This window comes from Pseudomonas sp. LBUM1661, from assembly GCF_059695925.1.
Genome location: NZ_CP166794.1, coordinates 4,389,979 through 4,447,649, shown reverse-complemented (window position 1 = coordinate 4,447,649; position 57,671 = coordinate 4,389,979). Strand labels below are relative to the sequence as shown.

The 57,671-nt window shown below is 61.5% G+C and carries 50 protein-coding genes (2 of these 50 only partly in view); 23 read left to right on the top strand and 27 right to left on the bottom strand.

What is annotated here, in order from left to right; all coding sequences use genetic code 11:
- Both ycaC and ACA057_RS20415 read left to right on the top strand, forming a co-directional pair.
- A protein-coding gene (ycaC, locus tag ACA057_RS20420; protein WP_059408047.1) for an isochorismate family cysteine hydrolase YcaC crosses the window boundary here: on the top strand, positions 1 to 333 show its 3' portion. It extends 294 nt beyond the left edge of the window; only the last 333 of its 627 coding nucleotides appear in the window; the start codon falls outside the window, past its left edge; its stop codon occupies positions 331 to 333.
- Positions 334 to 521: 188 nt separating this feature from the next.
- Positions 522 to 1,418, top strand: a complete 897-nt coding sequence (locus tag ACA057_RS20415; RefSeq protein ID WP_497341793.1) for a LysR family transcriptional regulator — start codon at positions 522 to 524, stop codon at positions 1,416 to 1,418.
- 154 nt (positions 1,419 to 1,572) lie between these two features.
- On the opposite strand, the gene ACA057_RS20410 is transcribed toward ACA057_RS20415, so the two are convergent.
- The 3 genes from ACA057_RS20410 to gspG all read right to left on the bottom strand — a co-directional run bounded on the left by ACA057_RS20410 (position 1,573) and on the right by gspG (position 4,047).
- Positions 1,573 to 2,250 (bottom strand): hypothetical protein, encoded by a 678-nt coding sequence (locus ACA057_RS20410; RefSeq protein ID WP_497341791.1) that lies wholly within the window; start codon positions 2,248 to 2,250, stop codon positions 1,573 to 1,575.
- 160 nt (positions 2,251 to 2,410) lie between these two features.
- On the bottom strand, positions 2,411 to 3,598 hold the full coding sequence (locus ACA057_RS20405; RefSeq protein WP_497341789.1) for a type II secretion system F family protein: 1,188 nt from the start codon (positions 3,596 to 3,598) through the stop codon (positions 2,411 to 2,413).
- 14 nt (positions 3,599 to 3,612) lie between these two features.
- Positions 3,613 to 4,047 carry a type II secretion system major pseudopilin GspG gene (gene gspG, locus ACA057_RS20400; protein ID WP_497341787.1) on the bottom strand — a complete coding sequence of 145 codons (435 nt, stop codon included), beginning with the start codon at positions 4,045 to 4,047 and terminating at the stop codon, positions 3,613 to 3,615.
- A gap of 195 nt (positions 4,048 to 4,242) precedes the next feature.
- On the opposite strand from gspG, the gene ACA057_RS20395 reads away from it, so the two are divergent.
- From ACA057_RS20395 to ACA057_RS20300, 20 genes are all read left to right on the top strand, one after another.
- Positions 4,243 to 4,851, top strand: coding sequence for a lytic transglycosylase domain-containing protein (locus ACA057_RS20395; protein WP_497341785.1), 609 nt, complete (start codon positions 4,243 to 4,245; stop codon positions 4,849 to 4,851).
- Between the two features lie 382 nt (positions 4,852 to 5,233).
- On the top strand, positions 5,234 to 11,059 hold the full coding sequence (gene mnxG, locus ACA057_RS20390) for a manganese-oxidizing multicopper oxidase MnxG (protein WP_497341783.1): 5,826 nt from the start codon (positions 5,234 to 5,236) through the stop codon (positions 11,057 to 11,059).
- Between the two features lie 154 nt (positions 11,060 to 11,213).
- On the top strand, positions 11,214 to 13,166 hold the full coding sequence (locus ACA057_RS20385) for a YncE family protein (RefSeq protein ID WP_497341781.1): 1,953 nt from the start codon (positions 11,214 to 11,216) through the stop codon (positions 13,164 to 13,166).
- Between the two features lie 13 nt (positions 13,167 to 13,179).
- A complete protein-coding gene (locus ACA057_RS20380) occupies positions 13,180 to 13,836 on the top strand; it encodes an SCO family protein (protein WP_497341779.1) in 657 nt (218 codons plus the stop codon).
- Entirely contained in the window at positions 13,833 to 14,453 is a 621-nt protein-coding gene (locus ACA057_RS20375; protein ID WP_497341777.1) for an SCO family protein, read from the top strand. The genes ACA057_RS20380 and ACA057_RS20375 overlap by 4 nt, the downstream gene beginning before the upstream one ends.
- 8 nt (positions 14,454 to 14,461) lie before the next feature.
- Complete coding sequence (locus tag ACA057_RS20370; protein ID WP_497341775.1) at positions 14,462 to 16,012, top strand: cytochrome c/ABC transporter substrate-binding protein; 1,551 nt, start codon at positions 14,462 to 14,464, stop codon at positions 16,010 to 16,012.
- 13 nt (positions 16,013 to 16,025) lie between these two features.
- Positions 16,026 to 16,979: a peptidylprolyl isomerase gene (locus ACA057_RS20365; RefSeq protein ID WP_497341773.1), complete on the top strand. Its 954-nt coding sequence runs from the start codon at positions 16,026 to 16,028 to the stop codon at positions 16,977 to 16,979.
- Between the two features lie 220 nt (positions 16,980 to 17,199).
- Positions 17,200 to 17,733: a response regulator gene (locus ACA057_RS20360; RefSeq protein ID WP_497341771.1), complete on the top strand. Its 534-nt coding sequence runs from the start codon at positions 17,200 to 17,202 to the stop codon at positions 17,731 to 17,733.
- Between the two features lie 83 nt (positions 17,734 to 17,816).
- Entirely contained in the window at positions 17,817 to 19,523 is a 1,707-nt protein-coding gene (locus ACA057_RS20355) for a GspE/PulE family protein (RefSeq protein WP_497341769.1), read from the top strand.
- On the top strand, positions 19,504 to 20,307 hold the full coding sequence (locus tag ACA057_RS20350; protein WP_497341767.1) for a hypothetical protein: 804 nt from the start codon (positions 19,504 to 19,506) through the stop codon (positions 20,305 to 20,307). The genes ACA057_RS20355 and ACA057_RS20350 overlap by 20 nt, the downstream gene beginning before the upstream one ends.
- Before the next feature lies 1 nt (position 20,308).
- Positions 20,309 to 20,854 carry a PilN domain-containing protein gene (locus tag ACA057_RS20345; RefSeq protein WP_497341765.1) on the top strand — a complete coding sequence of 182 codons (546 nt, stop codon included), beginning with the start codon at positions 20,309 to 20,311 and terminating at the stop codon, positions 20,852 to 20,854.
- A complete protein-coding gene (locus ACA057_RS20340; protein WP_497341763.1) occupies positions 20,841 to 21,389 on the top strand; it encodes a GspMb/PilO family protein in 549 nt (182 codons plus the stop codon). The genes ACA057_RS20345 and ACA057_RS20340 overlap by 14 nt, the downstream gene beginning before the upstream one ends.
- Positions 21,389 to 21,907, top strand: coding sequence for a hypothetical protein (locus ACA057_RS20335; protein ID WP_497341761.1), 519 nt, complete (start codon positions 21,389 to 21,391; stop codon positions 21,905 to 21,907). Before ACA057_RS20340 ends, ACA057_RS20335 begins: the two co-directional genes overlap by 1 nt.
- Positions 21,904 to 23,745: a secretin GspD/PilQ domain-containing protein gene (locus tag ACA057_RS20330; protein ID WP_497341759.1), complete on the top strand. Its 1,842-nt coding sequence runs from the start codon at positions 21,904 to 21,906 to the stop codon at positions 23,743 to 23,745. The genes ACA057_RS20335 and ACA057_RS20330 overlap by 4 nt, the downstream gene beginning before the upstream one ends.
- A 2-nt stretch (positions 23,746 to 23,747) precedes the next feature.
- Entirely contained in the window at positions 23,748 to 24,221 is a 474-nt protein-coding gene (locus ACA057_RS20325) for a type II secretion system protein (RefSeq protein WP_497341757.1), read from the top strand.
- A gap of 4 nt (positions 24,222 to 24,225) precedes the next feature.
- Complete coding sequence (locus ACA057_RS20320; protein ID WP_401363489.1) at positions 24,226 to 24,600, top strand: type II secretion system protein; 375 nt, start codon at positions 24,226 to 24,228, stop codon at positions 24,598 to 24,600.
- A complete protein-coding gene (locus ACA057_RS20315) occupies positions 24,575 to 25,114 on the top strand; it encodes a type II secretion system protein (protein WP_497341755.1) in 540 nt (179 codons plus the stop codon). Before ACA057_RS20320 ends, ACA057_RS20315 begins: the two co-directional genes overlap by 26 nt.
- Positions 25,115 to 25,118: 4 nt before the next feature.
- Positions 25,119 to 25,511 (top strand): curli production assembly/transport protein CsgE, encoded by a 393-nt coding sequence (csgE, locus tag ACA057_RS20310; RefSeq protein WP_497341753.1) that lies wholly within the window; start codon positions 25,119 to 25,121, stop codon positions 25,509 to 25,511.
- Positions 25,508 to 25,927, top strand: a complete 420-nt coding sequence (locus ACA057_RS20305) for a curli assembly protein CsgF (protein ID WP_497341751.1) — start codon at positions 25,508 to 25,510, stop codon at positions 25,925 to 25,927. The genes csgE and ACA057_RS20305 overlap by 4 nt, the downstream gene beginning before the upstream one ends.
- Positions 25,928 to 25,957: 30 nt before the next feature.
- On the top strand, positions 25,958 to 26,824 hold the full coding sequence (locus tag ACA057_RS20300; RefSeq protein ID WP_497341749.1) for a CsgG/HfaB family protein: 867 nt from the start codon (positions 25,958 to 25,960) through the stop codon (positions 26,822 to 26,824).
- Between the two features lie 849 nt (positions 26,825 to 27,673).
- On the opposite strand, the gene ACA057_RS20295 is transcribed toward ACA057_RS20300, so the two are convergent.
- The 5 genes from ACA057_RS20295 to ribBA form a co-directional block, all read right to left on the bottom strand.
- Positions 27,674 to 28,828 carry an ABC transporter ATP-binding protein gene (locus tag ACA057_RS20295; protein WP_497341747.1) on the bottom strand — a complete coding sequence of 385 codons (1,155 nt, stop codon included), beginning with the start codon at positions 28,826 to 28,828 and terminating at the stop codon, positions 27,674 to 27,676.
- 17 nt (positions 28,829 to 28,845) lie between these two features.
- Complete coding sequence (locus tag ACA057_RS20290) at positions 28,846 to 29,655, bottom strand: ABC transporter permease (protein WP_056740508.1); 810 nt, start codon at positions 29,653 to 29,655, stop codon at positions 28,846 to 28,848.
- Positions 29,656 to 29,661: 6 nt separating this feature from the next.
- On the bottom strand, positions 29,662 to 30,603 hold the full coding sequence (locus ACA057_RS20285; protein ID WP_497341745.1) for an ABC transporter permease: 942 nt from the start codon (positions 30,601 to 30,603) through the stop codon (positions 29,662 to 29,664).
- Positions 30,588 to 31,613: an ABC transporter substrate-binding protein gene (locus ACA057_RS20280; protein WP_497341743.1), complete on the bottom strand. Its 1,026-nt coding sequence runs from the start codon at positions 31,611 to 31,613 to the stop codon at positions 30,588 to 30,590. Before ACA057_RS20280 ends, ACA057_RS20285 begins: the two co-directional genes overlap by 16 nt.
- 393 nt (positions 31,614 to 32,006) lie before the next feature.
- Positions 32,007 to 33,116: a bifunctional 3,4-dihydroxy-2-butanone-4-phosphate synthase/GTP cyclohydrolase II gene (ribBA, locus tag ACA057_RS20275; protein WP_497341741.1), complete on the bottom strand. Its 1,110-nt coding sequence runs from the start codon at positions 33,114 to 33,116 to the stop codon at positions 32,007 to 32,009.
- Positions 33,117 to 33,187: 71 nt separating this feature from the next.
- On the opposite strand from ribBA, the gene ACA057_RS20270 reads away from it, so the two are divergent.
- Complete coding sequence (locus ACA057_RS20270) at positions 33,188 to 33,484, top strand: DUF1330 domain-containing protein (protein ID WP_497341739.1); 297 nt, start codon at positions 33,188 to 33,190, stop codon at positions 33,482 to 33,484.
- 186 nt (positions 33,485 to 33,670) lie between these two features.
- Here the strand turns inward: ACA057_RS20270 and ACA057_RS20265 are convergent, their stop codons facing one another.
- The 19 genes from ACA057_RS20265 to tssF all read right to left on the bottom strand — a co-directional run.
- Positions 33,671 to 34,234 carry an NUDIX hydrolase gene (locus ACA057_RS20265; protein WP_497341737.1) on the bottom strand — a complete coding sequence of 188 codons (564 nt, stop codon included), beginning with the start codon at positions 34,232 to 34,234 and terminating at the stop codon, positions 33,671 to 33,673.
- 2 nt (positions 34,235 to 34,236) lie between these two features.
- The gene (locus tag ACA057_RS20260; RefSeq protein WP_059404763.1) at positions 34,237 to 34,989 is read right to left on the bottom strand and encodes a GntR family transcriptional regulator; all 753 of its coding nucleotides are present in this window, start codon (positions 34,987 to 34,989) and stop codon (positions 34,237 to 34,239) included.
- A gap of 88 nt (positions 34,990 to 35,077) precedes the next feature.
- Positions 35,078 to 35,467 (bottom strand): carboxymuconolactone decarboxylase family protein, encoded by a 390-nt coding sequence (locus tag ACA057_RS20255; RefSeq protein WP_497341735.1) that lies wholly within the window; start codon positions 35,465 to 35,467, stop codon positions 35,078 to 35,080.
- Positions 35,464 to 36,939 (bottom strand): NAD-dependent succinate-semialdehyde dehydrogenase, encoded by a 1,476-nt coding sequence (locus ACA057_RS20250; RefSeq protein ID WP_497341733.1) that lies wholly within the window; start codon positions 36,937 to 36,939, stop codon positions 35,464 to 35,466. Before ACA057_RS20250 ends, ACA057_RS20255 begins: the two co-directional genes overlap by 4 nt.
- 152 nt (positions 36,940 to 37,091) lie before the next feature.
- Positions 37,092 to 37,577 (bottom strand): flavin reductase family protein, encoded by a 486-nt coding sequence (locus tag ACA057_RS20245; protein WP_059404760.1) that lies wholly within the window; start codon positions 37,575 to 37,577, stop codon positions 37,092 to 37,094.
- Positions 37,578 to 37,589: 12 nt separating this feature from the next.
- Positions 37,590 to 39,071: an aldehyde dehydrogenase gene (locus tag ACA057_RS20240; protein WP_497341731.1), complete on the bottom strand. Its 1,482-nt coding sequence runs from the start codon at positions 39,069 to 39,071 to the stop codon at positions 37,590 to 37,592.
- Complete coding sequence (locus ACA057_RS20235) at positions 39,068 to 39,901, bottom strand: alpha/beta fold hydrolase (RefSeq protein WP_497341729.1); 834 nt, start codon at positions 39,899 to 39,901, stop codon at positions 39,068 to 39,070. The genes ACA057_RS20240 and ACA057_RS20235 overlap by 4 nt, the downstream gene beginning before the upstream one ends.
- A 45-nt stretch (positions 39,902 to 39,946) precedes the next feature.
- Positions 39,947 to 40,537 carry an amino acid synthesis family protein gene (locus ACA057_RS20230; RefSeq protein ID WP_497341727.1) on the bottom strand — a complete coding sequence of 197 codons (591 nt, stop codon included), beginning with the start codon at positions 40,535 to 40,537 and terminating at the stop codon, positions 39,947 to 39,949.
- A 492-nt stretch (positions 40,538 to 41,029) separates the two neighbouring features.
- Positions 41,030 to 42,127: a type VI secretion system protein TssA gene (tssA, locus tag ACA057_RS20225; RefSeq protein WP_497341725.1), complete on the bottom strand. Its 1,098-nt coding sequence runs from the start codon at positions 42,125 to 42,127 to the stop codon at positions 41,030 to 41,032.
- A 92-nt stretch (positions 42,128 to 42,219) separates the two neighbouring features.
- Positions 42,220 to 42,738 (bottom strand): Hcp family type VI secretion system effector, encoded by a 519-nt coding sequence (locus ACA057_RS20220; RefSeq protein ID WP_059404755.1) that lies wholly within the window; start codon positions 42,736 to 42,738, stop codon positions 42,220 to 42,222.
- A 165-nt stretch (positions 42,739 to 42,903) separates the two neighbouring features.
- Entirely contained in the window at positions 42,904 to 45,399 is a 2,496-nt protein-coding gene (tssM, locus tag ACA057_RS20215) for a type VI secretion system membrane subunit TssM (RefSeq protein WP_497341723.1), read from the bottom strand.
- Positions 45,396 to 46,322: a type VI secretion system-associated protein TagF gene (tagF, locus tag ACA057_RS20210; RefSeq protein ID WP_497341721.1), complete on the bottom strand. Its 927-nt coding sequence runs from the start codon at positions 46,320 to 46,322 to the stop codon at positions 45,396 to 45,398. The genes tssM and tagF overlap by 4 nt, the downstream gene beginning before the upstream one ends.
- 31 nt (positions 46,323 to 46,353) lie before the next feature.
- A complete protein-coding gene (locus tag ACA057_RS20205; protein ID WP_497341719.1) occupies positions 46,354 to 50,238 on the bottom strand; it encodes a type VI secretion protein IcmF/TssM N-terminal domain-containing protein in 3,885 nt (1,294 codons plus the stop codon).
- A gap of 30 nt (positions 50,239 to 50,268) precedes the next feature.
- Positions 50,269 to 50,982: a type IVB secretion system protein IcmH/DotU gene (gene icmH, locus ACA057_RS20200; RefSeq protein WP_169374122.1), complete on the bottom strand. Its 714-nt coding sequence runs from the start codon at positions 50,980 to 50,982 to the stop codon at positions 50,269 to 50,271.
- On the bottom strand, positions 50,979 to 52,322 hold the full coding sequence (gene tssK / locus ACA057_RS20195) for a type VI secretion system baseplate subunit TssK (RefSeq protein WP_497341716.1): 1,344 nt from the start codon (positions 52,320 to 52,322) through the stop codon (positions 50,979 to 50,981). Before tssK ends, icmH begins: the two co-directional genes overlap by 4 nt.
- Positions 52,315 to 53,073, bottom strand: a complete 759-nt coding sequence (gene tssJ / locus ACA057_RS20190) for a type VI secretion system lipoprotein TssJ (RefSeq protein ID WP_497341714.1) — start codon at positions 53,071 to 53,073, stop codon at positions 52,315 to 52,317. The genes tssK and tssJ overlap by 8 nt, the downstream gene beginning before the upstream one ends.
- A gap of 23 nt (positions 53,074 to 53,096) precedes the next feature.
- Complete coding sequence (tssH, locus tag ACA057_RS20185) at positions 53,097 to 55,700, bottom strand: type VI secretion system ATPase TssH (protein ID WP_497341712.1); 2,604 nt, start codon at positions 55,698 to 55,700, stop codon at positions 53,097 to 53,099.
- Entirely contained in the window at positions 55,697 to 56,767 is a 1,071-nt protein-coding gene (tssG, locus tag ACA057_RS20180; protein WP_059404747.1) for a type VI secretion system baseplate subunit TssG, read from the bottom strand. The genes tssH and tssG overlap by 4 nt, the downstream gene beginning before the upstream one ends.
- Positions 56,731 to 57,671 carry the 3' portion of a type VI secretion system baseplate subunit TssF gene (gene tssF / locus ACA057_RS20175; protein ID WP_497341710.1) on the bottom strand. 892 nt of this gene lie beyond the right edge of the window, so the window shows 941 of its 1,833 coding nt (coding positions 893-1,833); the start codon falls outside the window, past its right edge; it ends in the stop codon at positions 56,731 to 56,733. Before tssF ends, tssG begins: the two co-directional genes overlap by 37 nt.

Sequence of the window (57,671 nt, the reverse complement as noted above, 5' to 3'; positions counted from 1 at the left end):
AACGCGGTTAAAGCCACGGGCCGCAAGCAACTGATCATCGCGGGTGTGGTGACCGACGTGTGCGTGACCTTCCCGACACTGTCGGCGTTGGCGGAAGGTTTTGAAGTGTTCGTGGTGACCGACGCCTCGGGCACCTTCAACGAAACCGTGCAGCAGGCAGCCTGGGCGCGCATGGCGGCGGCCGGTGCTCAACTGGTGAACTGGTTCTCGGTGGCGTGCGAGCTGCAAGGCGACTGGCGCAACGACATGGAAGGCCTGGCGAACCTGCTGTCGCCGCGCATTCCCAACTACCGCAACCTGATGAACAGCTATTCGGTGCTCACCTCCAAATAAAGAAAAACACCGATCCCTGTAGGAGCGAGCTTGCTCGCGATGGACCTGAAGGCGACGCGTTTATCCAGCCAACACGCGTTAGCGTTAACGTCCATCGCGAGCAAGCTCGCTCCTACAAGGAGTGCGCTGATACCCATTGAGAGGGGAATACGGTTATAAAGTGCCTGACTGTCAATCAGAGCATGACAATGAATCCGTTCGAAGATATGCGCATTTTTTGCCAGGTCATGGACTCCGGCAGCTTTACCGCAGCGGCCGATCAATTGGGTCTGTCCAAGCAATTCGTCAGCCGACGGTTGATGCAACTCGAAGAGCGCCTCGGTGTAAGGCTGCTCAATCGCTCGACCCGGCGCCTGGACGTGACGCCGCTGGGGCAGAGTTATTACGAGTCGGCCTTGCGCCTGCTCAGTGAAGTCGAGCAAGTGGAGCAGGGCATCGCCGGCCAGACCACCGAGCCACGCGGCACCATTCGCGTGAGTGCGCCGTTGTCGTTTGCGCTGGCGCACCTGGGGCTTCTGCTGCCGGTGTTCTTGCAGCGTTATCGCGATGTCACGGTGGAAATGGATTTGACCGATCGCCCGGTGGACTTGCTCGGCGAGGGCTACGACCTGGCGTTGCGCATTGGCATTCTGGAAGACTCGACACTGATTGCGCGCCGCATCGCCTCCATTCAGCGGGTGTACTGCGCGAGTCCGGCTTACCTGGCTGAACGCGGTACGCCGCTCAAACCCGAAGATTTGCACGCACATGACTGCCTGCCTTATGGCCACGGGCGGCAGGTGCAATGGCGTTTCGAAGGATCGGGCAAACCGTTGGCGGTGCATGTCACCGGGCGGATGCGGGTCAACAACGGAGAGTTGCTCAGGGACGCGGCCATCGCCGGGATGGGGATTACTTACTTGCCGACGTTTATTGTCGATTCTGCGTTGAAGGACGGAAGGCTGGTGCCGGTGCTGGATGAGTTTCGGCCTGAGCCACTGACGTTATCGGCGGTGTATCCGCAGCACCGCCAGCGTTCTCGACCGGTGCAGGCGTTGATCGAGTTTTTGCGCGAGCGGCTGGATCAGGCTGAGGACGTTTTGTAGATCGACGGCCTGTGACATCCACGCGATTTAATGTGTGAGCGGGCTTGCTCACGAAGGCAGTGGGTCAGTCGACATTGATGTCATCTGACACTCCGCTTTCGCGAGCAAGCCCGCTCCCACAGGGTTTTGTGGGTTGATTGAACATCAGTGGTCGTCAGGACCTTTTGTCATCGCCAGGCTCGCCACCGACATGCACGCCGTGGTCGTCGCCGATTTCGCCAGAGCGATGGACACCATGGTCGTCACCCATTTCACCGGAGCGATGCACGCCGTGGTCATCGCCAATTTCACCGGCGTGATGAACGCCGCGATTGTGGCCGACTTCGCCTGCTTGATGAACGCCGTGATCGTCACCCGGTTCGGCGTGAGTGCCGCTGCGCCCGGAGGATGAGGCTGTGTTGCCGGAATGTCCCGAACCATGGTCGCTGCCACTGTGACCGCTGCCGCTGTTGCCGCCACTGCCACTGTTGCCGCCGTTGCCACTGCCACCGTGACCACTGCCACTGTTGCCGCCGTTGCCACTGCCACCGTGACCACCGCCACTGTTGCCGCCGTTGCCACTGCCACCGTGACCACCGCCATTACCGCCGCCACCGCTTCCACCGCCATTGCCGCCGCCACCGCTTCCGCCACCATTGCCGCCACCGCCGGAACCACCACCGCCGCCACCGCCATTGCCGCCACCACCGCCAGAACCGCCGCCCCCTCCGCCACTCCCACCATCCTTGGCCTGAGCGCTCGATACACCGGACAGGCTGTCCGGTATCAATACAGTTGACGCCGACAGGACTGCGCCAATTGCTACTGCCAGTAAAAGCTTGTTGATGTGCATGTCGTTCTCCGTCTTCTAATTCAGATTGGAACGTTGATGAACAATGCAACGTGCTGCATTCATAAAATCAGTTGGAACGTTGGTAAACACCGCAACGAACGGATTTATTCGGTTGCAACGTAAATAAGCATTGCACCGTGCAGGGCGACCCTGTTCCGGGTCAGTGAATGCTGGAGGCCAACTCGAAAATCGGGATGTACATCAGAATGACGATGACTCCGATCAGCAGGCCGATGAAGGTCATGAGCAGGGGTTCGAACAGCCGCACGAACCATTCGATCCAGCGGCTGATTTCTTCGTCGTAAAAGTCGGCGCTGCGTTCCATCATTTGCCCGAGGTTGCCGGACTGTTCACCGGCACGCAGCAAACGCAGGGACACCGGGGTCACCAGGTGATTGAGTTCCAGCGCGGTGGACAGCGATTGACCTTCGCGCACCCGCTCGCAAGCCTGGTCCAGGCGTGCACGGGAAGCGACAGTGAGCAAGCCGCGGACCATGCCCATGGCAGTGACGAGCGGGATGCCGCCTTGCAGCAGAATCCCCAGGGAGCGATAAAAACGCGCGAGTTCGTACATGAAGATGCGCTGATGGACCGCCGGGAGTTTTTCGATCACCCGGTCCACGCCCCGACGAAAGGCCGGTTGGCGCTGGAGGAAGCCGAGGGCGACGACGATGGCCGCAAACGTGCCGAAAAATTCAGCCTGATGGGCGTGCAGGAACATCCCGCTGCTCATCAGGATTTGCGACAACCACGGCAGGTTCGACCCCAGCCCTTCGAACACCAGGCTGAAGCGCGGCACGACGTAGCCCATCAGAAACAACACCACGCCACCGCCCACCACCAGCAACAGCAGGGGGTAGATCGACGCGCTGACGATCTTTTGTCGAACTTCGTCCATGCGCTGGCGATAGCTGACATAGCGGCCCAGGGCATCGCCCACGGCGCCGGTTTTCTCGCTGGACTGAACCAGCGCCACGTAGAGCGGCGGGAACACCGCCGACAATTGGCCCAACGCCTGGGAGAACGATTTGCCCTCGTACAGCAGGCGTACCAGTTCGCTCAAGGTTTTACGCGCCTGTGGCGCATTTTCTTTTTCCGCCAGGCTTTCCAGCGCATCAATCAACGGCAGGCCGGCGTTGAGCAGCGTGGTCAGTTCCTGGCTGAACAACACCAGGTTGAAGGTCTCGCGCTTTTGCAAGCGCAACGCTCGCCAGTGCCGCTCGGCGTGCAGGCTGACCACCCGCAGGCCCTGGTCTTCGACGATGCGCCGGGCTTCGCTGTGGCCGGGCGCCTCGACGGTCATCGACACCACACCGGCCTTGCCCACAGCCTTGAGATGAAAGCGCATGGTCGCCACCCCCGTCATTGCCAACTGGTGACTTCGGCGTTTTCGCCTTCGCCGCCGGGTTGGCCGTCCTTGCCCATGGACAGCAGGTCGTACTCGCCGTTTTCGCCGGGGTGGCGATAGGTGTAGTTACGGCCCCACGGATCCTGCGGCAGTTTTTTCTGCAGGTAGGGGCCGGTCCATTTGGTTTCATCGCTGGGCGCCGTGACCAGCGCCTGCAAGCCCTGTTCGGTCGATGGGTAATGGCCGACCTCCAGACGGTACAAATCCAGCGCCTTGCCCAGGCCTTCGATTTGCGCCTTGGCCACCTTCACTTCGGAGCGGCCCAACTGGGCGAAATACTTCGGCGCGACGATGCCGGCCAACAGCCCCAGCACCACCAGCACCACCAACAGTTCAAGCAGGGTGAACCCGCTTTGGGTACGCGGGGCACGATTCACACGCTGATTCATGATGACCTCACAGAGTCGGCAGAAGGGTCGCAATAAAGGCCTATGCAATTGCCATGCTCACCCCCGGACATCCTTCTGCAACCCCTGAATTACCGGCCTTCGGGCTTTCGGCACAGTGCTTGCGTATGGCTGGTTTACTACCGGCCATTGGGGCAATACCCCCATTTTTCGGGGCCGGTCAGGGGAGGCAAGAACATGAAAACATTCACCACAGGACTGCTCGGCTGGCTGCTGCTGGCCGGCGTCGCTCAGGCCGATGTATTCGTTTCCGTGGACGCCAAGGGCAGCTACGTTTTGTCCAATGTCCACCGTCCCGGCCGCACGTATGAACGGGTGATTCATGAGCCCGAAAAGGCGCTGGTCAGCCTCGATCAGCAGCCGCAGATGATCGCCGCGCAACCCTATGCCGAACTGGTTTCGGCGGCGGCCACGGCCAATCACTTGCCGGCGGCGCTGTTGCATGCGGTGATCCAGGCCGAGTCTCGCTACAACTCTGGCGCGACGTCACCCAAAGGCGCGGGCGGGCTGATGCAATTGATGCCCGACACCGCACGGGAATTGGGGGTGGCCGATGTCTACGACCCCAAGGCCAACATCCAGGGCGGCGCCCGTTATCTCAAGCGCCTGATGACGATGTTCGACAATGACATCAGCCTCGCCGTGGCGGCCTACAACGCCGGGCCGCAAGCGGTGCTCAGCCGTGGCGGGGTGATCCCGCCGTTCGCCGAAACCCAGCGCTATGTGCCCAGCGTCCTGCGCCAATACCGGCGTTTGCAAGGTCTGGCTGTGGATGCGCCGCTGTGAGTGGGGATTTCCCCACATGTGGGGCAGCATGCCAGGACCACCCCCGATCCTGTAGCAGCTGTCGAGCCTGCGAGGCTGCGTTCGGCTGCGCAGCGGTCGTGAAATCAGGCAATGCGGTGTTTCAGAAAGACCGCGCATTCGGGTTGTACGACTGCTTCGCAGCCTCGCAGGCTCGGCAGCTGCTACAGGGAACGGGTTGCTACGGGATAGGCGTTATCGGCGGTCAGGAAAGTGGGGGGGATAAGTGGGGGAATATCCCCCGAGTTGTTAAGTGATATCTGTAACTAATTGAAAATTAACTGATTTTTTTATGGCATGCGGATTGCTCTAACGGATTTGTCGAGAATTATTCCTGTGAGCACCCACAGCGAGGCCCGTGATCATGACCGGCAGACCCTACGCTCCGTCCCTTTTAAAATTCCTGCTCTTGGTAGCATCGATGCTTGGCATCGAGCTGGCCGAGGCAGCCGTCCGCTGCGAGCGCAATCTGGTGGCCAACGTCGTGGCACTGGACCAGCCGCTGATGTTCAACCGCCTCGGCGCGCAGAACGTCAATGGCATGATGTTCGCCCTGCGCCGCGATGTAGTCGACGACCACAACATGTCCCTGGCCCAGGGCGGGGCGGCGGTGCCGGGCAAAGTCTCGCTGCGACCCGACAAGCGTCCGCGTCCACTGGTACTGCGCGTCGCCGCCGGGGATTGCCTGACCATCAACCTGCAGAACCTGCTGGCGTATCAGGCCAACCCTGGCAGCCATGAAGGCGGGGAAGAGGAAGAGATTGAAGGTGAAGTCGCCGTCGGCAACGCAGACGAGTTCAAGGTCGACGAGCAGGTCACCGACCGCCATGTCGGCTTCCAGGTCAACGGCATGCAGGCGGTCAATAGCATCGACGACATCGCCTCCTATACCGGGCGCAACGCCAATACCTTGATCCCTCCGGGCGCCACCCGTTCCTACACGTTGTACGCCGAGCGTGAAGGGGCGTTTGCCGCCAGCAGTCGTGGCGCGACGTTCGGCGGCGAAGGGGATGCGGGCAACGTGGCCAACGGCCTGTTTGGCGAAGTGGTGGTGGTGCCCAAGGGCGGCCGCACCTATCGCAACACCGTGACCGAAGAGGAAATGCGTCTGGCCAGCGCTGGCCGCACGCCGGCCGGGCAGCCGATCGTCGATTACCAGGCGCGCTACCCGCAGCGCGAACCGTGGATCCGCGAGGGCAAGGCCGGCACGCCGATCATCAACATGGTCGACGGTAATGAAATCATTTCCAGCGAGAGCGACGCGATCGTGATGGGCAGCAACGCCGATGGCAGCTTCCCGCCATCGACCTATCCGCTGGAAGCCATCGGCAAACGCAACCCGGCGCTGCCGAATCGGCTGGAACCGTTCCGCGATTTCGCCTCGCAATTCCAGGATGAAACCGCCGCGACCCAGGCATTCCCGGCCTACTTTGCAGACCCGGTGATGGCCCACGTGCTGGAGCCCACCCGCGACTCGTTCATGATCAACTACGGCTCCGGCGGCATGGGCGCCGAAGTAGTCGCCAACCGTTTGGGCGTGGGGCCAATGCACGACTGCCTGTCCTGCGCCTATGAAGAATTCTTCCTCAGCTCGCACACTGTCGGCGACGTCGCGATGCTGGTGGACGTACCGGCCAACGCCGGTCTGGAAGGCATTCTTCCGGGCCAGACACCCAGGGCCGATCAGATCGGCGTCAAGGCGACGATGGCGCTGTACCCGTCCGAGCCGTCCAACGTCAACCACAGCTACATCGGTGACTTCGTCAAATTCCGCAACACCCACAACGGCCATGAGCAGCACATCTTCCACTTGCACGGGCACCAGTGGCTGTTCAACCCCAACGATGACAACTCCGATTATGTCGATGCCCAAGGCATTGGTCCGGGCGCGGGCTACACCTATGAAATCGCCAACGGTGGTTCAGGCAACCGCAACCGCGTAGCCGGTGATGCGATCTATCACTGCCATTTCTACCCGCACTTCGCCCAGGGCATGTGGAGCATGTGGCGGGTGCACGATGTGTTTGAAGAAGGCACCAAACTTGAGGTGTCCCAGCAGGGCGCCGACGGTTATCACAGCGAACCTTACGCGCTGCGCAGCGGTAAACCGGCGGCGGGCGCTCGGGCCTTGCCCGATGGCGAGATCATTGCCGGTACACCGATTCCTGCGGTCGTGCCGCTGCCGGGCAAAGCCATGGCACCGATGCCCGGCAAGGTCGCGATCGTGCCGAAGATCGGTGAAACCCTGGTGGCCGGTGGTGATGACGATGACGAAGAGGACGACGACGGCGAACACCATGGCGGCAACGGCGGTGCTCAAGCCATCGGTTCGCTGGCTCTGGTGGATCGCAGCGAAGCCAACCGCAACGCCGACGGCAGCCTGAAAAACCCTGGCTATCCGTTCTGGATCGGCGGCATGGAAAGTTCGGTCGGCCAACGGCCGCCGACGCCACCGCTGGACATGCTCGACGCCGCCAAGGCCCAGGCCTTGAAGACCAGCGGCAACGCCTTGTGGGCCAACCTCGACCCAGCTCAGTCCGGTGGTTGGGACGGCGGTTTGGGGCGCCACTCCCTGGACGGTTTCTCCGCCGGTGGCCAGGCCAACACCATCACCACGTCCCTGGATTTTTCCAAGGAAGTGACCCGCGCCAAACCCATTTACATGCCGGAAGAGGGCACTGACGTCGAACAGGCGGCCATGGCGTTCCACGCCAAAAAAGACCACCCAAGCTTCGCTGTGCTGCCCGGTAATCAAGTCGTGGCGCGTAACTTCCGCACCAACGGCGCGTTGCCGATTGCTGGCGCGCCGTACTACGAACCGTGCATGGACGACCGGCAAAAACGCCTGACCAGCAGCGCCGGCACCGGCGAGTTTGCCAGTGGTGAACGGGTCGACGGCATGTCCTTCATCGGCTCATCAACCTTCACTGCCGACCGTCCGCGGGTCTATAAAGCGGCGAACATCCAGTTCGATGCGGTCTACAACAAGGTCGGCTATCACTTCCCGCAAGCGCGCATTCTGGCGCTGTGGGAAGACGCCTGGCCGGTGATCACCAAGCAGCGTCCGCCAGAACCGCTGGTGATGCGCATGAACACTTTCGACTGCGTGCAGTACCAGCAAACCAACCTGGTGCCGGCCACCTATGAGATGGACGACTATCAGGTGCGCACGCCGACGGACGTGATCGGCCAGCACATCCACCTGCCGAAATGGGACCTGACCGCGGCCGACGGTTCGGCCAACGGCTGGAACTACGAGGACGGCGTGCTTTCCCCCGGCGCGGTGCAAGAGCGCATCCACGCCATTCGCGAGTTCAACCAGTGCCAAGGCACCGACCCGCGTGACGGCACACCGGCCTGCCCGAAAGCCAAGAATCACCCGTTCTTCGGCCAATATGGCCGGGCCGACTGGGTCGGGGCGCGCACGGCGATGCAGCGCTGGTTTGTCGATCCGGTGGTGAACGCCAAAGGTGTCGACCGTGGCCTGGGGACCATTTTCACCCACGACCACCTGGGCCCATCGACTCACCAGCAGATTGGCCTGTACGCCACCGTGTTGGCTGAACCGGCCGGTTCCACCTGGTTCCACGCCGAAACCGGCGAGCCGTTGTACAGCGGCGCGCGGCAGGACGGCGGGCCGACTTCATGGCAAGCGGTGGTGTCCACCGGCGACCTGGACGGTGACGGCAAGAACGACAGCTTCCGTGAGTTCTTCCTCGAATACAGCGACTTCCAGCACGCCTATGAAGCCGGTGTGTACGTGGGCGCTGGCCCGAACGGCGTGCCTAACCCGCAAGCGTTCCCGGCCACCGCTGACAGCTTCCGCTACGCGATCAACCCGCCGGTGCGCAATAACGCCAGCAACCTGTTGGAAGGGATCGTTGAAGTGCAGGGCGGGCAAGTTCCCGGCTGCCCAAGCCGGCCTTGCCCACAAGCCATCTCGGTCGATGACCCGGGTATGTTCGTGGTCAATTACCGCAACGAACCGTTGGCCCTGCGGGTGTACGACCCGAACAAGGTGGGCCCGGACGGCAAGCGCGGCATGCAGGCCGACGGCCTCGGCGGTGACTTGGCGTACGCCATGCAAAGCCGCACCGACCGCGCCATCCCGGCGATGAACCTGGCGCCGAACCTGGTCACCGCGGCCACCGGCCCAACGGGCGGCACCACGCTGTTCCCGCCGCACATCAACCGTGGCGGTGCGGAACCGGGCGACCCGTTCACCCCAATGCTGCGCACGTACACCGGTGACAACGTGCGGCTGCGGGTGCATGCCGGCGGTCACGAAGAAGAGCACAACGTGACCCTGCACGGCGTGAAATGGCTGCAAAGCGGTTCCGGTTACGGCAACAGCTCCAACTCCGGCTGGCGCGCGTCACAGATGGTCGGGATTTCCGAGCAGATGGGCTTCAATGCGCCGGTGTCGATGGTGTCCAGCTCGGCGGCGACCACGGGTGACTACCTGTACTCGATGGACGCGTCGCTGGAAGGCTACTGGAACGGGATCTGGGGCGTGATGCGCAACTACACGGCCCAGCGCAGCGATCTGTTCGCGCTGCCGAACAACCCGAAACCGGCCGGCATGCGCAACACGGTGGCGTTCGATGGCATCTGTCCACGGTATGGCGCCAACCCGAATGGCATCGGTACCCGGCCGACTGTGCAACGCAACTATGAAGTGGTCGCGGCGCTGGCCAACGACATTCTGCGCAACCCGCTGAACCTGGCCATCGGCGATCCGGCCGGGCTCGGGCAACACGTCGGCGGGCCGTTGAATCCGGCGGGTGGCACCCTGGTGTTCAACTCGCGCCCTGTGAGCATTCCGCAGGTCACCGTGACCGATCCTGAAGACGGTGAGACGTTCACCATCGGCGGGCAAAGCGGGCCGCTGCATGACCCGACGGCGATCCTGTATGTGCGCAAGGGCGACCTCGATCCGATCACCGGCAAGCTCAAATCCGGTGTGCCCGTCGAACCGCTGGTGTTGCGTGCCGCTGCGGGTGATTGCATCAACATCACCCTGGAAAACCGCCTGCCGATGGTCATGCCGGACTTGACCCAGACGGCCGTGATGCAAGGCATGGTCAAGCGCGATCGCAACAGCGGCCTGGGCTCGACCACCTTCAGCAACAACCTGATGCGGCCGTCCAGCCACGTTGGCCTGCACGCGCAACTGCTGGCGTACGACATCACCAAATCCGACGGCACCAACGTCGGCGCCAACCCGATCCAGACCGTGCCGCCCCGTGTTGGAAACACCGGCGCGTACCCGACGCGTACCTATCAGTACTACGCCGGGCACCTGGAGCGTGAAGGCAAGCCGATCACGCAACTGGGCCGCAGTGTCGACAACATCAACGCCACGGCGGTGGAGTTCGGCGGGCTTAATTTCACTCCGGCGGACGTCATCAAACAGCCGCAGAAAGGCCTGGGCGGGGCGATGAGCATTCTGCCGATTGGCGCGACCTGGGTTGACGATGCGCGCAAAGTGACGGCCACGGTCACCGCACCGGGGCAAACCACCTACCGCGACTTTGCGATGGTCTGGCAGAAAGCCCTGAACATCCGCTGGGCCAACGGCCGGCCGGTGGAAGGCATTGCCGCCGAAGGCCTGGGTGTGCCCACCGACCCGCAGGACAACTCGAGCATGGCCATCAACTACAAGGCCGAGCCGCTGTGGTTCCGCTTCGGCTTGGCACCGGATGCGCCATTCGGGCATGCCGATGGCCATGGTTATGGTGACGTGCCCAATGCGCACATGGCCTACAGCAACGCGCTGGTGGGCGGCGATCCGCAAACGCCGGTGCTGTATGTGAAGCCGGGGCAACCGTTCCGCACGCACATCATGATGCCCACCGGTGGCAGCCGCGGTACGACCTTCCAGCTTGACGGCCACGTCTGGTCGGTCAACCCGTTCCAGTCGGAGAAGAGCGATACCGGTGGTTATCCGATGAGTTCGCCAGGGGTGGGTTCGGTGCGGTTCGGCTACAACCCGATGTCGATGTACATCGGCGCACGGGAAAGCATCCTGCCGGCGGCGCACTTCAGCTTCATGCACCCGAGCGCCGGGGGCAGCAATGCGATACCGGGCGACTACCTGTTCCGCGATTACGGCGCCTATGGCAACACCGCCGGGTTGTGGGGATTGCTGCGGGTGACTAACGAGCCTGAGCCGGCGCCAGCGCCGTAACGGCCGGGATGGGGCGACACCGCCCCTGTAGGAGCGAGGCTTGCCCGCGAAGGGTTCACCTCGGTGTCGGAGGTGTGGCAGATGACGCCTTCGCGGGCAAGCCTCGCTCCTACAAGGGGAAAGGCAGACAAGGATCTGTAAGGGGAGATGCGACATGAACAGGACCATCAAAATCGCCGGGTGTGCGCTGGTTGTCGGGTTGGCGCTGATCTGGCTGGGGGTATGGCGCACGACCCCGCCGGACATGCTCAGCGAGATCGCGCTGCCAGACACCTGGACCGGCCAGAAACTGGAGCGCGACGGGGTGTCGGTGGCGCTTGAGGTCAAGCCGCTGGCCGAGGACGGCGTGCTGCGCGAGGGGGGCTTCGCCGACGTGCGTTTTCGGGTCACTGACAGCGCTTCTGGCCAGCCACTGTCCGGTGTCGCACCCGGTGCCTGGCTCGACCCGGAAGCCGTCGCCGCCGACCAGGCCCAGGGGCGCGAACGCAGCTGCAAATCCCGGGTCGGGGTGTTTCTCAAATCGAGCATCGGCGCGCGGCCGCTGCTCGACCTCAACAGCTACTTCCTGCTGGTGATGAACCGCGATGCCAGCGTCACGGTGGTCGATCCTTCGGTGTCGGTGGGCGGCATCACCAGCACCATGGCGCGGATCGACATCAAGCAACCGCCGATGGATTGGGTCACACCGAGGGACAACAAACGCGTGTTCGTCTCGATGCCCACGGCCGGGGAAGTGGCGGTGATCGACAGCGAACAGTTCAAGGTGATCGACTCGGTGGCCGCCGGCAGCAACCCGGTGCGCGTGGCCTTGCAACCGGATGAGCGTCTGCTGTGGGTCGGCAACAATGCGAAAACCGCCGCCGAATCCGGGGTCACGGTCATCGACACTCGCAGCCTGCAAACCCTCAAACACCTGGCCACCGGTGCCGGGCACCACGAAATCGCCTTCAGCAAAGACAGCCGTTACGCCTTCGTCAGCAACCGCGACGATGGCACCCTGAGCATCATCGACATCGCCAGCCTGACCCTCAGCAAACAACTCAAGACCGGCTCGCATCCGTTGTCGGTGGCGTACTCGCCGCTGTCCCAGGCGGTGTATGTCGCCGATGGCAAGGACGGCACGGTGACCGTGGTCGATACCGCCAGCCTCGCCGTGCGCCGGGTGATCAAGATGAAACAAGGCCTGGGCCCGATGGGTTTCAGCGCCGATGGTCGTTTCGGCATCGTCCTTAACACCCTGGAGAACCAGGCCTCGGTGATCGACGCTGCCACCGATTCACTGATCCATCAACTGGACGTCTCCGCCGAACCCTACCAAGTGGTGTTCACCAAGGCCTACGCCTACGTGCGCGGCCTGGCTTCGGCCAAGGTCACCATGATCAACCTGTCGTCGCTCGGTGAGGGCCGCACGCCGATCAGCCAGGGCTTCGAAGCCGGGCCACAGGCACCACGGCTGGCCGGCGATTTGCCGCTGGCATCGAGCCTGGCGGTGTCGCGTGATGACAACGCGGTGTTCGTGGTCAACCCGGTGGACAACACCACCTACTTCTACGCCGAAGGCATGAACGCGCCGATGTCCGGTTACCCCAATCGCGGGCAAGTGGCGCGCGCGGCGATGGTCATCGACCGCAGCCTGCGCGAAGTCGAGCCGGGGCTGTACAGCGCGCGGATCAAACTGCCGGCCGCCGGGCGTTTCGACGTGGCCTTCCTGCTCAATCAACCGAACATCATTCATTGCTTCACCACGCTGGTGGAACCGGACACCACGCGCGTGCAGCACGCCGGGGCGCCGAAAGTGGAGTTCCTGCTCGACACCTCCACCGCCACCCTTGGCAGCCCTTATGTCGTGCGCTTTCGCATCGTCCAGGGCAAACAGAAGACGCAGCGCAGCGGGGTCAAGGACGTTCAGGTGCGCTACTTCCGCGCCCCGACGTCGCGGACCCAGGAAGTCGTCGCGCTGGATGTCGGCAACGGCATCTATGAAGCCCCGGTGACCCTCGACCAGAGCGGCGCCTGGTACCTGCATGTGCGTGCGGCGTCCCTGGGGGCGAGCTTCGACGACAAGACTTTTGCCAGCGTTCGGGTCCTGCCCGGCGATGCCCACTGAAGAGGAATTCGACATGAACCGATTTGCACATCGTGGACTGCTGACGTTCTGCCTGCTGGCTGTCGGTATCGGGCACGCCTTGGCTCACTCGGCGGATGAGCATGCCGGGCATGACATGCCCGCCAAGGCCGCCCGTTCGGAAAGCGCCCAGGTCAAATTCGCCGACGTGACGCTGGAGGACCAGAACGGCAAAGCGGTGCGCCTGGAAAAAGATCTGGTGACCAACAAGATTGTGGTGATGAGTTTCATCTACACCAGTTGCACCACGGTCTGCCCGGTGGTGTCGTCGATCATGGGCAAGGTGCAGAAACAACTCGGGGCACGGGTGGGCAGTGAGGTGCAACTGGTGTCGATCAGCATCGACCCGCAGCGCGATGACGCCAAGCGCCTGAACGACTACGCCCGCAGTTTCCAGAAGGGGCCGGGCTGGAGCTGGCTCACCGGCAGTTCACAGTCGATCAACGAAACCCTCAAGGGCCTCGGCACCTTCAGCGGCGACTTCAAGAGTCATCAGCCACTGATCCTGGTGGGTGATGGCAACAGCCGCCACTGGACGCGCTATTACGGCTTCACCGACCCGGCAGTGCTGACCCGTGAAGTCGAGAAACTCAGTGGCCAGCGCAACGCCCACGCCAAACACACCGCCATCGCCATGGAGCAACAGCCATGAAAGCGCTCTTTTTGATCCTCCTGACCATGTGCTTTTGTATTGTCAGCTTTATGGCGTTTTCCCACGAAGAGCACGCAGTCTCGGCGCCTGCCGTAGCCGCCGCACAACCGGCCACAGGCACGCGTGATGCGAAAACCTGGTTCACCGACACGCCGTTGCAGGACCAGGACGGCAACACCCTGCGTTTCTATAGCGACGCGCTGCAAAACCGTGTGGTGCTGCTGAACGTGATTTTCACCAGTTGCAACGATGCCTGCCCGCTGATCACCCGCAAACTCAAGGAGGTTCGCGAGGTGTTGGGTGACAAGGCCGACGGTATTACCTTCATCTCCCTTACCAGTGATCCGCTGCGGGACACCCCGGCGGTGCTCAAGGCTTACACCTTGAAGCAGGGCGTCAATGGGCCCCACTGGCTTTTTCTTACGGGCGACAAGGCGCAGATGGACCTCGTATTGGGGCGCATCGGCCAGATCGTGCCCACCCCGGAACAGCATTCCACGCAACTGATCGTGGGGGACGTGGCCAATAAACGCTGGAGCAAAATCCGTCCCGATGCCCCGGCCGCCGCCATTGCCCAGCGCTTGCAGTTGCTGACAATGCCCGTGGTCGGTCGTTGAGTCGTACCATGAAAACCGCACTCGCCCTCGTCCTGCTCCTGCTCGGTGGCCTCAGCCTCGCCGCCCAGGCGTTGCCGCTGAGTCCCAGCGAAAGCGCCGGCAAACGGCTGTACCGCGAGGGGCTGTCCGGAAGCGGTGAGCCGATCATGGCCCGGGTCGGCGCGGCCGATATGCTGCTGCCGGCGAGCAGCTTGCCCTGCGCCAATTGCCACGGTGCCGATGGTCTGGGGCGACCCGAAGGCGGGGTGCGACCGCCGGATCTGAGTTGGTCGCGGCTCACCCGTCACTACGGCCAACAGCAAATCAACGGCCGCAGTTACCCGGCCTATACCGAGGGCACGTTGGCGCGGGCCATCCAGGAAGGACGTGACCCCGGCAACAATCGGCTCGACCCGGCGATGCCGCGGTTCGTGCTGTCGATGAATGATCAGCGCAACCTCACGGCCTACCTCAAGCGCCTGGCCGATGAGCGCGACCCGGGCCTGACCCCCGACAGCCTGCACCTGGGCACCTTGTTGCCGGCGCGGGGACCGTTGGCCGAGGAGGGCGCCACGGTGGCGGCGGTGCTCAACGGCAGCGTGGTGCGGATCAACCAGGCGGGCGGGATTCATGGCCGGCAGTTGCGCCTGACCATTCTCGACCCCGGCCCCGACCGCGCCAGTGCCGAGCAGGCCCTGGACCGGTTGATCGAGCAGGAACAGGTGTTCGCCCTGATCGCGCCGCTGGTACCGGCACTGGACTCGGACCTGGCCGCACGCCTGGAACGGGCCGGGATACCGCTGATCGGGCCGCTGTCGCTGCTGGGCTCGGCGCAATCCAGTCGGCAGATTTTCGAACCGCTGCCGGGCTTGCGTGAGCAACTGATTGCCCTGGCCGATTACGCCACCGACAGTTTGCGCGTGCTCCAGGGACCGACGCTGATCACCTACCCGGACGAGCCGAGCCAGCGGCTGGCGGCGCAGAATCTCGGCCAGTACTTGCAGGACCGCGCCTGGCAGAAGGTCACCCTCAAAGCCTACGCCTCGGCGCAGGACGAACTGCCATTGGGCTCGCGGTCGGTGTTTTACCTGGGCAGCGGCGGTGGTTTCAGTCAATTCGCCGAACGTTTGCAGAGGGCGGGGCAAGTGCCTTACCTGTTCGCGGCGTCGAACCAGGTGGCAGGCGATCTGTTCCAGGTACCCAGTAGTTTTTCCCAGCGGGTGTTTCTGGCGTATCCGTTCGTGCCCAGCGACTGGACGCTGGCCGGACGCCTGGCCCTGACCCAGTTGCGCAAACACCAGGGACTTGGCGGCGAACACGCGGTGCTGCAAGTCGGCGCGTTCAGTTCGATGCTGCTGCTCAGCGAAGGCATGAAACAGGCCGGCCGCGATGCCAGCCGCGAGAAACTCATCAGTGCCCTGGAAGGCCTGCATGACTTCGACACCGGGCTGACCCCGCTGATCAGCTTCGGGCCGGGCCGTCGCCTGGGGTTGAGTGGCGCGCATATCGTCACCGTGGACTTGCCCGACCAGCGTTTCTATCTGGTCGCACCTTACAAACCGATTGCCGCCGCACCTTGATAGGAGGTCGATGATGAAGCTCAACACACTGCTGATCCTGCTGACGATGTGGGCGCCAATGGCCTTCTGCAGCAATGGCCCGGCCGCCGCGCGGGTCAACGGCGAGGAAATCTCTGCCTTTCGCCTGGAGCGTTACTTCGCCGAATACCTGGAGGATCAGGGCCGGGCGGTGGCCAGCATTCGTAATCCCAAGGCGTACAAGCAGTTGCGACAGGCGGCGCTGACAGCCTTGATCGACAAGGAATTGCTGTGGCAGGAAGCCGTCAAGCGCGGGCTGGTGATCAGTGACGCCACGGTGCAAAGTCAGGTCGATCAGACCCGACAGGCCATGGGTGGCGCCGAGGTGTTCGCCCGGCGTCTGCAGGATGCCGGGTTCGACGAGGCCGGTTTTACCGAATATACCCGGCGCGAACTGGCGGCCCAGCAGGTATTCGCCGAGCTGACCAAGGTCACCGGCCCGGACGAAAAACAGGTCCGCGCGTTCTATGCCGAACACCGCGCCGAGATGAGCCGGCCCGAGGAAGTCCAGGCCCGGCACATCCTGGTCAAAGTGCCTCAGGGCGCCGATTCCGCCACAGTTGAGGCGGCGCGACTACGCTTAGAGGAGATGCGTGTGAAAATCAGCCAGGGTCAAGACTTTGCCAGCGTGGCCCGGGCCGGTTCCGAAGACGCATCCGCCGCAGAAGGCGGTGACCTGGGCTCCTTTCCTCGCGGGCGCATGTACCCGGAGTTTGAGGCGGCCGCTTTTGCACTGGCCCCAGGCACCGTCAGTGAACCGGTGCGCACGGCCGTTGGCTGGCATTTGATCTTTGTACAGAACCACTGGGAGGCCGCCAATGTCTCAGAAGAGCAGGGGCTTGAAATGGTCAGGGCTTATCTTGCCCGACAGCAACAGCTCAAGGCTCGTCTACAGGCCTTGGCGCAGCTGCGATCAAGCAATCGCATCGAACGGATTGACGATGAGTGAGGGTTCCCCCCCAATAGTGGGGAAAAGCTTCAGAGCCTCTCCGCACGCTTCCCCGCCTTTGGGGGACGGGGATTCTGGGCGAAATGGTTTTTTCATGGAAATCAACGACGTGCAACGGTAATAAAACCGGCGCCCGGCCTGGCATGAAGTGTGCGTTAGCCTCATTAAGGCGCGTACTCCCAGGGCTGAAACATCGGACCTGTGGTTCAAGGAGTCGACCTTGTTAAACAAAGTACTGGTTGTCGAAGACGAACAACTCCTTGCCGAAAACCTCAAGGATTACCTTCAGGCGCAAGCGTTGGAAGTCCGGATTGCACATGATGGGGCGACGGGTATCGGTGAAGCCGAACGGTTTGCCCCCGATGTGATGGTGTTCGATTACCGCTTGCCCGACATGGAAGGCTTTGAGGTGCTCGATGCTGTCCGCCAGAACAGGAAGTGTCATTTTGTACTGATCACAGGGCACCCGACCGCTGAAGTCTGTGAGCGGGCCCGGCAACTGGGCGTCAGTCATATCCTGTTCAAACCCTTTCCAATGGCGGAATTGGCCCGAGCAGTCTGCGACCTTCTGGACATGCAGCGCGAACCCAAGGCAGGCATGAGCACATCCGCAGGTTTTGTCGAACGACGCCAGAGCAGGACCGAGAGTTTCCCGCTGCAGTTGTACGACGGCAGTTGGGTGCTGGCAGATCGTCGACGAAGTTCATCGACCTCCAAGGCACCAGACGACGAACAATTGCTCACCGGGGAGTAGTGGCGCGACGAGACGTTCCGGCACCGCCGTAATTGCTCGCCGCGTCGACAGGGCTCAAAGCCCCCGGCGTTGGAGAGCATGCCATGGACCGTCTATTCCTTGCCGTCGAACCGGCGCAGTTGGATTGTGTACCGTCTCGATTCACCAGTGAGCAACTGGCCCAGGCACGCTCCCGGGCCGCCAGTACCGGCGAACGGGTACTGGAAGCCCTCGGGGTGTTGTGCGAACTGGCTCCCATGCCGTTCATCCAGTGCCTCGGCGCTACCCTGCATTATCCGGTGCTCGACACCGACAGCCTGTTTCAAGCCACCCCGGTGTTCGACCGCGTCACCCTGGCCCAATGCATCAAGCGCGAATTCATCCTGCTGCGGCACGACGAGGCGGTCATCGGCGTGTTTGCCGACCCGTTCGACACGGCCCGTCTGGCCTGGATCGATGACTGCCTGCACGGCGCGCCGCTGTACCTGGTACATGCCGACGACCTGAAGGCTTATCTGGCGCGCCACGAAGAGAGCTTCCACGCGGTGGAATCGCTCAACGCCCAGGCTGACATCAACGTCGAACTCGATACCCTGCAAAGCCTGTCCCTGACCAGCATCAGCGAAGACGCCAGCGTCGTCGTCAAACTGGTCAACTCGACCCTTTACGACGCGCTGAAAATGCACGCCAGCGACATCCACCTGGGCACCACTGGCAGCGGCCTGGTGATCAAGTACCGGATCGATGGCGTCCTCAACAACATCAGCAAAATCCAGGGCAGCGAATTCGCCGAACAGGTGATTTCCCGGGTCAAAGTCATGGCCGAACTGGACATCGGCGAAAAACGCGTACCGCAGGACGGTCGCTTCAAGATCGGCATCAGCGGCCGGCAGATCGACTTCCGGGTGTCGATCATGCCGAGCATTTTCGGTGAAGACGCGGTGCTGCGGGTACTCGACAAACAGGACCTGGCGGACAAGGTCTGCGGCGTGCAGTTGCAAGCCCTGGGCTTTGAAGACGAAACCCTGCGCCACTTGCGCCGGCTGGCGGCCGAACCCTACGGCATGGTGCTGGTCACGGGCCCTACCGGTAGCGGCAAAACCACCACGCTGTACGCGATGATCACCGAGATCAACCACGGCGTGGAAAAGATCATCACCATTGAAGACCCGGTGGAATACCAACTGCCGGGCGTGCTGCAAATCCCGGTCAACGAGAAAAAAGGCCTGACCTTTGCGCGCGGCCTGCGCTCGATCCTGCGCCATGACCCGGACAAGATCATGGTCGGTGAAATCCGTGACCCCGACACCGCGCAGATCGCCGTGCAATCGGCGCTCACCGGCCACCTGGTGTTCACCACCATCCACGCCAACAACGTGTTCGACGTGATCGGCCGGTTCACCCAGATGGAAATCGACCCGTACAGCCTGGTCTCCGCGCTCAATGCAGTGCTGGCCCAGCGCTTGATCCGGCTGGTGTGCGCCAGTTGCAGCGCGCCGAGCTACCCGACCGATGAGGAGTTGCGCCTGTCGGGGCTCGATCCGCAGAAAGTCGACCACTACCACTTTGTCCACGGCAAGGGCTGCGGCCATTGCCGAGGCACCGGTTATCGCGGGCGTACCGCGATTGCCGAGTTACTGCACCTGGACGACGAGTTGCGGCAAATGATCGTCGAGCGCCAACCCATTTCGAAAATCAAGGCCCTGGCGTGCAGCCGTGGCTTGCGCCTGTTGCGCGAGTCGGCGCTGGAGCTGGTGCAGGAAGGCCGGACCACACTCGAGGAGATTAATCGTGTCACTTTTATCTCGTGAGCGTTATGTCGCCGTGCTCGGCTCCAGCGGTGTCGGCCTGGGGCAACGGCGGGGCAGCGAAACCCTGTGGCTGGGCAGCGTCGGGTTTATCGACGAAGGCTTTCATGCCTGGGCCGTGGCCCTGGAAACCCTTGACCGTTTGCTGGGTGAACACACCCGTCCCGGTGCCGAATTGAGTGTGGTGATTTCCGGGCACTTCAGCCGGTTTTGCCTGGTGCCCTGGAGTGAACACATCAGCAGCCCCGATGAGTTGCTAGGGTTTGCCCGGCTGTGCTTCGAAGACCTTTTCGGTGTGCCGAGCCAACCCTGGAGCATGGTCCTGTCAGCGGAACCCGCCGGTTACGACCGGGTCGCCACAGCGCTGCCGCAAGACTTGCTGACGCATCTGCGCACGCTGGCCACCGGGCGTGGCCTGCGCCTGCGGTCGGTGCAGCCGTACCTGATGGCGGCGTTCAACCACTTCGATAAAAGCTTTGAGGCCGGCGATTTCCTGTTCGTGGTCGCCGAGCCCGTGCGCAGCGTGATGTTGCTGGCCCGCGAAGGGCGCTGGACGTCGGTGCGTTCGGTCGGCAGCAGCGACAGCGACGCCGCGCTGACCGCACTGATTGGCCGCGAAAGCCAATTGCAGGCGTCCACCAGCGAACGGCCGTTGACGGTTTACCTGCACGCCCCGGCGCGCATTGACTCGCATCCCGAGGTGCCCGGCGTGCAGTTACGCACCCTCGAAGAAGACCGGAGTGCCGTACGCGATTGCCTGTACGTCATGTCCCGGGCGGTGGCCTGACATGCGCGCCCTGATGCTCGACTTTCAGCCGCGCCGCCGCTCGGGCCCCTTGGGCTGGAGCCTGCTGGCCGGTGGCGTGGTGCTGACGCTGACCTGCGTCTTCATTCAACAACACCTCAGTGAACACACCGAGCAGCAGCAAGGCCATTTGCAAACGGCCCAGCGCGTACTGACCGGCGACACCGGCAGCAAGCTCAGCCTGAGCCCGGCGCAAATCCGCGAACAGGCACAGAACCTGGCCGAGATGCGCAAGGTGTCCCAGCAACTGCGCCGGCCGTGGGAACGCTTGTTCGCCATGCTCGAAGCCATGCCGCGCGATGACATTGCCTTGCTGACCCTGACCCCGGATGCGCGCAAAGGTCAGGTGCGGATCAGCGCCGAAGCGCGAAACCTGGAAGCGATGCTCGACTTCCACCGGCGCCTGGAAGCCAGCGACGAGCTGTCCGATGTGTCGCTGCTGAGCCACGAAATCGTCGCCAACGTGCCGGAACACCCGGTGCAATTCAACCTGTCGGCTAGCTGGGAGATCGGTGATGCAAATCCCTAGATTGATCGTCCACGAGTACCTGCAAGGCCTGGGCATTCCCGGCCTGGCCGGGCTGGCAATGCTGGTGCTGGCGCTGATGTATGGCCTGGTTGGCCTGATGCCGGACTGGCAATCGCTGCAAACGCTCAGCCAGCAGACTCGCGAAGCCGGCGAGTACCTGGCCAAGGTCGAAGACGGCACGGTCGCCGCCCCGGTGGTGCCTCAGCGTCAGCTCGAAGACTTCCGCAGCAAGTTGCCCTCCCAGCCGCAGGCCACCGTGGCCATCGACAAGATCTATGCGCTGGCGGCCCAGGAACACATCACCCTGGCGCGCGGCGAATATTCCTTGGGCATCGACCCGAAGACGCACCTGGCCCGCTATCAAATTCTGCTGCCGGTGCGCGGCAGCTATCCGCAACTGCGGCGCTTCCTGCACGCCTTGCTCGGCCAGTTGCCGGCGGTGGTGGTGGAGGACGTGGAGTTTCAACGTAAAAAAATCGCCGACACCGACCTCTCCGGGCGGATCCGCATGACCCTTTACCTGTCGAGGTCATGATGAATACCAAGCGCGTGGTGGGTTGGGTGGCGTTCTTCGGCGTGGCCGCGGCGCTGACCTGGGGGCCTGATTACTTCCAGCCGGCAGACGACGGCGAGGTGGCCGTCGCCACGGTCGCCGCACCCGAAAAAAGCAAAACCCGCGGCGCACTGCCGGCCGCTGCTGCCACCGGCAAACCGGCGGTGATCAAGGACCTGAGCCCGGCGGGCGACCTGTTTGCCGCCCGCAGCTGGAAAGCTGCACCGGTGCTCGCCAGCGTCAACGAACAACCCGTCAACCTGACCCCGGTGGTGCAAGTCCCCACTGCACCGCCGATGCCTTTCCAGTTCATCGGCAAGCTGAATGACCGCACCGACCTGCAAGTGTTTTTGCAGAACGGCGAAAAAATATACGTCGTGCGCAAAGGGGATGTGATCGACGACACCTGGCGGATCGAAGGGATTTCCGATGTGGAACTCAGCTTTGTCTACCTGCCTCTGCATTTGGCCCAGACCTTGTCTGTGGGGAGCGCGCAATGAACAGATCCCGTTTGCTGATGAGCCTTGTCTGCCTCTGTGCAGGGCTGGCCGCGTGCAGTTCGGCGCAGGTGGCCAGGGAAGAGGGGACCGACTTGATGGAGTCGGGCCAGTACGAAGCTGGCCTGGCACGCATCGAGGAAGGGTTGAAGGAAAACCCTCGTGATACCGAGCTGCACCTGGCCCTGACCAGCGGCCGGGCGCGTGCGGTCACCGCGTTGTTGACCCAGGGTGACATGGACCGCGCCCAGCGTGATTTCGCCTCTGCACGCATGGCTTACGGCCGGGTGTTGACCATCGAACCGAACAACCGCCGCGCCCAGGACGCGATGCGCCAACTCGAGCACATGCGCAGCCTCGATGACAAACTCGAACTGGCCCGGGGTGACCTGCGGCGCGGCGATATCTACGGCGCCGACCGCCAGGTGAAACAGATCCTCGAACTGGACCCGAAGAATGACGGCGCCCTGGAACTGCAAGGCAATATTCGCCTGGTGCAGAGCCGCAACGTGGTCCCGTATCCGCAACTGCGCACCCGCCTGGACCGGCCGGTGACCCTGGAGTTTCGCGACGCCAACCTGAAGACCATTTTCGAAGTGCTGTCCCAGGTCGCCGGCCTGAACTTCATCTTCGACAAGGACCTGCGTCCGGACATGAAAGCCACCATCTTTGTGCGCGACGTGCGCATCGAAGACGCCGTGGAACTGCTGCTGCAACAGAACCAGCTGCACCAGAAAGTGGTGAACGAAAACACCTTGCTGATCTACCCGGACTCGCCGCAGAAGCTCAAGGACTATCAAGAGCTGGTGATGCGCACCTTCTACCTGACCAGCATCGATGCCAACACCGCGCTGAACATGATCAAAACCATGCTCAAGACCCGCGACGTGTTCGTCGATGAACGCCTCAACACCCTGACCATGCGCGACACCGAAGACGCCGTGCGCATGGCCGAAAAACTCCTGCAATCCCAAGACCAGTCCAACCCTGAAGTGGTGCTGGAAGTGGAGGTGATGGAAGTCGCCACCCAGCGGATTCTCGACCTTGGCCTGCAATGGCCGAACACTTTTGGCGTGGTCAACAGCGACGGCTCGGCCGTGACCCTGCTCGATCAACTCAAAGGCATCGATTCCAGCCGGATCAGTATCTCGCCATCGCCGCAAGCCAAGATCAATGCGCAGGACAACGACATCAACACCCTGGCCAGCCCGGTGATTCGCGTCAGCAACCGTGAACAGGCGCGCATCCACATCGGTCAGCGTGTGCCGATCATCAGCGCCACCTCAGTGCCTTCGACCCAAGGCCCGGTGATCACCGAAAGCGTGACTTACCTGGACGTCGGTCTGAAGCTCGAAGTGCAACCGACCGTGCACCTGAACAACGAAGTGGCGATCAAAATCGCCCTGGAAGTGAGTAACGCCACGCCGCTGGAGCCGACCCGCCAGGGCACCATTCCGGTTCAGGTCGACACCCGTAACGCGCAAACCACCTTGCGCCTGCATGACGGCGAAACCCAGATCCTTGCCGGCCTGATGCGCAACGACCATGGCGCCACCGGCAACAAGATCCCGGGGCTGGGCGACATTCCGGGCCTGGGCCGCTTGTTCGGCAGCAACAAGGACACCGTCGGCAAGTCGGAGCTGGTGCTGTCGATCACCCCGCGGATCGTGCGCAACCTGCCGTACCAGAGCCCGTCGGACATGGAGTTCCCCACCGGCACCGAAACCAGCATGCATATCCAGGCGCCGGACCGTCGGACGGAAGAATCGACTCAGGCCGGGCAGATCAATCGGCCGGTCGCTTCCGCCATCACTACCAATGTTGTCGTCGGGAAGCCTTGATCATGAACGCCTCGGAGCGCGGTTTTACCCTGATCGAAGTCGTCGTCACGCTGGCCCTGATCGGCCTGTTGGCCGGCATGGCCGCGCCGCTGACCGAGACCGTGGTACGCCGGGGTAAAGAGCAGGACCTGCGGGCTGCGCTGTACCAGATTCGCGATGCCATCGACGCCTACAAACGCGCCTTCGACGCCGGTTACATCGAGAAGTCGCTGAACAGCAGCGGCTACCCGCCGAACCTGCAAGTGCTGGTAGAGGGCGTGCGCGATGTGCGCAGCGCCAAGGGGGCGAAGTTCTATTTTCTGCGGCGCTTGCCCCATGACCCGCTGGCACCGGTCAAGCGTGACGACGAGGGTGGTTGGGGCCTGCGCTCTTATGACAGCTCGGCTCAAAACCCGCGGGAGGGCGAAGACGTCTTTGACGTTTATTCCAAGGCCCGGGGCAAGGGGCTCAACGGCATCGCGTACAAGGAGTGGTGAGCATATGCGTCGGGAAAAGGGTTTTACCCTACTGGAACTGATGGTGGTCATGGCAATCATCGCCACCCTGATGACCATCGCCTTGCCACGCTATTTCAACAGCCTCGAGGCCTCGAAAGAGACCACGCTGCGCCAAAGCCTGTCGGCGATGCGCGAAGCACTGGACCACTACTACGGCGACACCGGGCGTTATCCCGATTCGCTTGAGCAACTGGTCGAGCAGCGTTACCTGCGCAACCCGCCGATGGACCCGATCGCTGAACGCAAAGACCTCTGGGTCCTGGTGGCGCCGCCGGACGGCGTAGCGGGCGGGGTTGCCGATATCAAAAGCGGTGCCACAGGGAGGGCGCGTGATGGCAGCCTTTATTCCGAGTGGTAAGGCCTCCAATGAGGCGGGCTTCACTTACCTGGGCGTGCTGTTCCTGATCATGGTGATGGGCATGGGCCTGGCCAGTGCCGGCGAGTTGTGGTCGACCGCCTCGCGCCGTGATCGCGAACGCCAGTTGCTCTGGGTCGGTACCCAATACGCCCAGGCCTTGCGCAGCTATTACCGCAGTTCGCCGGGCCTGGCCCAGTACCCGAAAGAGCTGGCGGACCTGCTGCAGGACGAGCGTTTCCCGTCGCCCAAGCACCACTTGCGCCAGTTGTACCCGGACCCGATCGGCGGGGGCGAATGGACGCTGATGCGCGGCTTTGACGGGCGCATCACCGGCCTCAACAGTCCCTCCACGGACAAGCCGCTCAAACAGTCGGATTTCCCCAGTCAGTGGTCGGACTTCACGGGCATGGCGAGCTACAAGGACTGGCAGTTCGTGGCCGAGAAAGCCTTCCTCGATGGCGCGCCGGGACCGGCAAAAAATCAATCTGCGACGCCTCAGGCGTTGGGACGGTGATGCCATGAACAGACACTGGTTACCGGCCCTGGTCCTGATGCTGATGACGTCTTTCGTCTCGGCTGCCGAAGAGGACGAAATGCTCGGTTTCATCGTCGATGACACGATCTCGCACATCGGCCACGACTTTTACTACTCGTTCAGTGAACGCCTGCGTGCCACCAGCCCGATGGATTTCAACCTGGTGGTACGCGAACGACCTTCGGCTCGCTGGGGCAGCCTGGTGACCGTGGAATATCAGCAGCGGCTGGTTTATCGGCGCTTCCTGCCGCCGAACACCGTGGAACTCAAGGACGAGGCTTATGACGCCGCTGACTGGGTTCGCGGGCAGATTGTCCAGCGCAAACTGGAAACCTTATTGCAGGACACCACGGACCTTGAGAGGGACGAATTATGAAAACGAAAGCGCTCTCGCGGCACCTCGGGCTCTGGTTGCTCGGGTTGGGCAGTTGCGGCCTGGTCCAGGCAACGGAGCTGGTCTATACGCCTGTCAACCCTTCGTTCGGCGGCAACCCGTTGAACGGCACCTGGCTGCTCAATAACGCCCAGGCACAAAACGACTACGACGATCCGGACTTGAAGAACCGCACTTCCGTGGCCGGTACTTCGGCCCTGGAGCGCTTCACCAGTCAGCTGCAATCAAGGCTGCTGGGGCAGTTGATGGACAACATCTCCACCGGCAACACAGGCAGCCTGTCCACCGACGCGTTTATCGTCAACGTCGTCGACGACTCCGGTGCGCTGACCATTGAAGTCACGGACCGAGCGACCGGTGAAATTTCGGAAATCCAGGTGAATGGCCTGGCCCCTTGACGGGGATTTGGGTCATGGGGAGTTAAGGACATGAAAAAAATAATTGTGCTAGGGCTGATGTTGGCGGCATTACAAGGGTGCAGTCTGCGCGAACCGATGTCGGCCGAGCAGGACACCGCAACCCCGACCCTGACCCCGAGGGCCTCGACGTATTACGACTTGATCAACATGCCGCGACCCAAGGGCCGGTTGATGGCCGTGGTGTACGGCTTCCGTGATCAGACCGGGCAATACAAACCGACGCCGGCCAGTTCGTTTTCCACCAGCGTGACCCAGGGCGCGGCGAGTATGTTGATGGACGCCTTGCAAGCCAGTGGCTGGTTCGTGGTGCTGGAGCGCGAAGGGCTGCAGAACCTGCTGACCGAGCGCAAGATCATCCGCGCTTCGCAGAAAAAGCCCAATACGCCGGTGAATATCCAGGGTGAACTGCCGCCGTTGCAGGCGGCGAACATGATGCTTGAGGGCGGGATCATTGCCTACGACACCAACGTGCGCAGCGGTGGGGAAGGAGCGCGTTATCTGGGCATCGACATTTCCCGGGAGTATCGCGTGGACCAGGTCACGGTGAACCTGCGGGCGGTGGATGTGCGCAGCGGTCAGGTGTTGGCCAACGTGATGACCAGCAAGACCATCTACTCCGTGGCCCGCAGTGCCGGGGTGTTCAAGTTCATTGAGTTCAAGAAGTTGCTGGAAGCTGAGGTCGGCTATACCACCAACGAACCGGCGCAACTGTGTGTGCTGTCGGCGATCGAAGCGGCGGTGGGGCATATGCTGGCACAGGGGATTGAGCGGCATTTGTGGCAGGTCGCCGGGGATAATTCTTCGCCGCCGCAGAATGAGACGCTGGATCGGTATTTGACGCAGAACAAGGTTGTGCCTGAGGGTGAGGATGAGTGAACCGAGGCGGCCTTCGGGCCGACCTGGTTCTTGCGGATGTCTGCGTTCTGCCTGTGTATGAGCAAGGCTTGCCCGCGAAGGCGGCCAATCTCCCACAGATGTACCCCCAATCAAAAATTGTGGGAGCTGGCTTGCCTGCGATGGCGGCCCGATAGCCGACCAATCTCCCACAGATGTACCCCGATCAAACTGTGGGAGCGAGCCTGCTCGCGATGGCGGCCTGATAGCCGACTAATCTCCCACAGATGTACCCCGATCAAACTGTGGGAGCGAGCCTGCTCGCGATGGCGGCCTGATAGCCGACCAATCACTTTCAGGTGTACATATCCATTTCTGCGGAAACGGCGGCTATGGGTTCCGCCCTTACGGCGGGTCACTTGGAAGAGCCCCAAGTAACCAAGGGCTCTTGCCCCTTTCGTTCGGTGCCTCGCCAAGGCTCGGCATGCCCTCGCTCCGGTCCTGCTCCGTGGGCCCGCCGCCATCGGCCATCCATGGCCGGGGGCGGCTAACCCGGCATCCCTGCCGGGTTGCCCACTGCGCAGAACCTCCACTCGGCCTTACGAGGGGGCGGTGAATCAACATCAAAAGCACGGCGGCCTGCAGGCCGGCCTGATTGGGGGATACGCATTCCCCTGGAGCGAGCTTGCTCGCGAAGAACGTCAATGATGGCGCGTTTCAACAGGATGAACACGGTGCCTGTGGGTCCATCGCGTTCAAGCTCGCTGCTACAGGGGAATGCTGTAAGAGCGAAACCAATAGCCGCCACAACCCACCAATAAAAAAGGCCGCCGCAACCCGACGTTGCGGCGACCATAGGGTGACACGGTTAAAAGCAGGCCCACCCGAGGATCAATGCGCGCCGGCAGCCTTGTTCAAATCACTTTCCGCCCATTGCGTGTACACACAAGCATCAGCCGTCGCCCAGCGCACCTGCACCGGATCTCCCGCCTTGAGTGGCATGCCCGCGGCGGACAACGCCTTGACAGTCATCGACGTCCCCCCCGAAGTCACCACACTGCAGGTCTGGCTTTCCCCCAGAAACAGCACCTCGACGACCTTCGCCGAAACCTCATTCCAACCCGCCGCCAGCGGTTCCTGGATCGCTTGCTTGACACTCAATGCCTGAGCTTTTTCCGGACGAACCATGAGCAGCACATCCTGATCGATCTGCAATCCGGTCGTCAGTCGAATCGACAGCGACTGCCCCTCAAACAACGCCACCGCATTCCCCTGAGCCTTGAGCTTGAGGAAGTTCGAGTTACCCAGAAACGACGCCACAAATGCATTCGGCGGATTCTGGTACAGGTCAAAACCGCTCCCCAAACCCACGATCTTGCCATGACTGAAAATCGCAATGCGTTGCGACAACCGCATGGCTTCTTCCTGATCGTGGGTCACGTAGACAATCGTGATCCCCAGGCGCCGATGCAACTGGCGCAGTTCGTCCTGCAAGTCTTCACGCAGTTTTTTATCGAGCGCACCCAGCGGTTCATCCATCAGCAAAATGCGCGGCTCATACACCAGCGCCCGGGCAATGGCGACACGCTGCTGCTGACCACCGGACAGTTGCGAAGGGCGGCGATGGGCGAACTGTTCCAGCTGCACCAGTTTGAGCATGGCATCGACCCGGCGCTCGCGTTCGGCGCTGGCCAGTTTGCGAATGGCCAACGGGAACGCGATGTTGTCGCGCACCGACAGGTGCGGGAACAGCGAATAACGCTGGAACACCATGCCGATGTCGCGCTTGTGCGGCGGCACGTTGACCAGTGACTGGCCGTTGACCAGGATCTCACCGCTGCTCGGGGTTTCAAAACCGGCGAGCATCGACAACGTCGTACTTTTGCCCGAGCCACTGGAGCCGAGGAAGGTGAGGAATTCACCGTCCTTGATGTCCAGCGAAATGTTGTCCACGGCGGCAAAGTCACCGTAGTGCTTGTTCAGGTTGCGCAGGCTTACCAGGGGTTGGTCATTTTGCTGCGCGGAATCTTTGATCACTGCACTCATGTCGTACTCCTGGGCGCTCAGGCGCTGATTTCATTGCGCCGGCGAAGGGCGGCGGCGATCACCATGACCAATACCGAGAGGCCGATCAGCAGCGTCGAGGCGACGGCGATCACAGGCGTCAGGTCCTGGCGCAGGGTGGTCCACATTTTCACGGGAAGGGTTTGCAGGGTCGGGCTGGCCATCATCACGCTCAGCACCACTTCATCCCAGGACACCAGGAACGCAAACAGCGCGCCGGCCACCATGCCCGGACGAATCGCCGGGAAGGTCACCTTGAACACCGCTTGCAGACGCGACGCGCCACAGATCACCGCGGCATCTTCAATCGACTGATCGAACAGCTTCAGCGAGTTGATGATCGAGATGATGGTGAACGGCAGCGCCACGATCACGTGGCTGACCACGAACGCGAACATGGTCCCGGTGTAGCCGAGTTTGAGAAACAGCGCGTAGACCGCCACTGCAATGATCACCAGCGGCACGATCATCGGCAGGGTGAACAGGCCGTAGAGCATTTCCCGGCCCGGGAAGCGTCCGCGCACCAGCGCAAAAGCGGTCGGCAAACCCAGTGCCACGGCGAAGAAGGTGGTCAACACCGCGACCTTGAGGCTGGCCACGGCGGCGTTCATCCAGTCGGCGTTGGAGAAAAACTGGCCGTACCATTTCAGCGTCCAGCCCGGTGGCGGGAACACCAGCCACTGGGAGGAACCGAAGGACAGCAGCACGATGAACACGATCGGCAACAGCAGGAACAGCGCGATCAGCCCGGTTGTGAAGTACAAGCCGAAACGCATGCGTCGGCTCATCGCATTGGGGGTCAGGAGCATGACGGCTTACCTCGCGTTGCTGGCGCCAACCGGGGATTCCGGCTGAAGCTTCAGGTAGAAGTAGAACAACACCAGCGTGATCACGATCAGCAACGCGGCGCCGGCGCTGGCCAGGCCCCAGTTGAGGAACGATTGCACCTGCTGGATGATGAACTCGGGCAGCATCATGTTCTGTGCACCGCCCAGCAACGCTGGCGTGACGTAGTACCCCAGCGACATCACGAACACCATCAGGCCACCGGAGAACAACCCCGGCCGGCACAGCGGCAGGAACACCCGGAAGAAGTTGGTCCAGGGACTCGCGCCGCAGATCGAACCGGCCTGCAGGATCATCGGGTCGATGGCCTGCATGGTCGCCTGCAACGGCAGCACGATGAACGGGATCATGATGTAGCTCATGCCGATCACCACGCCGGTCAGGTTATGCACCATCTCCAGCGGCTGATCGATGATGCCCATCGCCATCAAGGCCTTGTTGATCACCCCGGAGGCTTGCAGCAATACCAACCAGGAATAGGTGCGGGCGAGGAGGCTGGTCCACATCGACAGCAGCACGATGTTGAGGATCCAGCGGCCCCAGCCTTTGGGCACCAGGGTGATCGCCCAGGCCAGTGGAAAGCCCAGCAGCAAGCTGAACAGGGTCACCAACCCGGCCACCGAAAAGGTGTTCAACAACACGCGGGCATACGCCGAGTTGGCGAACAGCTGCTCGTAGTTGCCCAGCCCCGGCACCGGTTCCAGCACGCCGCGCAGCAGCAGCCCGATCAACGGCGCGAGAAAGAACAGGCCGAGGAACAGCAGGGCGGGCAGCAGGTTACTCGCGCCACGCCAGCGCTGCGTCAGGGAAGGGGTTTGCGTCATCACGGCCGCCTTGGCGGGAACCGCTCCGGCCACGCCAGCGGCGCTACCGGGCGGAGTGCTTACCGTCATTTTCATTTGACCAGCCATTCGTTCCACCGTGTCGCGATGGCCGGACCGTTCTTGGCCCAGTACGCGAAATCAAGAGTGATCTGATCCTTAGCGTAGGCAGTCGGCAGGTTAGGGGCCAGCACCGAATCCAGGCGTGCCACGCTGTCGACGTTGACCGGCGCATAGGCCGTCAGGTTGGAGAAGTCGGCCTGTCCTTTGGCGCTGCTGGCGTGGGCCAAAAACTTCATGGCTGCGTCCTTGTTTTTCGAGCCTTTTGGAATGACCAGGATGTCGGCCATCACCAGGTTCTGTTTCCAGCTCACACCCACCGGTGCGCCGTCTTCTTGCAGGGCGTGAATCCGGCCATTCCAGAACTGACCCATGCTCGCTTCACCCGAGGCCAGCAACTGTTGCGACTGCGCACCGCCGCCCCACCAGACGATGTCTTTCTTGATGGTGTCGAGTTTCTTGAAGGCGCGATCCAGGTCCAGCGGATAGAGCTTGTCTGCCGCTACGCCGTCGGCCAGCAGGGCCAGTTCGAGCACGCCTGGGCTTGGCCATTTATAGAGGGCGCGTTTGCCGGGGAAGGTTTTGGTGTCGAACAGGGCCGACCAGTCCTGAGGCTTGCTGGCGCCGAGCTTGCCTTCGTTGTAGCCGAGGACGAAGGAGAAGAAGAACGAACCAACACCGTGATCGGAGACAAACCGGGGGTCGATTTTGTCGCGCTGGATCACTTTGAAATCGAGGGGTTCGAGCAGGCCTTCGGAGGCGGCGCGCAAGGCAAAGTCGGCTTCGACGTCGACCACGTCCCACTGCACATTGCCGCTCTCGACCATGGCTTTGAGTTTGCCGTAGTCGGTAGGGCCATCCTGGACCACGGTGATGCCGCTGGCCTTGCTGAACGGGTCGGCCCAGGCCTGCTTCTGTGCATCCTGGGTGCTGCCGCCCCAACTGACGAAGTTGACGCTTTCGGCCGCCATTGCCACGTGACTGGCCGTGGCCAGTAAGCCTGCGAACAGTACTGCGGTTGCACGTTTGTTCAACACCATTTTCACGCCCTCATTTGTTGTGTTTTTGAGCGGGCTTGGTAATGCCCGCCTATCGGGAGCAGTAGGTCCATCTGGCCTCTAAAGGCGACCGTGCCAAGGGCTGTTATTGGTGCTTTCCCTGGCGGGCGCACTTGGCTGAATCGTCCGGTCTATGGAATATCATATTATGGTATTCCAAACTTTGTGCAAGCACTTTGCCTTACCGGCTATCAGCCAAAAGAGAGGTTTTTTGGCTGTTGAGGCTTGCTCTGGCCGGTCCGGCAACGAAACCATTGTGGGAGCGGGCTTGCCCGCGATGACGGCGGCACATCCAGAATCGATGTATCAGTGAGACCGCTATCGCGGGCAAGCCCGCTCCCACAGGAATTGCGCAACACCCAAGATGTTTGCGCATCATTGGGTGAAGGGAATGCTCTCCACCACTTCAAGGTCGTAACCGGTCAACCCTGCATATTTCAACGGCGGGCCCAGATGCCGCAGCTTGCCAACGCCGAGGTTTTGCAGAATCTGCGCGCCGGTGCCGACTTCCGAATAAATCCGCGACTGGGAGCGGCTGAATTGCCGTGGCGCTTGGGTCAATTGCGGCACCCGTTCCAGCAACGCTTGCGAAGATTCGTGATTGGCCAGCACCACCACCACGCCGCGACCTTCCTGGGCTACCCGCTGCAATGCAGCCCACAATGTCCAGTTGGTTGGGCCGCTGTATTCGGCGCCGACCAGATCGCGCAGCGGATCGATCACATGCACGCGCACCAGCGTCGCTTCCTCGCGGCGCAAGTCACCCATGACCATTGCCATGTGGACACCGCCTTCGATGCGATCCTCAAAGGTGATCAGACGAAAGGTGCCATGCACGGTCGGCAGTTCGCGTTCGCCGATACGCACCACGGTGTGTTCGGTGCTGAGGCGGTAGTGGATCAGGTCGGCGATGGTGCCAATCTTGATCCCGTGTTTGCGCGCGAACACTTCCAGGTCCGGACGGCGGGCCATGGTGCCGTCATCGTTCATCACTTCGACGATCACCGACGCCGGGGTGAAGCCGGCCAGGCGCGCCAGGTCGCAGCCGGCTTCGGTGTGGCCGGCGCGGGTCAATACGCCGCCTTCCTTGGCGCGCAGGGGGAAGATGTGGCCAGGTTGCACCAGGTCGGCGGGCCCGGCATCGACGGCAACGGCCGCTGCAACCGTACGAGCCCGGTCGGCGGCGGAGATGCCGGTGGTCACGCCGACAGCGGCCTCGATGGACACGGTAAACGCGGTGCTGAACACGCTGCCGTTGCTCGGTACCATTTGTTCCAGGCCGAGGCGTTGGCAGTGGTCGTCGGTCAAGGTCAGACAGATCAGGCCACGGGCTTCCCGGGCCATGAAGCTGATGGCCTCGGCCGTGCAGCAGTCGGCGGCGAGCAACAGGTCGCCTTCGTTTTCCCGATCTTCGTCGTCGACCAGAAGCACCATCTTGCCTTGCCGATAGTCGTCGATTATTTCTTCGATGCTGTTGAAGGCCATGTCAGGATTCTCAGTGTTGGGTGGAAATATTTTGTGGTATACCATAATACAAAATAAACCGAGAGGTCACTATGAAGGCGTACTGGATTGCTCATGTAGATGTCACCGACCCCGATCAATACAGCCAATACACCCAGCGGGCGCCGGTGGCGTTCGCGTTGTACGGCGGGCGGATATTGGCCCGGGGCGGGCGCAGCGAAGCACTGGAAGGCGGGCCTACGCCACAACGCAACGTGGTGATTGAGTTTGATTCCTACGAGAAGGCGCTGGCCTGCTACCACTCGGAGGAGTATCAGAAGGCGAAGGGACACCGCGAGGGAGTGGCTCGGGCGCAGATCATCATCGTCGAGGGTGTGGCGCCGGTGTGAGTCGGGGGCGGTCCAATTGTGGGAACTGGCTGTGCCTGTGATGGCGGCCTGATAGCCGACCAATCGCTTGCAGATGTACACAGTCAAAATGTGGGATACCGGCGAGAGAGTGGTTGGCTGTCAGGTCGCCTTCGCGGGCAAGCCACGCTCCTGCAAGGGATTGGGTGTACGCGCGCTTTTTACCACTCACCGAATAAAGTGAATCTTCCCGGTATCGTCGTTGCCAATGTAAATCCCATAAACCCCAGCCTGCCGCTCCTCGATATACCGCTCAAGGATCTGCCGAATCGCCGGGTAGTAAATGCTCTCCCAAGGAATTTCCTCAGGGGCGAAGAATTTATAGTCGAGCGTCTCCGGCCCAAACTGACCGGTAATCTCCAGCGCAATGGCGCGAAAGATGATGTACACCTCGCTAATCTTCGGCACGCTGAAAATCGAATACGGCGAGAGAATTTCCCCTCGCACGCCACTCTCTTCCCACACTTCACGCAACGCTGCCTGCTCGGTGGTCTCACCAGCTTCCATAAAGCCCGCCGGCAACGTCCAGGTGCCAGGACGCGGCGGGATCGCGCGCTGACACAGCAAATACTTGCCGTCCTGCTCAATGATGCAGCCGGCAATGATCTTCGGATTGATGTAATGGATATAACCGCAACCACTGCACATCAGGCGCTCGTGCGTATCGCCCGGCGGTAGCTGGTGACTGAGGTCACTGCCGCCACACTTCGGACAAAAGCTCGGGCTGAACATGTTCAGCGGCCTATGCGCGGTTCTTTAAGCGCGATCGGCAGGGTGATCTGCGGGATCGCCCCGGTCTCTTCTTGCTTGCGCTTGAGGTATTCCAGGGCGACGGCCGCAGCGGCGCGCACGTGGTTGACGCAGGCCTGGTGGGCGGCGAGGGGATCGCCGCTCTTGATCGCTTCAACGATCAATTCCATTTCCTGATTACTCGCGCCGCGACGGTTTTCCTGGGACACCGACGTTGCGCGCAAGTAGCTGATTCGCGCCTGCAACTGGCGCAATTGCAGCGCCGCCACATGGTTGCCGGAACCTTCGAGCAGCACGTCATAAAACCCCTGGACCGAGTCGATGACTTGTTGCAACTCGCCATCCTTCAGGGCCTTGCGGTTGTCCTCGAGGGCTTTTTCCAGGGCCTTGATGTCCTTGGCCTTGGCGCGCAGGGTGAACAACTGCACGATCAAGCCTTCGAGCACGCAACGCAGCTCATAGATATCGACGGCATCGGCCAGGGTAATGATGGCAACCCGTGGCCCCTTGGCGTCGGCGAATTCCACCAGGCCTTCGGATTCCAGGTGACGCAAGGCTTCACGGACCGACGTGCGGCTGACGCCCAGGCGATCGCACAGATCGCGTTCGACCAGACGGTCTCCCGGCAGAAGCTGGAAGTTCATGATGGCGCTTCGCAGTTTATCCAGCACGATTTCGCGCAGGGTAACGGGGTTGCGATTGACCTTGAAGCTGTCGTCGAGTGGCAGGCGTTTCATGGGGTCCGCTCTGAATGTGGCTGTCCATGCAAAAAGAGCACGTGGATCGCAAGCATCTTCGTGCTCGGTCAGATCAAACAGCCAAGGGTTAACTGGAGGCCTCGGCATCGGCTTCGGCGAACGCTTCACGGGCGAGCCGGAAACTGTCTACGGCAGCGGGGACACCGCAATAAATACCGACCTGAAGCAGAATTTCGCGTATTTGTTCACGACTCAGTCCGTTACGCAAGGCACCACGCACATGCAGCTTGAGTTCGTGCGGCCGGTTGAGGGCCGAAATCATGGCCAAGTTTATCATGCTGCGTTCTTTAAGCGACAAACCCTCACGGCCCCACACGTGGCCCCAGCAGTACTCGGTGACCATCTCTTGCAGCGGTCGGCTGAAGTCGTCGGCGTTTTCCATCGAGCGATTCACGTAGGCTTCGCCCAGCACCTGGGTGCGGATTTTCAGCCCCTGTTCATACTTTTCGTTGCTCATCGCTGCGTGCTCCCGAAGTCGTCGAGCCCACCCATCAGGGTGTATTTGAGTTCCAGGTAATCGTCGATGCCGTACTTGGAGCCTTCGCGGCCCAGGCCGGAGGATTTGATCCCGCCAAACGGTGCGACTTCGGTGGAGATCAACCCTTCGTTGATCCCGACCATGCCGTATTCCAACGCCTCGCTCATGCGCCAGGCGCGGCCCAGGTCGCGGGTGTAGCAATAAGCGGCTAGACCGAATTCAGTGTCGTTGGCCATCTGCACCGCCTCGGCTTCGGTGTCGAAGCGGAACACGGCGGCCAGAGGACCGAAGGTTTCTTCCTGGGCGACCTTCATTGCAGACGTCACGCCGGCCAATACCGTTGGCTGGAAAAAACCATGGCCGAGGGCATGGCGTTCACCGCCGCAGAGCAGTTGTGCGCCGTGGGCGAGTGCGTCTTGCACATGGTCTTCAACCTTGGCGACGGCGCGTTCGTTGATCAGCGGACCCTGATTGATACCCGCTTCGAAACCACTGCCGACCTTCAATTGCGCCACCCGTTCTGCCAGGCGCGCGACGAAAGCGTCGTGAATGCCACCCTGCACCAGGAAGCGATTGACGCAGACGCAGGTCTGCCCGGCGTTGCGGAATTTGGCGATCAACGCGCCTTCCACGGCCCGCTCAATATCAGCATCGTCGAAGACGATAAACGGCGCATTGCCGCCCAGCTCCAGCGAGACTTTTTTCAGCGTTGGCGCGCACTGGGCCATCAGCAATTTGCCGATGGCCGTGGAGCCGGTGAACGACAACTTGCGCACCAATGGGCTGGCGGTCAGCTCGGCGCCGATGGCCACGGCGTCGCCGGTGATCACGTTGAAAATGCCCGGTGGAATCCCGGCCTGTTCCGCCAGCGCGGCCATCGCCAGTGCCGAAAACGGCGTTTCCGGCGCCGGTTTGACGATGCACGGGCAGCCCGCAGCAAGCGCAGGGCCTGCCTTGCGGGTGATCATCGCCGCCGGGAAATTCCATGGGGTGATGGCCGCGACGACGCCGATCGGCTCCTTGCTGACCACGATGCGCGCATCGCCTTTATGGCTGGGAATGGTGTCGCCGTAGATGCGTTTGGCTTCTTCGGCGAACCACTCGATGAAGCTCGCGGCATAGAGGATTTCGCCCTTGGCTTCGGCCAGTGGCTTGCCTTGTTCGAGGGTGAGGATTTCTGCCAGTGCATCGGCCTGCTCCAGCATCAGCGCGTGCCAACGCTTGAGCGTATTGCTGCGTTCCTTGGCGGTCAATGCACGCCACGCCGGCCAGGCGTTACTGGCGGCTTCGATAGCCTGGCGGGCTTCGGAGGCGCCAAGGTTCGGCACCCGGCCAATCAGCTCACCAGTGGCGGGATTGAAGATGTCCTGACTGGCGCCGTCCGGCGCCTCCAGCCACTGGCCATAGATATAGGCCTGCTGACGGAACAGTTGCGAGGCTGAAGGGCTCATGCCGGCTCCTGGGAATAGAAAAAATTTGCGCCGAATGCTGTGCCTGTGGGAGCGGGCTTGCTCGCGAATGCGGACTGACATTCACAATCAATGTCGACTGACCCACCGCTTTCGCGAGCAAGCCCGCTCCCACAGGATTTTGTGCACGACTATCAGGCCAGGACGGGCAGGGGGCCCAGCTTGCCTTTGTGGTAAATCATCGGGTTCACCGGTTGCTCGGGCAGAATCAGGTTCTTCACCGCGCCGACGATGATCGCGTGGTCGCCGCCGTCATATTCGCGCCACAGTTCGCACTCGATGATCGCCGTGGCTTTTCTCAGCAACGGGTTGCCCAGTTCGCTCAAGTGCCAGTCGATACCGTTGGCCTTGTCCTTGCCTTTGCCGGCGAACGCATAGGCTTCAGCGGTCTGGTCGGCGGACAGCAGATGAATCGCAAACTGTTTGCTGTCACGCAGGATCGGGTAAGTGTCAGAGGCGTAGTTGGGGCAGAACAGCACCAGTGCCGGATCAATCGACAGCGCACTGAAGGCGCTGGCGGTGATGCCGACGATGCCGCCGTCCGGGTCCAGGGTGGTCACCACCGTGACCCCGGACGGGAACGAGCTCATGACGTCTTTGTAAATGCCGGGTTCAATCATTTCGAAAATCTCCTAGCGCATCACGAAGGGGTCAGGCATCGGTGCCTGTGAGAGGTTGATCCACACCGTTTTCAGCTCGGTGTAGGCCAGCACCGAATCGATGCCGCTCTCGCGTCCATAGCCGCTGTTCTTGAAGCCGCCGATCGGCGCCATGGCCGATACGGCGCGGTAGGTGTTGACCCAGATGATCCCCGAACGCACGTCCCGCGCCAGGCGATGCGCCCGTCCCAGATCACGGGTCCAGATGCCGGCGGCGAGGCCGAACTGTGAGTCGTTGGCGATCGCCAGGGCTTCAGCTTCGTCCTTGAAACGAATGACCGAGGCCACCGGGCCGAAGACTTCTTCCTGCATGATCTTCATCGAGTTGCGGTCGCATTCGAACAAGGTCGGCTCGTAGAACCAGCCATCACCCAGATTCTGTGGGCGCTTGCCGCCCAGGCGCAGGCGCGCGCCTTCGGCGATGGCGTCGGCGACCAGGCTTTCGACGACCGCCAGTTGCTGCGCGGTGGCCATCGGTCCCATTTCGCTGCTGTCTTCCTGCGGGTTGCCGATGCGGATGCGTTTGGCGCGTTCGACCAAGCGATCGACGAACTCATCGTAGATCTCGTCCTGCACCAGCAACCGCGAGCCGGAGACACAGCTCTGCCCGGACGCCGCATAGATCCCGGCGATAGCGCCGTTGATCGCGCTGTCGAGGTCGGCGTCGGCGAAAATGATGTTCGGTGATTTGCCGCCGAGTTCCAGCGACAGCTTGGCGAAGTTTTCCGCGCTGCTGCGCACCACATGCCGCGCCGTCGCCGCACCGCCGGTGAAGGCAATCTTGCGGATCAGCGGATGGCGGGTGAGGGCCGCGCCGGTGCTTGGGCCGTAACCGGTGACGACGTTGACCACGCCTGGCGGGATGCCGGCTTCGAGGGCCAGGCGCGCCAGCTCGAGAATGGTCGCGGAGGCGTGTTCCGACGGCTTGATGACGATGGTGTTGCCTGCCGCCAGTGCCGGGGCCAGTTTGATTGCCGTCAGGTACAGCGGGCTGTTCCAGGGAATGATCGCCGCGACCACGCCCATGGCTTCATGCACGGTGTAGGCAAACAGGTCCGGCTTGTCGAGGGGCAGGGTGCCGCCTTCGAGCTTGTCGGCCAGGCCTGCGGTGTAGTGGAAGAACTCCGGCAGATAGCTGACCTGGCCACGGGTTTCGCGAATCAGCTTGCCGTTGTCGCGGCTTTCCAGTTGCGCCAGGTGTTCTTTGTTTTCGGCGATCAAATCGCCCAGGCGCCGCAGCAATTTGCCCCGGGCGGTGGCTGTGAGGCCGCGCCAGGTCGGGCTGTCGAAGGCGGTCTGTGCCGCCTGCACGGCGCGCTCGACGTCAGCTTCATCGGCGTCGGGCAGTTCCGCCCAGGCTTCGGCCAAGGCCGGGTTCAGGCTTTGAAAAGTCTTGCCGGAGAGGGCATCGACCCATTCACCGCCGATGCACATCTGGAAGCGTGCGAGTGTCATGCAACGATCCCCTTAATCTGGTTTTGTCGGGCGTTTGCCGTGTCGAGAAACTCCAGCAACAGCTGGTTGACCAGGCGCGGCGATTCTACGGGCATCATATGCCTCTGCTCGGCGAGCACGGCGACTGTCGCGCCGGGAATTCGCTCGGCCAATTGCTGGGCCATTTCCGGCGTCGAGCCCGGGTCGAGCTCACCGGTGGCGACCAGCGTCGGCACCTGAATGTTGCCCAGATCGTCGGCGCGGTACATGTCCTGGGTGGCGAACAGCTCGTAAGTGGTCAGGTAACCCTGCGGGTCATTACCGGCCAAGGTCTGGCGCAGGGCAGCAATCTGCGCCGGGTTGGCAGCCTGGTATTCGCGGCTGAACCAGCGTGACAGTGCGGCTTCGGCGTTGGCATCCGGGCCGTGCTCGGCGGCCTGGGCGGTGCGGGCGATGACGCCGGCACGCTGTTCGGCGCTGCGATTGAATACGCTGTTGAGCACCACCAGACCTTGCAGGCGTTGCGGGTAATGCAAGGCAAACGCCCTGGCGACCAGGCCGCCCATGGAAAAACCGATCACCGTGGCCTGCGGCAGTTGCAAGTGGTCGAGCAATTCCAGCAATTGATCGGCATATCCGAGCAGGGGCGTGCCACTTTCCGGGCGCGGGCTGGCGCCATGGCCGAGCATGTCGTAGGCAATCACGCGGTATTGGGTGGCCAGGCCAACGACCTGACCGCCCCACATTTCTTTGTTCAGGCCCACGCCGTGGATCAAGACCACGGGCTGGCCTTGGCCGGTCGCCAGATAACTGGTGCCAGCCGGGGTGCGTTCAGCGGTGAGCCGAATCATGGAGCGCTCCTGCATGCCTTTTTGTTGTAGTTAGGCGGATCGGGATTACTGGGCCTTCTCGGCCGCCAGTTCTTCCAGATCGATGTAACGGTTGCCGATGCGTGGGTGCAGGCGGCCGCCATCGGCGCAACCCAGGACCACGACGATTTCGTCGGCGCGCGGTGCATCTTCGATCTGCATTTCGAGGGTGATGTAGTGCGAACGCAGGCCTTCGTCGTCCTTGTGCATCATCGGGATCTGGATCGACGTGCCTGGGCCGCCACGCTTGTTGGTAAAGCTCAGGTAGCTCTTGGCCTTGACCGCTTCGCGATAGTGGTTGCCGAAACGCAGGGTGTGGATGACGGCGGAGGCGTGTTCGATTTCGCCGTCGGCGCCCACCACGGCTGCCTTGCCGTAAGCCTCGATCTTCTCGGCACCGCCGATGATGCCCACCAAACGCTCGACCATCAGTGCACCGAGGTCGGAGCAGTTGGCGCGAATTTCCGGTTTCAGGTCTTCGACAAAGCCGCGTCCCAGCCAAGGGTTTTTCATCACCACGGCCAGCCCGATCATGGTCACGGGCGTATCGGTGGCCTTGCCGCCTTCGATAAAGGTTTCTTCGACGTAGCTGACGATCTTGCGGATTTCGAAACTCATGAGCTGCTCCGTAGGAGGTTTGGGTGTCTGTGCGTCTGATGGTATACCATAATACCGGATGCGCAAGTCCCTGAAATGAGTTTCTGGTCGGACGGTTAAAAAGAGCCAAGCCGTCACGCACCGTGTAGCAGTTGGCGAAGCCTGCGTTCGGCTGCTACGGGGCGACGGGATGGCCGGAATGTAGGTGTCACCACCCATACCTTGTGGGAGCGGGCTTGCCCGCGATGGCGGTGTGTCAGTCAACATAGATGCCGAATGTGAAGGCCCCATCGCGGGCAAGCCCGCTCCCACAGGGGATCTTCAGCGGATGCAAAATCGATGTACGGCTGTAATTAAGGTGGGAGCGAGCCTGCTCGCGATGGTGGAGTGTCAGGCGACATCTTTATTGGCTGGGCGGCCGCTTTCGCGAGCAGGCTCGCTCCCACAGGGGATCTTCAGCGAACACGAATCGGTGAATGACCCCGAGCGAGCTCGGCTCCTACAAGGGGCGTGTCAGGATTTTGCTTCTTTGGTGCCCAGCACATCGCGAATGCTGTCCACAACATTGCTGTCCTTGATCACATCGTTCAGCCAACCCTCGAGCGGCATGTTGCCCCATTTGATCGCGCGTTCGATCAGGTAAGGGACTGGGCTCTGTGGCTCGGTCTGTTTGAAGAACTGGGCGATGCCCGCCAGCAGGGTGAACGCTTCATCGCGGGTCTGCGGTGTGGTTCGAAGCGGTGTGCTTGAAAGACTTTGTTCAGGCTGGGTCATTGCGGAACCTGCAGGTTGTTCACCAGTGCTTTCAGGGCTCGCCGGAGTCGGCGCGACAGGGGCCGGGGTCAGTTCGATGCCCCGATCCTTGAGCAGTTTTTCCGCCAGTTGTCCTGCGCGGAACAGAATGTCATTGAGCCCGGCAAAGCTCGGCGCTTCAGGGCCAAAGTGCCTGTCCGCGGTGCTTTGAAGCTGCTGGCAGGCCTTCAGGCACGCGGCTATCTCGCCGGCCTTGAGGCGCAGATGATCCGAGTCGGTCAGCACCACCGAACGCTGGAAAACCTCCGCATTGATCTTGCCTTCGTCGAGGGCGGCCCGCATGGCCTGAGGGTTTTGCAGCGCCAGGTTCTCGATGTGCCTGGACTCGTCGTAACGAAGCAGACCGTAATGCTGTCCCTGGGTGATCGGCAATGCGCCGACGATGTCCGCCAGCGAGGTTTTCATCCACGCCAGGCGTGCGGCGCGTTCATCGACGCCGTCCTCCAGGGAGGGAAACAGATCCGCCCAGAAGGTTTGCAGAATGCGCTCGGCCAGCGTGAGGCCGAAGGTGATGCCAACAAAATGGTACTTGTGCGCCAGGCCTTCACTGAGCCAGGCGACCAGCATCAAGTCTTTGCTCTGTCGAGCCAGGCCTTGTGCCGCCAAGGTAATGGTCAGATCCCAATCGGAAGCCTTGAGATCGGTTTGCCAGTCACCCTGGGTCAGGTAATCGGGGTCTGCTCGACGAGCTTCCTTCACCTGATCGAACAAGGTGGAAAAGCTCAAGTCTTCACCGCTCCCCTCATTGATGGGCGCTGTCAGTTCGGCCAGCGAAAGGTCGTTGAGAAATTCAGACATAGGCAACTCTGATCAAAATAAAAGAACACCGCGCCTGTTTGGCAGGCACGGTGCTGAAGACGGACCGCGTGCGCGGTCCGCTATCGCTACGCTTAAGCGAAAACTTTGTTCGCCGTGCGATCCCAACCACCGGTGACGTTACCGCCGCCCTGGCCATCGGCCCGGCTTTGTTGGGTGTAGGTGGTCTTGATGCGGGCGAAGTTGAAGCTGATTTCTTCAATCGGCAGATCGCTGACCGCTTTGTCTTCACCGCCCTGACTGCCACCGGCGACAGCCTTGACCGAGGAGACCACGACTTCTTCCAGATTGATGGTCAGGTAGGTGACCTTGTCACCGCCCGCGCGGTTGACGTTCAGCTGGATCTTGGCGATGTGCGTGCCTTTGCAGCAGGCTTCGAACAGCTTGGCAGAAGCCTTGTCCACGGCTTTGCGGATGCTGAAATCGCTCAACGACACACGCTCCGACGAAGCACCGCCCGAAGAGCTTGCCGTCGCGGAAGTCGCCTGAGTTGCGCCGTACTCGTAGCCCAGCACTTCGATCCAGTCCTTGTGCTTGTCGTCGAGCACTTCACCTGGAATGCCTTCGATCTGAATGTATGCGTCAAATGCCATTTCTAATTTCTCCTTACCTTCATTTAAAGGGCTGTAACAACCTGCGGACAGATCACAACCCTTCGTTTTTAACCTCTTTGAAACGATCAAGAGAGGTGTCTTACCGGCCTGGGCCGAACATCAAGCGGGCCCAGGCAACAGTTTTCCTTCAGAAGTGCGGCCGACTCAGTTGAGCGCCCGTACTTCGATTTCCACGCGCCGGTTAGGTTCCAGGCACTGAATAAGCTGGGCCCTGGGTTGCTGCATGTTGCATTTGACCAAGGGCTTGGTGCTGCCTTCGCCAACGGCTTCCACCAGCTCACCCGGCACGCCTTTGCCGACCAGGTAGGTCTTGATGGTTTGTGCGCGCTGCCGGGAAACCTGCAGGTTGCCCTGTGGGTCGCCCAGTTGATCGGCGTGCCCGGCGATGATGATTTTGCCGATGTCAGGTGTGCTCAGCAGCTTGCCGGCAATGGCGCTCAGCTGACCCTGGCCTTCGGTTTTCAAGCTCTGGAAGTCGGCACGGCCAAAGGCGAACAAGGTGTCCGATTCCAGGGTGATGGTCTCGATCGAGCGCAACGATTGCGTCAGCAGACTGTTGATGTAGTTACGCGAACTGGAGGTCAGGAACGCGTTATCGAGGATCCGGGGCACGTCTTCCTCGTGGATCTGGTCGCTGTAGAAATTGATCTGCCGGCTGGCAAATTCGTAATCCTGATTCGAGGCCGAACCGTCATTCGAGGCACCGATGGTTTTACCGGTCTGGCGAGCGATCGCCGGGTACCAGTAGTCCGGTATTTTCGCTTTCAGGAACGCCGGATCAGCCTTTTCGCGCTGGGCACGCGAGAGCATGACGTAGGTGTCCAGCGTGGTCTTGCCGAACGCCGCGATGGACTGCGCCCGGTTGTCGCTGGGCAGCGCCTTGGGTTCGACACTGTCCACGCCAGTCACGGGCAGCAGTTCCTTGCTGTTGCGCTGATACACCTTGAGGGTGGTCAACAGGTACAGCGAGCGGGTCAGGTTGTCGGCGGTCGGCTTGAGCATCACGCTTTCCAGCCGGCTGAAATACTGACTGCGCACCAGCGGCTCGACTTTGTAGCCTTGATAGAGCCCCAGGCGCATGCGCATCGGCACACCTTCATCATGATGTTGCGCGTAGTAATGGGCGGTCCAGAAACGCATGCGATCCAGTGTTTGCCAGTCGGTGTATTGTCCCGTCGCCGAAGCGTCGGTTTTGGCCGCCTGGGCCAGTTCCGTGGAAATTGCCTGCACGGTGTTTTTGTTGTTCACGTACGACCAGCCCAGCAAGCTGCACAGCAGCACCGCGACCAGCCCGGCACCGCCGATCCACGCCGCCTTGCGCCGACGTTCGCGGTGGTTGGTGGTGTACAACGCCACCAGATGCTGGTCGGGAATGATGACTTTGCGGAACAGGCTGTTGATGAACAGCGGACGCGGTTGCGCATTGCCGCTGGCGATCTCTTGGTCGCTGTCCAGTGAGAAACGCTCGGTGACTTGGCGCGTGTGCCCGCCCATTTCCGGATGGTCGGCGTCCAGTGCACTGGTGAAATAGAAACCGCGCAGCAGTTCGGCCTTTTGATACGGGTTGGCGCGCAACAGCGCGTCGACGAACAACTGCAGCCTCGGCTTCAGCGCCGCCAGCTCCAGCGGGAAGCGATACACCGCTGAATCCTGCCGAGTGATCTGAATGTCCTGCAGGACCAGTTGTTGACTCGCCACCTGCTGCCAATAGCTGACCAACTCGTCCATCGCCACGCCGAATTGCCGGCCCCAGTCGGCCTGTTCGTAGCCTTTATGGGAAAACGTCTTGCCCATGACTTCACCGCGGGCAACGTCATCCAGTTGGCGATAGAACGGGGCAAAACCCGGCACCAGGTCGCATTTGGTGAACACCAGGTAGACCGGCAGACGCACTTCCAGCAGCGCATGGGTTTCCTGGATGCGTTCGCGCAGGCGCTTGGCAATACGCTCCTGGTCTTCGAGCGAGGTTTGCAGAATGTCGTGGATGCTGACGGTGACGATCAAGCCGTTCAGCGGCCGGCGCTGGCGGTGTTGACGCAACAGTTGCAGGAAGGCCCGCCACTTGCCGGCTTCTTCCTGGTTGTTCATGTAGCGCCCAGCGGTATCCAGCAGGACGGCCTCGGAGCTGAAAAACCAGTCGCAATTGCGGGTGCCGCCCAGGCCGGCAACGCGCGCCCCTTCACGCTCCGCATACGGGAAGTTGAGGCCCGATTGATAGAGCATCGTACTTTTGCCGGCCGCCGGCTGGCCGATCACCAAGTACCAGGGCAGGGCATACAGCGCATCCTTGGGATTGCTGCCGCGCGGCTTGTTGCTGTGCAGCCGCTCGATGCTCTGCAACAGGCGCTCGCGCAACAGGCTGACTTCCTCGCGATCCGCGGGACTGGCGTTCAATACCGCCTGATCGGCGTCGTCGCGCAGCAGTCCTTCAAGGTTGTGGTGCCGCGACACGCCGCGATAAAGCAGCAGCACGTAACCGGCCGAGAGCAGCAGGAACACGCCGATGCCGGTCAGCAGGCTGTTCAGCGAGCTGAAGTCAAACGCACGCCCAATGCCCCACACCACGAAGATGGTGAGGAAAAAGCAAACCCCCAGAATGTAGGGTTGGAAGCGCAAGAAGTAATACTTGATCTTGTTCATACGGACTTCACATCCAGCGCGTCGACAAAGCGGTCGATAACGTCATCAAGAGGGCGGTCGATTTCGGGAAAGGCGTGTTTCGGGTGGTGCTCATCAAATGCATCGAATGACGCCAGCACGTCATGGCTCTGCAAGCGGTTGCCGCTACCGGTGAGCACGCGATAGGCATCACTGTTGTTGCGCGACGGGAAGCAGATCAGCCGGGGGCGCATAAAGTCGTCCGCCAACAAACTGACCTGCGGCACGCCGCTGCCGGCGGTCATTCGCGCCAACCAGGTGATCCATAAATCGGCGGTCGGATTCTTCAAACCTCTTTCCGCCGGCAAGGGTAGGGAAATCCCCATCGGCGTTGGTTGGTGCAGATGGCTTTTAAAAGCCAGCAGCCGGGTCAGCACGGCGTTGGTGACAAACTCCGGGTAGGCGACTTCCAGCGCGGTGGCGATGTCGCGCAGGTTGAAGTTCACCAGGAACTTGTCATGCACGCGCCGGAACAACTCGAAGTCCTGACCTTGCAACGGGCGCAAGGCTTTGATGCGTTCGAACAACACGGACGTGCTTTCGCCCTGGGCGGCCATGTGCAGCAACGGCCGGATCTGCCCGCTGAACAGTTCGCTCAGGGTGAAAGGATTGACCAACGGCCCGGAGTCGCTGGCTTTAACCGTTTGAAAAATGAAAAACGGATAACGCCGCTGGCTGGAATCCCTCGAGCTGATCAAGCCGCCGACCAACCCGTTGCCGCTGCGTGCGCGGTAGCTGAAAAAGCACACCGGCAACCCGTCGAACAGCTCCCGCCAGTTCTCAAGAGGCTGCAGGGCGGCCAATGCGCCTTGCAGCCAGGCATCGAACTCGCAGACGTCGTCGGCCGCACCGTGCAGGCTGACGAAGTCCGGGCTCGCGGGCACTTTACCGAAACAGCCAATCATTGGCCGCGTCCCTGATTCAAGGCGAGCGTGCTCACTGGACGCGTCCGCCGCTGGCGTTGAGTGCACTCAGCGCCTTGACGTTCGCCAGGTCGGTCAGCTTGACGCCGCCGTAGTTGCGCACGGCGAGGCTGACCTGACCGCTTGCGGTGTTCCAGCTGAAACGCTGTTGAATGCCATCCAGATCACTGACGCGGGCGCTGTCATTCATACGCAACAGGCCCCAACGGCCGGGGTAGTCGAACACCGTGATGCGTTCGCCGCTCAGCGTGACCACGTCCATGCGCGCGCCGGGTGCGGTGGTGGTGCCCGGCCAGGAGAAGCGGCTCCAACTGGTCTTGCCGTTGCGATAGTGCTGCACCTGACCGTCCAGGGTGAAGATGATGTCGGTGAACCAGGCCGCTGGCTCCAGCATGATTTCAAAGCCGTTTTCCCGGTCCGACAGGCTGGCAATGACCTGGCCCAGCGAGCTGGCCTTGTCGATGCTGTTGACCATGTTCGGATTGACCAGCGGCGTTGCCTTGCTGGCGCTGCTCATGCCCAGGCCTTCGCCTCCGGACAGGTTGCCGATTTCGTTGCGCTTGAAGTTCGGCAGCAAGCCGGATTCCGGATCGACGAAACGCTGCAGGTCCTTGACCGAGGCTTCATTGCGACTGCCGGCCGCGATCGGGTAACGGTGCGCCATGACTTGTTCCCAAGGCTTGGCGATCTGTTGTGCCCAGGCCTTGGCGATCTGCTCGCCGGCCGGATCGCGCAGGGTTTCCCAGGCAAACTGAATCGGCAGACTGAACAAGCCTTGCAGCGAAGTCGACAGGCCGCCCTGACTGGTGTCGACGGTGGTCTCCACGTAGTTGCGCACGCTGGTGACTTCACTCGGCTGACCTTCCAGGGTTTCGCTGATCAGTTGCTTGCTGCTTTTGCCGACGTCCTGGGAGCGCTGGATGTTGTTCATCCGCACCTTGAGTTTGCGCAGCGCCGCCAGGTAGCGATCCATGATCGTGCTGTCGGCGCCCTCGGCGTTTTGCACGGCGAAGACCCGCGACACCGGCTCGAAGCGCTTGGCCAGGCTGCCGTCGTCCACTGCGGGCAACGGCGAAATCAGCGCGTTGGGCGAAGTGTCCTGCCCATCGAAAATCCCCGTGACCTTGCCCCAGAAACCGTCATCGCGCTTGATCCCCGGTTGCTGCGTTTCACGCGGTGCAGGCACATCCCATTGGGTGTTGTCGTTGACCGCAGCCAGCAGGTTTTTCACCGGCGAGTTCTGCACGTCGCTGAGCAGCGACAGTTGCTGGGTCGCGTTGGCCATGTCGGTGAAATGGCGAACACCGACGCTGTCGATCAAGGTGTACCAGGCTTGGGTGTAGTCGCGTTTGTAACGCGTCATGAACTCACGGATGAAGTTGGCTTTCTGCACCAGGCTGTCGCCGCCTTCGCCATCGAGCACCCAGTCCGATTCGTTTTGCAGGTTGCCCGACAGCAGTTTGATCAGCTCAGGTTTGACGAACTGTTCCCAACCCTGACGGGTGAAAATCGCCGGCACCGCTTCGCTGCCGTACAACAACTGACGCCCAGGCAGCGGCACCAGATCGCTCAGGCCCAGGGCCGGGAACTGGCGGCTGGACTCCAATTGCAGGCGCAGATATTCGCGGTCCACCAGCGAGCTGGAAATCATGAACGACTTCAAGCTATTGCGGGTTTCGCTGATCAATTGCTCGTTACGGGGCAGGGACGGCGCCTGGCCATTTTTCAGCAGCTGCACGTAGACCGGCGAGTTGTCCTGAATAACCGCTGTGCTGACCGGGTTGTCGGTATTGGCGGTGTTGGCCCAGGCAACTGGCAACGCCGCGCCGACGAACTCTGGCTCGGGATGGGTTTCAGGTTGCGTCAGCATCAAGTACAGCTTCAGCGCGTTATAGGATTCGATGATGGACGCGACCTGACGCTCATCCAGTCGACCGAGCATTTCCTCGGACAACGAGAGCCCGCCCGTAGTCGCCGACAGTTCAGCGGCATCGCTCGTCGTCGCTGGGTTACGCAGTGCGGTCAAGGCATCGCCTCGTACCTTGTTCGCGGAACCCTTGGCCGCCGCGCTCAAACGGCTGGTGACATCACCGGCGCTGCGCGGAACGCTGCTCAAGCGGGTCGGCAGTTTCAGCCCTTGCGCACGAGCTTTGGCTGACGGACTGCCGGCCTTGGCGGGCGCCGCTGCGAAGCTGTTCTGCGGGTCCATGGTTTTTGCGAACTCATTGAAGGCGCGCATCTGCAATTGAAGTTGCAGGGTGATCGGTTCGAGCGCCTGAGTACGCAACTGCTGCAAATAAGCAGTCTGTGCGACGCGGTAGATATCATCGCCGCGATACAGGCCAGCGCTCAGTTGCAGCGGTACGCCTTTGGCACGATGCTTCTCGATGGCGGCGAGTTGATCGCGCAGCAATTCCAGGCCTTGGCCCGAGGCCAGCAACTCGGCGCGCTCCGGCGATTGCTGCAGCTCGTTCAGTTGCTCACGCAACGCGGCCAGCCACTGACGGTTGTTCTGGAAGGACAGGGTTTGCCAGCCAATGAACACCAGCGCGGCCAGCACGGCCACGCCCAGCACGGCAGGGCTGAAGGATTTGTTGTGTCCGGAACGCGACTGATAAAGCGTCAGGTCGCGGTCGGGGAAAATCACGCGGCGGAACGTATCGGTAATGAAATAGCTGCGGTCGCTGATTTTCTTGCCGCTGCTGGTGGTGTGTTTGTCGTGCTCGGCTTCTGGCAGCAGCGAAAACGACTCGGCGAGATCATCTTCATAGACCTGGCTCAGTTGCTGATCGGTCTGCAAGGCGCTGGTGAAGTACAAGCCGCGCAACAGCAGTTGCGTACCCGAATGACCGGTCTGGGCGAAGTGTTGGAGAAATTGTTCCAGCACCACTGAGAGTTCGGAAAAATAGTTCGGGAAGTTCAGCAGCGCGCTGTTGGCATCGGCGCCCAGCGCGATCATCTGCGCGTCGACGTGACGGCGAATATGGCTGTGCAGGTTGGCCAGCTTGGCATCCAGCACTGGGCGCAAACCCTGGTTGCGGATTTCCGACAAACCAAAGGTCATGCCCAACGGTTGCTGGCGTTCGTTCAGGTCCAGGCCTTCAAAAGCCTGGCTGAAACCCGGCAGTTGATCGGTCTTGCTCAACATCAGGTAGATCGGCGGGTTGGCGTCCAGGCAGTCGGTGTATTCCTCGATGCGCGACACCAGCTGCGCGGCGAGCTCGTTGCGCTCGGTGGCGCTGGCGGCCAGCAGTTCAGGCAGGCTCACCACCAGCACCAGGCCGTTGACGGCGGCCTTGTTGCGTTGTTTTTTCAGCATCCGCAGGAACGCGGCGAATTCGCTGGCCGACTGGTCGTCCCGCAGGTAACGACCGGCCGTGTCGATCATCACGGCCTCTGGGCTGAAGTACCAATCGCAATGTTGCGTACCGCTTTGGGTGTCATTGGCGCTGTTGGCGATGCTCGCGGACAGGCCGGAACGCGTCAGCAATGAAGTCTTGCCGGCGCCGGACATGCCGATGACCAAATACCACGGCAAGTCATACAGCGCCGACGAGCCGCCGCCACCGGCCGAGCGGTCGGTGCGCAGCATCGCGATGGCGTGCTTGAGCCGTTCGCGCAGCACTTGCTGGTCGCGGAATTCACCGGTGGATTTGAGCGATCGATCGACCTCGATCTGCACCAGGTTCTCAAGGTTGTGTTCAGCGCGGATCCGCTTGTACTGACGCAGCACAATGATCAACAAATAGAAGGCGCTGATGATCGCCATCGCCTCCAGCGTGTAGCCACGCAACCCGCTCACGTGCGGTGCCACGAACCAGCCAACCGCCAGGCTCGCCAGCCACAGCACGGGGATGACAAACCAAAAACTTTTCAACAAACGCAATAATGTCTTCATGTCTTCCTGACTCGATTACCTGAGGTGCGCTCAGGCACTGAACAGCTGGCTGATTTGTTCGGACAATGCGGCTACGTCCTTGGCCAACAGCCAGTCCAGCGTCAGGTAAACACCCACGCAGACCAGGGCAATGAGCGCCAGATAGAGCCAAACGGGAACTTCATGGCGCAGCATCTGCGAGACCTGGTCGGGCAATGCCCAATCCGGCGAGAGCGCCTTGGGCGTCTTGCGGTACCGCGCGATGTCCTGGCCCAGGGTGTTGGCCAAGTAGCGCAACTGGTCTTTCTGGCCGAGGCTGAATTTGCCCTCGAAACCCAGCGCCAGGCACAGGTGATAGACCTCAAGCACATCCAGGTTCTGCTTGACGTCACTGCGCAACGAATCGATTTTCTCGAAAAAGCCTTCACCCGCCAGGTGCACGCCGAAGTAGCGGAACTGCAACGGTTGCAGTTCGAAGTGACGACGCAGATCGTTTTCCCCGGAGCGCAACACGCTTTCGTCGAGGAACGCACACAGGGCGTACTGCGTGTCCTTCACTTGTTCAACGCTGTAGTTGGCGTTACGGGCTTCGCGTTCCAGTGTCGAGAAGAAGGCGTCGATGCTCGCTTCAAAAGCGGTGACCGAGGTCACTTGACGGCCTTTGCGCACGATCAGCGCCATGCTGATGAAGTCTTGCACCAGGTCTTTCAACACTGGTTTTTCAGTTGCGGCCGCCACGGCGCCTTGCATTACGGCTTCGTTCATTTGAGTACCGCCATCAGTTCAAGCTTGAGATTGGTAAAGGCGCTGGGTGCGTAAAAAGAGATGGCCTGGGCACTCATCATGCGTTCATACACCCGGCCATGGGGCTCGATGGAGAAGTAGTGATTGTCCAGTCGCACCGGAATCGCGTTGGGCAAGCGGGTCGAGTGATTGAGCGTGACGCCGGGCATGGCGCTGTTGACCACGACTTCAATGTCTTCCGGCGAACCGACTTTGAACGCGCGCGGCACCAGTTCCAGCAGGCTGGAACCGGGCATGTCGGCGTGCACCGAAATATAGAAATCCGCCTCGGCCAGGCGCGGATCGAGCAACTGTCCCTGCCAATACGAAGGCTTGGTCTGGGTCAGGTTGATCATCACGCACTGGTTAGGCACGACGTTGTCGAGCAGGACACGAATCATTTCATCGAGCTTGACCAGCGAGGCCGCCGGGTCGTGATGGTCATACTCGGGGATGTCGTTGAGTTGCGTGTCCAGCGAAAACGTCAGCAAGCCGCCCGCGAGTTCCGCCAGAAACAGGTACAAGCGCTCGGGGTGCAGACGCGGGTGGGCGAGCAGGTGCGCCAGGCCCGGGTGCGCACGGTTCACCGTGTTCAGCAGCCAGAACAGGGTCACGTCGCTGGAGCCGAACTCGGCAATCTGGTCCGCACGTTCACGACGACGACCCGACAGCGCTTTGCTTTTCGATTGCAGCGCGCCGAGCAAGCGCTTGCCCAGACCGATCAGGGTTTCGTGAGTGCCAACGTGCAAGGTCGGGTGCACGAAGTGCGCATCGAGGTTGAAGCCGCCGATGTTGTTGCGCGACAGCCGGGCGATCGGGCAGTGGCTGTAGCCATCCAGGTTATCGCCGTCGATCAGCATCACCACGTTCAGGCGCAGGCTGGTGATTTCGTTCTCGAGGTCGCCTTCGTTGAGGTCCGGCAAGGTGTCGAACTGCTTGCGAAAGCGGCGTGCGCTTTTTTGTTCCTGGCCGTCTTCGACGTAATTCATGCCGAACGGCTCAGGCAGTTTCAGCGCGGCGTAGACCTTCAGGTCATTGCCCTTGAGCAAGTCCTTCAAATCACGCGCCGCCGGCAGCGGATCGTGCTGCGGCGCGTCGTACAGGCTGCCGTCGGGAAACACCAGCTTCAACCGTTTCAGCTGCAAGGAACCGGTTGCGAGCGCCTCTTCATCGACCTGGAGCATTTGCACGCCCCAATGGAAGGGCGTAGTGCGCAGCGTCGACTCCGCCAGCTGATGCTGGTGGAACTCATCCTGATATTGGAAATGTTGTGGCAAAAGGAACATGCCTTCCGACCACATCACCCGGCTTTGCTTACTCATGAACGCCTTCCAATAGAGAGTTTAATTTTGACTCGGTGGCTTTTTGCGCGGAGCTGGTCGCCGTGTCTTCGGCCTGTTGCACGGCCGCATCCTGCACACGCTGGGTGAGGGTCGGTTTCGCTGGCGGGTCGGTCAGGGCAGAGGCTTGGGCGAGTTGCTCCTGGGTCTTGGGTTTGTTCAACACATCGACGCCGTTCACGGCGGATACCGTGTTGTTGTCCACTAACACCCGCAGGCCATCAGCGGAAAACCAGATGCCATCCTTGCGCAGCGAGTTGGCGTCGAACGCGACCTTCCAGCGGCTGTTTTCGTCCGAGCGGAAAAACGCGGCAACGCCGACGTAGCCCGCAGCCTTGTTCAACGGCCACTTGTCGACTTGCCCCATGCCCGGCAACAAGGTGATTTCGCGGTTTTCGAGCAGCGTATTGCCGAGGGCTTTTTGCGGGTCGTCCCACAGCGTGTCGGCGTCGATCGACGAAAAGCGCTCCAGCGACGTCAGCTGATACACGCGAATCACGACGGACAGCGGTTTGCCGGACTCGTCGGGGTTGAGCTGATTGCCGCCATCCGAGGTCAGGATGACCTTCTCGTTATCGTCGAACAGCATGTCGCCGGCCCACGTATCGTCGACCCGCTTGCTGACACGGTCGGTGACGCCACAGGCTGTCAACGCCATCATCAATGCCACTGCGGTCAGGCATTTTGCCAATGCCGGCTGCGCAGGGCGCTTCCTTGAATGTCTGTTATCCATGATGGCTACCTTTAAATACTCATTCAGCACAGGCTGTAGGCGAAATCGCCGTCGCTGCCCAACGCGATGTTCAAACTCTGGATCGGCTTGTCCTGCGCCATCCGCTCCAGGACCCGTTGCGCCAGTTCCGGCATCAGGCTTTTCGACAGGATGTTGTCGATGTTGCGCGCGCCGCTGTCGACTTCGGTGCAGCGCGAGGCAATGGCTTTGACCAGCGCTTCGTCGTAGCTCAGGACGGCTTGATGGTTGCGCTCGAAACGCTTGCGGATGCGCTCGAGTTTGAGCGCGACGATGCGCTCCAGGATGGCGTCCTTGACCGGGTAGTACGGAACGATGGTCAGGCGGCCGAGGAACGCCGGTTTGAACACCTGATTCAACTCGTCGCGCAGGCCTTCAACGATGTCTTCCGGCGTCGGCTGCTGCTCGGCATTCAGGCACCACTGCATGATGCGATCGGTGCCGGTGTTGGAGGTGAGGATGATCACGGTGTTGCGGAAGTTGATCTCCCGGCCTTCACCGTCATCCAGTACACCTTTATCGAACACCTGGAAAAACAGTTCGAGCACGTCCGGGTGGGCTTTTTCCACTTCATCCAGCAGCACCACGCTGTAAGGCTTGCGCCGCACGGCTTCGGTCAGAACGCCGCCTTCGCCGTAACCGACGTAACCCGGTGGCGAACCCTTGAGGCTCGATACCGTGTGGGCTTCCTGGTACTCGGACATGTTGATGGTGATCAGGTTACGTTCGCCGCCGTACAGGGTGTCGGCCAACGCCAGCGCGGTTTCGGTCTTGCCGACGCCGCTCGGGCCGAGCAACAGGAACACCCCGATCGGCTTGTTCGGGTCTTCCATGCGCGCGCGCGAAACCTTGATGCGCTTGCCGATTTCCTGCAGGGCGTGATCTTGTCCGAGCACCCGTTCGCCCAGCAGCGCGGGCAGGCGCTGGACGGTGTCGATTTCATCATGGAGCATTTTGCCCAACGGGATGCCGGTCCAACCGGAGATCACTTCGCCAATGGTCCCGCCGTCGACCAACGCATGCACCAGCGGTTGTTCACCCTGGACGCTGGTCAGCTCGGCGCGTACCGCTGCAATCTCGCGGGCATCCGGTGTCTGGTTGTCCGGATGGCTGAGCGCGCCGAGTTTTTCCACCAGTGCCAGCTCGCGTTTCCACTGTTGCTCCAGGGCATCGCGGGTTTGCTGCTGCGCTTGCAGCTCGGTGTCGAGGATTGCCAGGCGCCGGGCATGGTCGCTGCCCTTGGCGGCTTCTTGCTGCAGCACCGAGATTTCCGCCTGAAGGTTGTCGAGGGTTCTTTTGCAGTCTTCCAGCGGTCCCGGCTGCGACGATTGACCGAGGGCAACCCGCGCGCAGGCGGTGTCCAAGACGCTGACGGCCTTGTCCGGCAACTGGCGCCCGGTGATGTAGCGATTGGACAAGCGCACGGCTTGCACCAGCGCTTCGTCCATCACCGTGACTTTGTGGTGATCCTGCATCTTGGCCAGCAGGCCGCGAAGCATGTGGATCGCCTTGTCTTCGTCCGGCTCTTCGACTTTCACCACCTGGAAGCGACGTGCCAGGGCGGCGTCTTTCTCGAAGTATTTCTTGTACTCGGCCCACGTAGTCGCCGCGATGGTGCGCAATTCGCCACGGGCCAAGGCTGGCTTGAGCAGGTTGGCCGCGTCGTTTTGCCCGGCCTGGCCACCGGAACCGATCAAGGTGTGGGCTTCGTCGATGAACAGAATGATGGGGTGCAGGCTGCGCTTGGTTTCTTCGATGACCGACTTGAGGCGGCTTTCAAACTCGCCTTTCACCCCGGCACCGGCCTGGAGCAAACCCAGGTCCAGGGTGTGAATAGCTACGTCTTTCAGGACTGACGGCACATCACCCTGGATGATGCGCAGCGCCAGGCCTTCCACCACGGCGGTTTTACCCACGCCGGCTTCACCGGTCAGGATCGGGTTGTTCTGGCGCCGGCGGGTGAGGATGTCGACCATCTGCCGAACCTCGAACTCCCGGCCCAGCACTGGATCAATCCGGCCTTCACGCGCACTTTGCGTCAGGTTGATGGTGTATTGATCCAGAGCCGGGGTCTTGCCGTTGCCTTTAACCGTGCTGCGCGCTGTGACGTCCGCACCCGCCAACGGCTTGGCTTGCTGCGATTCGGCGCTGCCTTCGACCAGCGCACCGAGGTTGACCCGCAGGTCGTCGGCATTGATTTTTTCCAGCTCGGGGGCGGACGCGATCACCACCCGGCGCAGCTCGTTGTCATCCAGCAATGCTTGCAACAGATAACCGGTGCGAATCTGCCCTTGCCCGAATTCGATAGAGGCCAGCACCCAGGCTTGCTCGATCATTCGCGTAATGTGCGGCGACAGTGCAGGCGTGCGGGTGTTGCCTTTTTTGAAGGTCCCCAGCGCGGTCACCAGCTGAGCTTGCAGGCGATCCGGCACCACGTCGTAGTGACGCAGAATGGCCGGCAGGTCATTGTCGTTGCTGTCGAGCAACTGCAACAACAGGTGCTCGATCTCGACGTCGTAATGCTGTTCCGACAGACACAAGGCCGCAGCGCTTTCGGTGGCGGTGCGGCTGGTGTCGTTCAGTTTGGCAAACAGGGACTTCAGGTTCACAGGGAGACCCCATCAAAAGGAATGTGGAAGAGGGCACAACGGGAAGGTTCCACGTCGACACCAGGGCGTTTGAGCCAGCCTTGCCAGCCCAGTGCAACGTTGCCCTGGCGACCGAGGCGGGCCACGGGGATTGCTTCGGGTTTGAGCCGGGGCGATAACTGGAAGTCCAGTTCGGCGCCGACGTAGAACCGCACCAGCTCCACCAGTTTCTGGTAGTCCACGGTGCCTGGCTGGAAGCGTTGATAGTCGACCAGGTCCAGCGGACCGAGCTCGATGCGCACGCACGATTGGTAATCCCAGACCCGGTTGCCGGCGACTGCGCTTTGCCCGAGCACGGCGTTTTTGCGACCCAATTGCGTACATTGGCTGGCGTCGAGTTTCAGCCAGCGTCCGGCAAACGGCTTGACCTTGAACGGCAGCGAAAAATAGAAGGACAGCATCACTTCAAGGTTCAGCGAGTTGCGCGGCTTCTGGGCGAACAGGCCGGAAAAATAGCTGAACAATTCGCGCCGCAGCGGAGAGCCTTGCTTGTCGAATTTCTGCTTCTGCGCCTCAGGCCCGAAACCCACCAGGTTGAGCAGGTAGCGATCGAAATCCGAGGTGCCGTTGCGTTCGTATTCGATGTAGAACTTGTATTTCTGCCAGGCCTCGTAGAACAGCGTGGTCATGCGATGCGAGAACATATCGAGGAATGCGTGGGCCGCATCATCGCGGTGCTGGATATGCCGCTCGATCAACAATTCGGTGTAGGGGCGCGGCAACACGCCGGACGGCCCGACCAGCCCCATGAACGTAACTTGCACTTCAGACAGGGGCAAACCGGCCGCCGACACTTTGCCTTCACGCTCAAACTGCAAGTCGCTGACTTCACTCGCAGGGAAGTTCAGCGACAGCTGCGAGCGAAAGCGCAACGGGTCTTCGTGCGGCCGAGTGTCCAGGTCCATGCGCCCGGTTCTGCTGTAATGCAGGCGGAGCAAACGCACCAATTGGAAAAACTCGAATCGGTGCGGCTCAGCCCGTGCCTGATCGATCAGACCAGGGGTTGATCGCCGGTTCGCGGTGGCCATTGGACGACTCTCTTTTCGCGCTGCAAGGTGCGAAGGGTTAATTGGGTAAAACTGTTCATGGTGCAGTACTGGCCAAAGAAGTGGTCGAGCACCATGCCGAACAAAAACACACCGCTGCCGGTGTACTGGCTTTCATCGAAATTCAGGGTGATGCCGACGCCTCGAACGAAGTTCGGACGCGGATGGCCGATGCGTGCCACCACCGGTTCGCTGCTGACCGAGACAATGCCGTTGATCTGTTTGCGCAGCGCCGACACGTTTCGGTAGTTGTAGAGCGACAGCAGTTCCAGCAGCACTTCGCGCCCCTGGGACACCAGCGACATGTGGTTGAGCGAGAGGTGCGAAATCAGCCGCCAGATCACCCCGTTGCCCAGCGGCACGCGCGCGGTGGCGGTGGGTTTGCGCAAGCAGCGGATGTCCTGGATCACCGAGTTGCCGGGAATGTTGAAGTCGCCGCGCTCGCCACCGAACGGCAGCATCAACGGCAGGTCGCGATTGCTGCAGGTCAGGCGCAGGCTCAAGGTGTCGTTGCTGGAGTTGATCAACTCCAGTTCGCGATCCACCACGCGGATAAACACGTCCGAGCCATCACGCTGGCGCGACTGCACCGGCCGACGGCGGGCGATCCAGAAGCTCTGTCCGGGACCCTGATCGCCACGCGGTTCGAAGAACGGATGACAGGTGCCGACCTGATCGACACCGCCGACTTTGCGCACCCGCCGCACACGGTCGATCGACACCACTTCCGCCGAGCCTTGCAGGCGCACATCCGGCGTCACGGCATACTCGTGCTGGGCGTGGGTCAACTTGATCGGCTCGGCCTGCTGGCGGAACAGGTTGATGATTGGCGTGCAGTTGAGCTTGAAGTTATTGCGCCCGATGTTCTGCGTCAGGCGCGCCAGGC

Coding starts and splice junctions, on each gene's coding strand:
- ACA057_RS20280 (WP_497341743.1), bottom strand. CDS start 31,613: ATGGTGTTGAACAAACGTGCAACCGCAGTACTGTTCGCAGGCTTACTG.
- csgE (WP_497341753.1), top strand. CDS start 25,119: ATGAACAGACACTGGTTACCGGCCCTGGTCCTGATGCTGATGACGTCT.
- ACA057_RS20230 (WP_497341727.1), bottom strand. CDS start 40,537: ATGAGTTTCGAAATCCGCAAGATCGTCAGCTACGTCGAAGAAACCTTT.
- ACA057_RS20295 (WP_497341747.1), bottom strand. CDS start 28,828: ATGAGTGCAGTGATCAAAGATTCCGCGCAGCAAAATGACCAACCCCTG.
- ACA057_RS20355 (WP_497341769.1), top strand. CDS start 17,817: ATGGACCGTCTATTCCTTGCCGTCGAACCGGCGCAGTTGGATTGTGTA.
- ACA057_RS20345 (WP_497341765.1), top strand. CDS start 20,309: ATGCGCGCCCTGATGCTCGACTTTCAGCCGCGCCGCCGCTCGGGCCCC.
- ribBA (WP_497341741.1), bottom strand. CDS start 33,116: ATGGCCTTCAACAGCATCGAAGAAATAATCGACGACTATCGGCAAGGC.
- ACA057_RS20270 (WP_497341739.1), top strand. CDS start 33,188: ATGAAGGCGTACTGGATTGCTCATGTAGATGTCACCGACCCCGATCAA.
- ACA057_RS20305 (WP_497341751.1), top strand. CDS start 25,508: ATGAAAACGAAAGCGCTCTCGCGGCACCTCGGGCTCTGGTTGCTCGGG.
- icmH (WP_169374122.1), bottom strand. CDS start 50,982: ATGAACGAAGCCGTAATGCAAGGCGCCGTGGCGGCCGCAACTGAAAAA.
- ACA057_RS20320 (WP_401363489.1), top strand. CDS start 24,226: ATGCGTCGGGAAAAGGGTTTTACCCTACTGGAACTGATGGTGGTCATG.
- ACA057_RS20300 (WP_497341749.1), top strand. CDS start 25,958: ATGAAAAAAATAATTGTGCTAGGGCTGATGTTGGCGGCATTACAAGGG.
- ACA057_RS20410 (WP_497341791.1), bottom strand. CDS start 2,250: ATGCACATCAACAAGCTTTTACTGGCAGTAGCAATTGGCGCAGTCCTG.
- ACA057_RS20370 (WP_497341775.1), top strand. CDS start 14,462: ATGAAAACCGCACTCGCCCTCGTCCTGCTCCTGCTCGGTGGCCTCAGC.
- ACA057_RS20255 (WP_497341735.1), bottom strand. CDS start 35,467: ATGAGCAACGAAAAGTATGAACAGGGGCTGAAAATCCGCACCCAGGTG.
- ACA057_RS20265 (WP_497341737.1), bottom strand. CDS start 34,234: ATGTTCAGCCCGAGCTTTTGTCCGAAGTGTGGCGGCAGTGACCTCAGT.
- ACA057_RS20260 (WP_059404763.1), bottom strand. CDS start 34,989: ATGAAACGCCTGCCACTCGACGACAGCTTCAAGGTCAATCGCAACCCC.
- ACA057_RS20335 (WP_497341761.1), top strand. CDS start 21,389: ATGAATACCAAGCGCGTGGTGGGTTGGGTGGCGTTCTTCGGCGTGGCC.
- tssK (WP_497341716.1), bottom strand. CDS start 52,322: ATGAGTAAGCAAAGCCGGGTGATGTGGTCGGAAGGCATGTTCCTTTTG.
- mnxG (WP_497341783.1), top strand. CDS start 5,234: ATGACCGGCAGACCCTACGCTCCGTCCCTTTTAAAATTCCTGCTCTTG.
- ACA057_RS20290 (WP_056740508.1), bottom strand. CDS start 29,655: ATGCTCCTGACCCCCAATGCGATGAGCCGACGCATGCGTTTCGGCTTG.
- ACA057_RS20365 (WP_497341773.1), top strand. CDS start 16,026: ATGAAGCTCAACACACTGCTGATCCTGCTGACGATGTGGGCGCCAATG.
- tssG (WP_059404747.1), bottom strand. CDS start 56,767: ATGGCCACCGCGAACCGGCGATCAACCCCTGGTCTGATCGATCAGGCA.
- ACA057_RS20315 (WP_497341755.1), top strand. CDS start 24,575: ATGGCAGCCTTTATTCCGAGTGGTAAGGCCTCCAATGAGGCGGGCTTC.
- tssA (WP_497341725.1), bottom strand. CDS start 42,127: ATGTCTGAATTTCTCAACGACCTTTCGCTGGCCGAACTGACAGCGCCC.
- ACA057_RS20250 (WP_497341733.1), bottom strand. CDS start 36,939: ATGAGCCCTTCAGCCTCGCAACTGTTCCGTCAGCAGGCCTATATCTAT.
- ACA057_RS20205 (WP_497341719.1), bottom strand. CDS start 50,238: ATGAAGACATTATTGCGTTTGTTGAAAAGTTTTTGGTTTGTCATCCCC.
- tagF (WP_497341721.1), bottom strand. CDS start 46,322: ATGATTGGCTGTTTCGGTAAAGTGCCCGCGAGCCCGGACTTCGTCAGC.
- ACA057_RS20330 (WP_497341759.1), top strand. CDS start 21,904: ATGAACAGATCCCGTTTGCTGATGAGCCTTGTCTGCCTCTGTGCAGGG.
- ACA057_RS20405 (WP_497341789.1), bottom strand. CDS start 3,598: ATGCGCTTTCATCTCAAGGCTGTGGGCAAGGCCGGTGTGGTGTCGATG.
- ACA057_RS20385 (WP_497341781.1), top strand. CDS start 11,214: ATGAACAGGACCATCAAAATCGCCGGGTGTGCGCTGGTTGTCGGGTTG.
- ACA057_RS20375 (WP_497341777.1), top strand. CDS start 13,833: ATGAAAGCGCTCTTTTTGATCCTCCTGACCATGTGCTTTTGTATTGTC.
- ACA057_RS20245 (WP_059404760.1), bottom strand. CDS start 37,577: ATGATTGAACCCGGCATTTACAAAGACGTCATGAGCTCGTTCCCGTCC.
- ACA057_RS20395 (WP_497341785.1), top strand. CDS start 4,243: ATGAAAACATTCACCACAGGACTGCTCGGCTGGCTGCTGCTGGCCGGC.
- tssJ (WP_497341714.1), bottom strand. CDS start 53,073: ATGGATAACAGACATTCAAGGAAGCGCCCTGCGCAGCCGGCATTGGCA.
- gspG (WP_497341787.1), bottom strand. CDS start 4,047: ATGAATCAGCGTGTGAATCGTGCCCCGCGTACCCAAAGCGGGTTCACC.
- ACA057_RS20325 (WP_497341757.1), top strand. CDS start 23,748: ATGAACGCCTCGGAGCGCGGTTTTACCCTGATCGAAGTCGTCGTCACG.
- ACA057_RS20415 (WP_497341793.1), top strand. CDS start 522: ATGAATCCGTTCGAAGATATGCGCATTTTTTGCCAGGTCATGGACTCC.
- ACA057_RS20240 (WP_497341731.1), bottom strand. CDS start 39,071: ATGACACTCGCACGCTTCCAGATGTGCATCGGCGGTGAATGGGTCGAT.
- tssM (WP_497341723.1), bottom strand. CDS start 45,399: ATGAACAAGATCAAGTATTACTTCTTGCGCTTCCAACCCTACATTCTG.
- ACA057_RS20285 (WP_497341745.1), bottom strand. CDS start 30,603: ATGGCTGGTCAAATGAAAATGACGGTAAGCACTCCGCCCGGTAGCGCC.
- ACA057_RS20380 (WP_497341779.1), top strand. CDS start 13,180: ATGAACCGATTTGCACATCGTGGACTGCTGACGTTCTGCCTGCTGGCT.
- ACA057_RS20340 (WP_497341763.1), top strand. CDS start 20,841: ATGCAAATCCCTAGATTGATCGTCCACGAGTACCTGCAAGGCCTGGGC.
- ACA057_RS20220 (WP_059404755.1), bottom strand. CDS start 42,738: ATGGCATTTGACGCATACATTCAGATCGAAGGCATTCCAGGTGAAGTG.
- ACA057_RS20235 (WP_497341729.1), bottom strand. CDS start 39,901: ATGATTCGGCTCACCGCTGAACGCACCCCGGCTGGCACCAGTTATCTG.